The organism is Streptomyces sp. NPDC050806 (assembly GCF_055586425.1).
Map to the genome: position 1 here is coordinate 1 of NZ_JBVJIF010000016.1, position 57671 is coordinate 57671.

Genomic DNA, 57671 nt, shown 5'->3' on the forward strand with positions numbered 1-57671 from the left:
TATATCCGGCCGTTGTTCTGTGAGGGCAAGGGGCCCTTCCGCTGGGCGGCGCTGTCGGGTGAGGCCTCGGACATCCACAAGACGGACAAGGCGATGCTGGAGCTGTTTCCGGAGAACGAGTCGCTGCATCGGTGGATCAAGATGGCCGGGGAGCGCGTGCATTTCCAGGGGCTGCCGGCGCGGATCTGCTGGCTGGGTTATGGGGAGCGGGACAAGGCGGGTGAGCGGTTCAACGAGATGGTGGCCGACGGCACGCTGCAGGCGCCGCTGGCGATCGGGCGGGATCATCTGGACTGCGGTTCGGTGGCCTCGCCCTATCGGGAGACCGAGGCGATGCTCGATGGCTCGGATGCGATCGCGGACTGGCCGCTGCTGAACGCCATGGTCAACGTGGCCTCCGGCGCGTCGTGGGTGTCGCTGCACCACGGTGGCGGGGTGGGCATGGGCCGGTCGATCCACGCGGGCCAGGTGTCCGTCGCCGACGGCACCGAGCTGGCCGGCGAGAAGATCCGCCGCGTCCTGACCAATGACCCGGGGATGGGTGTCATCCGGCACGTCGACGCCGGATACGACATCGCCGACACGGTTGCCGACGAGCGGGGTGTGCGTATCCCGATGCGCGAGGCTCCCTCCGCGTAACCGTTCCCCGTCGGGAAGGCCGCCGCCAATGACGTCGGCGGCCTTTCCTTTTGCGTCCGGGGCCGTCAGGTGCCGGCGCTCTCCCGTACCTCGGCCGTCGCGTTTTCCGCGGCGGCCGGGACGGCGGATCGCGGACGGAGCCAGAGGAAATGAACCACCGACAGCAGAACCAGCCAGACGGCTCCGACGATCAGGGCGATCCGGGTGCTCGCGGAGAAGGCGAGCAGCACCAGCACGGCCGTCATGAACACCATGGCGATGATCTGCCCGTAGGGCCAGAACGGGACCTTGTAGGCGAGCCCGGCCACTTCTTCGCGGGACATCTTGCGGCGCGCGGCGTACTGCGTCGCCAGAATCATCAGCCACACCCAGACGGTGGCGAAGGTGGCGATGGAGGAAATGATGAGGAAGACGCGGTCGGGGATCAGGTAATTCAGCACCACCCCGAGCAGCAGCGAACCGATCATGATGGCGACGGTCATGGTCGGCACGCCGCTGCGCGAGAGCCGTCGCATGACCGCCGGTGCCTGGCCGCGCTCGGCCATGCCGTACATGATGCGGCCCGCGGCGAAGATGTCGCTGTTGATCGCGGAGAGCGCGGCGACCACCACGACGGCGTTCAGGATGGCGGCCGCGGACTTGATGCCGAGCCCGGCGAAGATCTGGACGAACGGGCTGGCGTCCGAGCCGATGTCCTGCCACGGATTCAGCGACATGATGACGCCCAGGGTCAGCACGTAGAACAGGACGATGCGCAGCGGAATGGAATTCACCGCGCTCGGGATCGTCTTCTCCGGATTCTCCGCCTCCCCGGCCGTGACGCCGATGATCTCGGTACCGCCGAAGGCGAACATCACCACCGCGAACGACAGAATGAAGCCCTGGACGCCGTGCGCGAAGAATCCGCCGTTGCTCCAGAGGTTGGACACCCCGATATGCATGCCACCGCCGCCGATGCCCAGCACGAGAATGGCGAGGCCGGCCAGGATCATTGCGCAGATGGCGAGGATCTTCACCAGCGAGAGCCAGAATTCCAGCTCGCCGAAGACCTTCACGTTGAAGAGGTTCAGTACGCCGATGACGCCGATCGCGGCGAGCAGCCAGATCCAGCGCGGTACGTCGGGGAACCAGAATCCCATGTAGACGCCGAGCGCGGTGATGTCGGCGATACAGACGATGACCATTTCGAAGGCGAAGGTCCAGCCGGTCGTGAAGCCCGCCAGCCGCCCCAGGTGCCGGGTCGCGTATTCGCCGAAGGAGCCCGCGCAGGGGTGGTTGACCGCCATCTCACCGAGGGAGCGCAGGACGAGGAAGACGGCGCCGCCGCCGATGAGGTAGGCCAGCAGCACCGCGGGCCCGCCGGCCTGGATGGCTTCCGAGGAGCCGTAGAACAGGCCGGTGCCGATGGCCGAGCCCAGCGCGATGAAGCGGATGTGCCGGGACCTCAGCCCGCGGTGCAAGGTCGTTTTTTCGGTACTCACAAGATGCCCTCTCCTTCGGGAACAGCACGCCCGTCCCTGACGTGCGACATGGGCCGTCGCCTGGCGGGAGCGGCTGTCGCCGCCTCTCACTTGAACACAGGCGCCGCATGTATATGCCTGTATAGACAGGACCGTCAAGGGTCGATCCGGGAAATGGGCAGGCCCTCGGGGAAGGGGGTGCGGCGATGAGGGAGCCCGGTACGACGGCCGTGTCCAGCGCCTCTCCGGCCGTCGGCCGCGCGCTGGACATCCTCACCCACCTCGCCGGGCGCAGCGGCCCCGTACGGGTCGCGACGCTCGCCCGTGACCTCGGCATACCGCGCTCGTCGGCGTACCACATCCTCACCGTGCTGGCCGGGCGCGGCTTCGTCACCTACCTCCCGCACGAGCAGGCTTACGGGCTGGGCGTCGCCGCCTTCGAGATCGGCTCCGCCTACCTCCGGCACGAGCCGCTCGAACGGCTGGCCCGCCCGATCCTGCGCACCCTCGCCGGCCGCCTCGCGCAACCCGTGCACCTCGGGGTGCTGCACGGCGCGGAGACCGTGTACCTGCTCAAGGAGCAGCCCGCGGCGGCGCGGCCGGGCACCGTCACGGTCCCGCTGGTCACGGAGGTCGGCGTGCGGCTCCCGGCCCACCTGACGGCCAGTGGCCGGGCGCTCCTCGCGCACGTCGGCGAGGCCCAGCTCAAGGCGCTCTTCTCGCGCCCCGGCGACCTCATCACCCGTACCGGCAAGGGGCCGCGGTCGCTGGGCGAGCTGCGGGACCTGCTGGCCAGGGACCGGGCGCGCGGCTGGTCGGAGGAGACCGAGCTGGTCTCGGCGGGGTTCCGCTCGGTCGGGGTGGCGGCGTTCGACCACCACGGGCGGCCGGTGGCGGCGCTGAGCAGTACCTGGTACCGGAACCACCGCCCGCGCGACGAGGCGTACGTGCGCGACCTGCTGCGCAAGGGCGCGGCCCGGCTCACCCACGCGGTCTCGGGCCGCCCGCCCACGGACCGGCCGTAGCCACCCGCCGATGACCCGCCCTCAGCCGCAGGGTCCGCCCGAGGGGCCCCGGCCGTGGAGCGCCCGGACGGTGCTCCGGGGCGGTTCAGCGGTTGTCGAAGGTGCCCTGGAGCCGGTACCGCGACCCCGGGTGCAGCAGCCGCGCGATGCTCACCAGCGCGTCGCCCGACCAGGTACGGCGGTGGATCAGCAGGCACGGCTCGGACTCGGGCACGCCGAGGACGGCGCACTCCTCGGACGACGGCAGCACCGCCTCCACCACGTGCTCGCCCCGGCCCAGCGGCGCCACCTCGGACAGGAACGTGAACGGGGTCCGCCGGGTGAAGTCCTGCTCCAGGTAGCCGGGCGCGAAGTCCGGATGGACGTACCGGTCCTCCAGCTGGATGGCCACGTCGTCCTCGAAGTGCACCACCCGGGACCGGAAGACCCGGCGCCCGGCGCCCGGACCGAACTGCGCGCCGACCTCCGGATCGGCGGTCTCCGCCCGTACGTACAGCACCTCGGCGCGGTACCGGTGCCCGCGGCGGTGCACCTCGTCGGCGATGTTGTGCACCTCCACCAGCGCCGAACTTCCCTTGTGCAGCGCCACGAAGCTGCCCACGCCCATCACCCGGCGGATCAGGCCCTGGCCCGCCAGCTCCCGCAGCGCGCGGTTGACCGTCATCCGGGACAGGCCCAGCGACTCCACGAACTGGCTCTCCGAGGGCAGCGCGTCGCCCTCCCGCCACCGCCCGCTCATGATCTGCTCGGTGACCAGGTCCTTCACGCGCTGGTACGCGGGCGCCGAACGGGACGCCTGCGCGTGGTACCGCCGCGCGAGGTCAGCAGCCTCCCCGGCCAAGCCGTTCACCGTCCCTCGCACTCGTGGTCACACGCTCCTCGCGGGTGACGCGGGCACCGGAATCCTAGTGGGTCTCGGATCCGAGGAACCGGGCCGCCCGCGCTGGTCCGGAGCCCGGCGCGCGGGTGTGATGGCAGCGGAACACCGAGGAGCTGAGGAACCGTGACGAGCACCGTGCAGCAGGCCGCCCGCGCCACCGACCCGGACCGGGGCACCGGCCCGGCACCGGCCCCCGACCCGGGGGCGCGCCCGGAAGCGGCCGTGGACACCGCCGCCGAACCGTGGACCGGCCGCGACGACGGCCCCGGCCCCGAGCACCTGCGCTGGCACCGCGCGGTGACGCCGTACCGGGCCGCCGCTCGGGCCGACGGCCGGCAGCAGGCGACGGGCGGCGCGTGGGACGCGGCCGGCGAATGGGACGCCGCCTTCGTCGGCTTCCGCAGTGACGAGGGCGTACGCCGCAACAAGGGCCGGCCCGGCGCCGCCGACGGCCCGGGCGCGCTGCGCCGCGCGCTCGCCCCCATGGCCCTGCAGACCCCGCTGCGCGCCCTGGACGCCGGGGACATCGAGGTCGGGGACGGCGACCTGGCGGCCGGCCAGCGGCGCCTGGGCCGCGCCGTCACCGCCCTGCTGGACCACGGCCGCCCGGTGGCCGTGCTGGGCGGCGGCCACGAAGTCGCCTACGGCAGCTACCTCGGGCTGGCCGGGAGCCGAGCGCTGCGCGACGGCGCCCGCCTCGGCGTGCTCAACCTCGACGCGCACTTCGACCTGCGCGACGACGTCCGGCCCAGCTCCGGCACGCCCTTCCTGCAGATGGCGGAGGACGAGGAGGCCGCAGGCCGGGAACCGAACTACTGGGTGCTCGGGGTGAGCGCGCCGAGCAACACCGAGCGGCTGTACCGCACCGCCGACCGGCTCGGCGTGCGCTACCTCCCCGACACCGCCTGCGGCCTGCTGCACATGCACCGCGTCGACGCCTTCGTGGACGACTTCCTCGCGAGCTGCGACCTGGTGCACCTCAGCATCGACCTGGACGTGCTGCCCGCGGCCGTGGCGCCGGGCGTCAGCGCCCCCGCCGCGTACGGCGTCCCGCTGGAGGTGGTGGAACACGTCTGCGCCAAGGTCGCCGCCAGTGGCCGGCTGGCCGTCTGCGACGTCGCGGAGCTCAATCCGGACCTGGACACCGACCACCGCACGGCCCGGACCGGCGCGCGCCTGGTCCACCGCATCCTGACGGGCGCGGCCGGAGCCCGTCAGGTGCCGGCGGCCGCGGCCGCGTCGAGCCGTGCGGGGCTCGGCAGGTAGAGCCCCCGGGCGAGGGCCCGGACGGCGATCTGGGTGCGGGAGGCGACCCCGAGCTTGGGCAGGACGTGCTCGATGTGCGCGGCGACCGTGCGCTCGGCGATGTGCAGCGTGGAGGCGATGCGCTGATTGGTGCAGCCCTCCACGATCAGCCCGGTGATCTGCAGCTCCCGCCGGGTCAGCCCGTACAGCTCACCGGCCGGCGACAGCAGGACGACGGCCACCACGTCGTACGGCGGACACGGCCCGCAGGACAGGACGGTCACCCGGGTGTACGCGGACCGCTGCTCGACGGTGGACGGCTGGAGGAAGGTCAGGTGCGCGGTCCGCGCGGCGATGGCCGACGCGAGCAGCAGCACCCCCGAACCGGCCCGCAGCGACGGGTGGCCGGGCAGTCCGGGCAGCGGCAGGGCCCGGCCCGTGCGGCACAGGGCGACCCCGGCCGTGCACCCCGCCAGCAGCTCGGCCGCCGCGGCCGGCGGGCGCAGCGGGTCGACCGCGTCGGCCATCGACGGGGCGAGCCCGCGGAGCAGGCCGCGCACGGCGGGCGGCGGGGGCGGGCCGGAGCCGCGGAGGAGGACGACGAACCCGAGGTAGCGCCGGCCGCTCGTGAACAGGCCCACCAGCACGGCATGGTGCCGTCCGGAGCGGCGCACGAGGCTTCGCCAGCCGGGCAGTTGTCCGGGGCCGTCACCGTTGCGGCACACGTGCACCGCCGACTCCGGCCCGCACGCGGCGATCCGCTCGCTGTCCCGCAGCGCCGCCCGGCCGGTGGCCGCCGCGCGCAGTGGTGCGTCGCAGTCCCGCTCCGCCACCGTGACCAGCTTCCGTGCCTGTGGTACCAGCAGGACGACGGCGCCCGCGTCGTAGGGGACGAGCCGGCGGAGCCGGTCCAGCACCGCGGCCGCACGCGGCGCCGGCACACCGGGCGTGGACGCGATCCGCCCCACGGCCAGTGCGTGCGCCGCCGCGCTCAGGTCCGGTGCCACCCTCCCCCCTCGGGGCTCGTGGGCAGAACTGCCCATCGCCCGGCCGCCGGTGACCTGCTCTCATAGGAACAGAGTGAATACGGCCCGGCCAAGTGCCACCGCCGGCGGCTCCGGACGGGCAGCCACTCCGGCGCCGTCGGTCGCTCCCCGGACCCCGGACGCCGGCGGCGTTGTGCCGTGGCAGGGTCCGGTGCGGTCAGCGTGCTCCGCGCGGCGGCGGACCGGAACCCCCCATCCAGGCGGGCCCGTTACGGCCATGGCACGCTTCACCCGTCCGGTGCACGCGGCAGTCGCAGCCGGAAGCACGCACCGCCGGCGGACGACGGCTCGTACCAGGCATCGCCTCCGTTGGCACGGGCCAGACCGCGGACGACCCAGAGGCCCAGCCCCGATCCGTCACCGGCCCGCTCGGCGTCGGGTCCGCGGGCGAACCGCTCGAACAGCCGCGGTGCGAACTCCTCCGGCACCCCGTCGCCGTGGTCGCACACCGAGATCTCCAGCCACTGCCGGCCCCGGGCCACCACCCGGGCCCTGACCGGCGGGCGGCCGTGCGTGAAGGCGTTCTCCAGGCAGTTGGTGAGCATCTCGGAGAAGGCCAGCCGGTCCACCCGCGCGACCAGCCCGGGCGCGCACGACAGCCGTACCGCCTCGACCTGTTCCGTGACATTGCCCAGCCGTTCGATCAGGAACGGCAGGACGGGTATGTCCTCCGGGACGGCGGGCGGCGCCGCGGCGTCGATGCGCGCCGCGGTGAGCAGCTTGCGCACCAGTGCCTGGAGATGGGCGGTGCGCTCGGCGATCCGGTGCACGGCTGCGGCCCGCGCCCGGTCCGAGAGCACCGCCCGGCGGTCGAGCAGCGTGTCGGCGAGCACGCCGATCGTGGCCAGCGGATTGTGCAGCTGATGGGCGGCGACCGCCACGACGACGTTCTGCCGCTCCAGCGCCGCTTCCAGCTCCTGCTGGGCCCGGCGCCGCCGGGTGATGTCCCGCAGCGCCGCGACGTGCAGCGTGTCCGCGTCCACCAGCGCGGTGGTGACCCGCATCTCCACCACCCGCGCGCTCCGGTCGGGGAGCATCAGGTCGATGGTGGTCTCCCCGACGACGAGGGGGAAGCCGAATTCCCTGCCGACCAGTTCGGCGGCGGGCCGGGCGAACAGCTCAGCGGCCGCCGGGTTGCAGAAGACGATACGGCCGTCCCCGTCGACGGCCAGGATGCCGTCGGCGGCCGCCGAGACGATCACCCGCCCGATGGCGTCGGGGCCGGCACCGGAAGACCCGTTGCCGGCCGCGGTGCCGGGGCGCACCCCCTCGTCAACCATCGGGTACCACCGGTGGGGCCGGCATACGACTGCCGGGCGCGCCGTGCTCGTCGGCCGAGAGCAACGGCACTCCGTATCCCGTCAGCACGGCGGAGAGGCCGCGCAGCGGCTTGCCGATGTGCATCCCGGTGTCGTCGACGGTGACGTCGCGGATCCGGTGGTCGTGGGCCGAGCCGCGGGTCTGCAGCACCGCGACGGCCCGGCCCGTGAGGCCCGCCGTCTCCACGTAGCGCAGCAGGATCGACACATCGGTGAGGCTGGCGACCCGCGCGGCGATGCTCGGGCCGGGGTTCGGCCCCGTACGGTCGGCGGGCAGCGAGGTGAGCAGTGCCGTGATGGCGCGCGGCCGCAGCACCGCGCCCAGCGCGACGACGAAGTCCAGCAGCGCCCGCGGGGTGGCGATCCGCTCCAGCGCGGAGAGGGTGTCGATGACCAGCCGCGCGGGCCGGAACTCCTCCACCGCCCGCCGCACCAGGATGAAGTGGTCCTCCAGGGAGGAGGTCTCGGGGTACTCCGACACCACCTGGAGCAGACCGGACGCCTCCATGGCAGGCAGGTCCACGCCCCAGCCCGCGGCGTTGCGGTCCAGCTGCTGGCGGGTCTCGTCGAAGGTGTACAGCAGGCAGCGCTCACCCGCCTCGGCACCGGCCGTCACGAAGTGCAGGCCGGACAGCGTCTTGCCGATGCCGGTCGGGCCGGTGAGCAGGACGACCGCGTCGCGGTAGATCCCGCCGCCGCACATCGAGTCCAGCTCGGCGATGCCGATGGAGACCCGCTCGCGGATCACGGCGCCCTCGTGCGGGGCGAGGAACGCCAGCGGTACGACGACGATGCCGTCCCGCGGGTCGATGGTGAACAGCCACTCGCCGGTGCGGTGCGGAGCGCCGCGGAACTTCACGATCTCCAGGGTCCGGCGCCGCCGTTCTTGGAACAGGTTGTTGCGCAGCACGATGACGTTGTCGAGCGCGAACTCCTCCACGCCGAGCCGCGACATGCCGCCGTACTCCGTCTCCCGCTCCGTGGTGATCATCGAGGTCACGCCGATCGACTCCAGGGACTCCGCCACGCGCAGCAGTTCCTGCCGGACGGTGGCCGGGCCGGGGTAGCGCAGGAAGACCGCGCCCAGCGAGTCCATCGCGACCCGCCTGGCGCCCACCGTGCGCACCGCGTGTTCGATCCTGGCGGCCAGCGCCCGGAAGTCGTACGCCCCGATGACGGGGCCCTCCTCCGTGTTCCGGGCGGAGGCGTCGACGAAGGCCCACTTCCCGGCCCGCTCCCACTCGGCCACGGTGAATCCCAGCGAGGCGACGTTGCGGCGGATGTCCACGGGCGGTTCCTCGAAGGTGACGAAGACTCCCGGCTCGTCGAAGAACTGTATGCCCCGGGCGAGGAATTCGACGGCGAACAGCGTCTTGCCGCTGCCGGCCGTGCCGGTGACCAAGGTGCACCGGCCCGCGGGCAGTCCGCCGAGCGCGACCTGATCGAAACCGTTGATCGCGGTGGCCACGCGCGGGACCGTTGTGCCATCCGATGTCATGGTCGTACCTCCCTGGGGTCTTCGTCCGTGTGGGGCAGGCCCAGGGCTGCGGCGGCCCGGTGATGGTCGGACAGGTCACCGACCACCCGGCGAGGCGGGGGCGGGCTGAGCCTGATGACGGTGGGGGTGGCCAGGATCCGCCCCTCCTCCGCCAGTTCCGGACGCTCCACGGCGTCCACGATCTGGATGTCGTACCGATTGCGCAGCCTGGTGTCGCACAACAGACGCAGGTTGAGTTCGGCCTCTTGGGAGTGCGCCGTCCGTCCGGCCACGAAGAGCCTGAACGAGTAAATGGTCACGTGCGACAGCCTCCTGTCCCCCCCCCGCTCTTCCGTCGTGTTCGGGGCAGAACAGCCCTTCGGGACCACTGTCCCCCGGACGGCATCCCGCGACCAGAGCGGAAACCGGTACCGCGGTGCGCCGGGAGGCCCGGGCGGGAAAGACGGCGTTGCCATGCCGGGCGGCGCACCGGGCTAGGCTGGACCGGCCGACAGTGTGGGGTGGCCGCGATGACCAAGGTGCTGGTGGTGGAGGACCAGCGGGCACTCGCCGACGCGCTGGAACTGGCCATCTCCGCGCAGCCGGACCTGGAGTGCGTGGGCGCGGTCGGCACGGTCGAGGCGGCGCTGCCGCTCGCCGCCGCGGGCACGGACGCCGTCCTGATGGACATTCACCTGCCGGGCGCCGACGGCATCGAGGGCACCGCGAAGATCAAGGCGGCCCATCCGGAGGTCCGCGTGCTGATCCTCACCGCGGACACCGACCCCGCGGTGCTCGCCGCCGCCACGGCGGCCGGCGCCGCCGGATTCCTCTCCAAGTCCAGCGCGCTGGCCGACATCCTCGCCGCGCTGCGGGCACCGGCGGGCGGGACCCTGCTGGTCGAGGGCGCCACGCTGGCAGCGCTGCTCGAACCGGGCGACGGCGCCCGGGGCGGGCCGGACGAGGAGCCGCGGGTTCGCCTGACGGGCCGCGAGCTGGAGGTGCTGCGCCTGCTGGGGGAGGGGCTGGCTCCCCGGGCGATCGCCGAACGCCTCGTCATCAGCCGGCACACCGCCCGCGGTCACGTGAAGAACCTCCTGACGAAACTGGGCGCCCACAGCCAGCTGGAGGCCGTCGTCGCGGCCACCCGCGCCGGCCTGCTGCCCGGCGAGGGGGAACGGCCCATTTGAGGGGGGCCGGCCGGACCGTTTGAGGGTTCCCGGCCGCCCGGTTCTGCGCTTAGCGTCGAGGAGAGAGGCCGGCGCCCGAAGGAAGGAAGGTGACCGGGCGGTGATGGATCAGGAGCGGGACTTCGGCGAAGTCGCCCGGTTCGCGGCTGTCCTCGCGACCGTCCCTTCCGTCAGCGACGTACTTCAGGGCCTCGCGCGGTGCTCGGCCGCCGCGCTCGCCGTACGGAGCACCGGCGTCTCCCTCGTACGCGGCGGGGAGCTGCACCCGGTGGGCGTCCTGGACCGGATGGCGGCCGAGGTGGGCCACGTCCAGGCCGCGCTCCGACGCGGGCCGTGCGCCGAAGCCCTGCGCACCGCGCAGCCGGTCACCGTGCCCGACCTGGCGCGCGACGCGGCGCGGTGGCCCGGCTACGGCGAGCGGGTGCTCGAACTGGGCGTGGCAGCGACTGCCAGCCTCCCGCTGCATTCCCACGGGAAGGCGCTCGGGACGCTGGACCTCTACCACACCGAGCCGCGGCCCTGGCCCGTCGCCGACCTCGTCCGCGTACGGGTGCTGACCGACATGACCGTCGCCTACCTCACGATGGCCGCCGAGCGGGACCAGCAGCGCCGGGTGGCGGACCAGCTCCAGCACGCGCTCGACAGCAGGGTCGTCATCGAACAGGCCAAGGGCATGCTCGCGGCCGAGCGCCGCATCCCGACCCGCGAGGCGTTCGAGCTGCTGCGCGGGTACGCGCGCCACCACCGTGCCAAGCTGCGCGACACGGCCGAGGCGGTCGTCGACGGAGAGCTGCGGCCCTGACGGCGCGGCGGCTCCGGGGCGGGCAGCATGCGCCGCCCGGCAGCGGCGCGTCAGTGCGGAATACCGTCGATCAGTTCGCGGGCGCCCTGGCGGAGCAGCGCGACGGCGACCGAGGTGCCCAGGGTGGCGGGGTCGAGCCGGCCCGCCCACTCGTGGGCGTTGAGGACGGTCTTGCCGTCGGGGGTGAACACGCAGGCCCGCAGCGACAGGTCGCCGCCGCGCTCGGCCCTGGCGTACCCGGCGATGGGGGAGTTGCAGTGCCCCTGGAGCACGTGCAGGAACATGCGTTCGGCCTGCGTCTCGCGGTGCGTACCCGGGTCGCCGAGCCCGGAGAGCGCGTCGACGGTGACGGTGTCGTCCTCGCGGCACTGGAGGGCCAGCACCCCGGCGCCGATCGGCGGGCACATCGTCTCGACGGACAGCACCTCGGTGATGACGTCCGGACGCCCGATGCGGTGCAGCCCGGACACCGCGAGGAGCAGCGCGTCGGCCTCCCCGGCGTGCAGCTTCTCCATCCGCCGGTTGGCGTTGCCGCGCATCGGCACCGTCTCCAGGTGCGGGTGGGAAGCGGCGAGCTGGGCGCGGCGGCGTACGGAGGAAGTGCCGATGCGGGTGCCCGGCGGCAGCTCGTCGAGGGTGCGCCCGCCGGGGTGAATGAGGGCGTCCCGTACGTCGTCCCGCTTCAGGAACGCGGCGAACGTCGTACCGGCGGGCAGCGGCCGGTCGGCCGGGATGTCCTTGACGCAGTGCACCGCCACGTCCGCCTCGCCCGAAAGAAGGGCGGCGTCGACCTCCTTGGTGAAGGCACCCTTGCCCTCCACCTGGGAAAGGTCACCCATCCAGCGGTCTCCGGTGGTGGTGACGGGCACGACCTCCGTGACGACGCCCGGGTGCAGCGCGGCCAGTTCGGCACGGACGCGCTCGACCTGGGCCAGGGCCATGGGGGAGGAGCGGGAGACGATACGGATCAGCTCAGGGGCGGACATGAAGCCACGATAGCCCCGCCCGGCCACTCCCTTCGCCCGGTCCCGCCCTGCCCGCCGGACCGCCCGGCGCCGCTCCGCCCGCGCCCGGCACGCAAATCTTCGAAGATAACGTCGGTCCGCTCGGACCCGCCCGGTTCGGAGCAACGCTTCGGCGAGTCCTTCCACCGGTTGATATGACGCCTTCCAAGTGAGCCGGCGGCTCGACGGGAAGGCGATGATTTCCCATGCACATGGCCAGGACTGCGACCACCGCCCTTTCGTCTGTCCTCGCGCTGATAATGCCTGCCGCGATCGCTTGCAAAGGAATGGCGGATACGCGCCCCGGTGAGGCCGGGACACGGACGGAAGAAACCGTGGCGTACACCGGGAAATCCCGGCCGCACGCCACGCGTGCGGACCGCCGGGCGCCCGCGGCGCCCCGCCGGAAGATCCGGGTCTCCCCGGCCGCGCTGGAGGGGCAGGCCGCCACCTTCGTCGCGGCGGGCCTGACGGAGCAGCGGTACGAGGCCGCGGCTCGGGCGTCGAGAGCCAGCTCGGAGGCGCGGACGGCGGCGCTGGAGGAGCGGCGGGCGGAGCGGCGCGCACAGCGGCGCGAGGCGGCCAGGAGGCAGCTGGAGGCGGCGGGCCCGGCCGGCTGGATCCGGGCCTGTCTGCGGGTCACCGGGGTGCCGGGGCACTGGTACGGGGGATTGTGGACGATCGCCCAGCGGGAATCCGGATTCGACCCTCGCGCCTTCAACGGATGGGACGCGAATGCGGTGGCCGGTGAGCCGTCCAGGGGACTTTTCCAGACGACCTGGCCGACTTTCCGGGCACATCATCAGGCGGGTACGGCATGGGACATCAACGACCCGGTGGCGAACTGTGCGGCAGCGGTGAATTACATCAAGTCCCAGTACGGCGACATTTCCCGCGTGCAGCAGGCGGATTCCGGCAGCGCGCCGCGCGGATATTAGGCCGGAAGGGCGCAGGGCGGGCGGGAGAACCGCGGCACGACGGCCGGTTCAGTCGCCCGGTTCGGCCAGCCGCCGCAGCAGCGTGCCCGCTTCGAGGACGCGCCGCACGTCCTCCGGGGCCAGCGTGGCGAGCCGCCCCGCGAGCGCCTCGGCCTCACTGTGCGCCACGTCGTTCAGCGCACCGACCCCGTCCTCGGTGACGACCACGCGCGCCGCGCGCCCGTCGGTGGGGTCCGGCTCCCTGCGGACCAGCCCGGCCGACTCCAGGCTCGCCACCGCGGCCGTGGCCGTCGGCTGCGAGCAGGGGATCCGCTCGGCGAGCACGCCGATGCGGGACGGGCCGAGCTGGGTCAGCAGGGCGAGCACGATGAGCTGGGTGGGCGGGACGCGGCGGCCGGGGACGGCCCTGCCCAGGCTGCGCAGCAGCCGGTGAAGGGTCACGACCAGCTCCAGGGTGGCTTCCTCGCCGACCGCGCTCACCGCGGCCTCTCCGCCGACCGCCACGCCACCATCCACTCTCGTTCTAGACCATCGAACTGCCCCGATCAGGTCAAGAAAGTGTAATGGCCGGGGAGTACATGTCCATCCAGAGGGCCAGGTCCAGGGTGCGTTCGAGGCCGCGCCGGGACGCCTGGGTGATCTGCGGGACGTCGACCTTGACGGCGCGCTGCAGCCAGTCCCGGCTGACCAGGTCGAACACCGGGTGCGAGGGCTTGGCGAGCAGGTCCTTGATGTGTCCCTGGAGCGCCACGGCGTACTTCGGGTCCTGCGTCGAGGGGTACGGGCTCTTCACCCGGTCGTAGACCGACTTCGGCAGGACGTCGGCGGTGGCCTCGCGCAGCAGGCTCTTCTCCCGGCCGTCGAACGACTTCAGGCTCCACGGGGTGTTGTAGACGTACTCCACGAGCCGGTGGTCGCAGAACGGCACCCGGACCTCCAGGCCGACGGCCATGCTCGCCCGGTCCTTGCGGTCCAGCAGGACCCGCACGAAGCGGGTGAGGTGCAGGTAGCAGATCTTGCGCATGCGGTACTCGAAGTCGCTCTCGCCGTCGAGCCGCTGCACGTCCGCGACGGCCGTGTCGTAGCTGTCCTGGATGTAACTGCCCAGGTCCATCGCCTTGGTGACGCCGTCGGTGAGGATGTTGCCGTCGTCACCGAAGTGCTCGGCGAACTGCACGAGCCAGGGGAACGTGTCCGCCTCGCGCGCCTTGGGGTCGAAGAACTGCTTGTACCCGCCGAAGACCTCGTCCGCCGACTCGCCGGACAGCGCCACCGTCGAGTGCTCGCGAATGGACTTGAACAGCAGGTACAGCGAGGCGTCCATGTCGCCCAGGCCCATCGGCATGTCCCGGGCGCGGATCATCTTGGACCGCACTTCGGGGTCGGCGAGCTGGTCGGAGTCGAGGACGATGTCCTGGTGCTCGGTGCCCGAGGCGCGCGCCACGTCGTGGACGAAGGGGGTGTCGGGGGTGTCGCGCAGCGCGTCGGCCACGAAGTTCTCGGTCTGGCCCACGAAGTCGACCGCGAAGCTGCGGACCGTCTTGTCCTCGGCGGCCAGCTGCTGGGCGGCCAGGGCGGTCATCGCGGAGGAGTCCAGGCCGCCGGAGAGCAGGGTGCAGCGCGGTACGTCGGCGACGAGCTGGCGGCGCACGATGTCGTCCAGCAGCGAGCGCACGTGGGCGATCGAGGTCTCCTGGTCGTCCGTATGCCGCTTGGTCTCCAGCGACCAGTAGACGCGGGTGCGCAGGCCGTTGCGGGTGAGCGTGACGACGGTGCCGGGCTCCACCTCGCGCATGCCCTCGTACACGGCGTGGCCCGGCGTCTTGACGAAGGCGAACAGCTCGCGCAGGCCGTCCAGCGTCACGGTGGGGGTGACCCGGGGGTTGGCGAGGATGGCCTTGGGCTCGGAGCCGAAGAGCACGCCGTCGTCGGTGGCGTAGTAGTAGAAGGGCTTGATGCCCATCCGGTCGCGGATCATCACGAGCTTCTGCTCGCGGCTGTCCCAGATGGCGAAGGCGTACATGCCGTTGAGCCGTTCGGCGACGGCCTCGCCCCACTCCAGGTAGCCGTGGAGCACGACCTCGGTGTCGGAGTCGGTGACGAAGCGGTGGCCGCGCGCGGCGAGCTCCTTGCGCAGCTCGGTGAAGTTGTACGCCTCTCCGGAGTAGACCATGACCACGGGGCCGTCGTCGGTGTCGACGGTCATCGGCTGGCGGCCGCCCGGCAGGTCGATGATGGCGAGCCGGCGGTGACCGAGGGCCGCCGGGCCCTGGACCCAGGTGCCGGCGTCGTCCGGGCCCCGGCAGGACATGGTCTCGGTCATGGCGTCGACGGTGGCCTGCTCGGACCGCAGGTCACGCTGGTAGGCGACCCATCCGGTGATTCCGCACATGCTGCTCCTCCCAATCCGACCCCGGGCTGGTGCCTCGGGGGGCGGCCGGACGACGGCAGGGGTCACCGGCCGGATACCCAGGGTCATTTGTATCGAGCACCTATGTTTCGAGCATGTGTCAGGCGGATGTCGTCCGTCAACAGGGCCCGACGGGCGATCTTCGGCCGATCGGGTGGAAGGTATAGAGGACGTCAAGTGCCGGTATACGAAAGGCCTTTGGGTGGTCACGGAAGTGCCGCGTCGCCGTTTCGCGGCCGCCCCGTGGCGGCGCCGGGGCCGCTCCCGGAGCGCACATGCGTCGGCACCCCCTTTCTGCCGAAGGGGGTGCCGGAGGAGGGGTGCCGGTGCGGGGCGGGTCAGCTCGCGACCGGCTGGGCCGTCCGCATCAGCTCGCGGCGCTGCTTCATGAACGGGCGGGGGCGGTTCAGGGCGAGTACGGCGGTGGTGCGTCCCTCGCGCTCGTACGCGGCGAGGAAGGTGCGGTCGTCGGGGGAGCCCTCCAGGATCCGCACGGTGTCGGTGGGCCGGCGCCGGCCGGCGAACTGGATCCGGACGCCGTACTGGTCGGACCAGAAGTACGGGACCGGGCGGTGCGCCTTGAGCGTGGCGCCCGCGAGCAGGTTGTGGGCGGCGACGGCGGCCTGTTCGGTGGCGCTGGTCCAGTGCTCGGTACGGGAGCCGTCGACCCGGGCCACGTCGCCGACCGCGACGACGTGGGGGAGCGCGGTCACGCACCCGGCGTCGGTGACCACCCCGTCGTCCAGGGCGATCCCGGAGCCGGCGAGCCAGTCGGTGTTCGGGCGGACGCCGATGCCGACCACGACGGTGTCGGCGGGCACCAGCCGCCCGTTGGCCAGCTCGACCCCGGTGACCCGGCCGTCCGGCCCGCCCCGCAGCGAGGCGACGCCCGTACCGGTGGCCAGCGCCACCCCGTGGTCACCGTGCAGCGTCGCGCAGATCCGGGCCATCTCCTCGCCGAGCTGCGGCAGTAGCGGGAGCGGCGCGGCCTCCACGACCGTGACGTCATGGCCGAGCGCGGCGCAGGAGGAGGCGACCTCGGCCCCGATGAACCCGCCGCCGATGACGACCACCCGTACCGGCCCGCCGGCCAGGTCGTCGCGGAGCGCCTGGGCGTCGTCGAGGGTGCGCAGCGTGTGCACGCCGGACAGCTCGGGGCCGGGCAGCCGGCGCGGGGTGGCGCCGGTGGCGATGACCACCCCGTCGGTCTCCAGGGACCGGCCGCCCTCCAGGAGCACCGACCGGCCGTCGGTGCCGAGCCCGGCGGCGCGGGTGCCCAGCACCCATTCCGCGTCCAGCTCGGCCACCTCCTCGGCGTCCGCCAGGGCCAGGTGCTCCTGGCCCGTCTCACCCTTGAGAAAGTCCTTGGACAGCGGCGGCCGGTCGTACGGGCGGTGGTGTTCGTCGCCCACGATCGTGAGCCGGCCTTCGAAACCCTGGGAGCGCAGCGCCCGCGCGGCGTACAGTCCGGCCAGCGACGCTCCGATGACGGTGACCGTCCTCATGCGGCGGTGCCTTCCTCGGCGGCGTGGTGGACGTAGATCATTCCGTCCTCCACGGTGACGTGGTGGGTGCGGACGGCCCGGCGGGCGGGCAGGCAGGTCGGCCTGCCGGTGCGCAGGTCGAAGGATGCGGCGTGCAGCGGGCATTCGACCAGGCAGCCCTCCAGCCACCCGTCGGCGAGCGAGGCGTCCTGGTGGGTGCAGGTGTCGTCGATGGCGTAGATCTCGCCGTCGGCGTTGAAGACGGCGATCGGAGGTGCGGTGTCGATGCGGACGGACTCGCCTGCGGGCAGGTCGGTGAGGTGGCAGACGGGAATCACGGGGCACCCCTCATTACTGTTCGGTATAGTTGAGTTCCGCGATGCGCACGGCGAAGCGCTCTGCGCAACAGAATCCAAGCCGGGAGCCCGCGCGTCAAGCGCCTCCCTTCAGATGCCGGCCCGCATCGGGTCGCGCCAGGTGGTGAGATCGGATGACGGACAAGGCGAAGAGCACGTCGGAGGGCAGGTCGGCGGAGAAAACGGCCCGTGGGGCCGGGAGTTCGGTGCAGTCGGTGGACCGCGCCGTCACCGTGCTGGAAATCCTCGCCCGGCACGGCGAGGCGGGGGTGACCGAGGTCGCCGACGAACTGGGCGTGCACAAGTCGACGGCCTTCCGGCTGCTCGGCGTGCTGGAGAACCGCGGCCTGGTCTCCCAGGAGCAGGAGCGCGGTAAGTACTACCTCGGCGCCGGGGTGCTGCGGCTGGCCGGTGCCGCCGCGGTACGCCTGGACATCTCGCAGGAGGGTGCGCCGATGTGCCGGCTGCTCGCCGAGGAGCTGGGCGAGACGGCCAACATCGCGGTGCTCGACAACGGTGCCGCGGTCAACATCATGCAGGCCCGCGGCCCGGCCTCGGTCACCGCGCAGAACTGGCTCGGCCGCCGCACCCCGCTGCACGCGACCTCCAGCGGCAAGGCGCTGCTGGCGTTCCAGCCAGGGCCGGTCCAGGACGCGGCGCTCGCCCGCAAGCTGCCGCGGCTGACCGAGCGGACGATCACCTCCGTCGCCGAGCTGCGGGCCCAGCTGGCCGAGGTGGTGCGCAACGGCTTCGCGGTGGCGATCGAGGAGCTGGAACTGGGGCTGCACGCGGTCGCCGCGCCGGTGCGCGCGCACGACGGCCAGGTGATCGGCGCGATCAGCGTCTCGGCGCCCGCGTACCGGCTGGAGCCCGACCGGATCCCGGAGGTCGCCAAGCGCACGGTCGAGGCGGCGCGGGAACTCTCCCGCCGCATGGGCCACGGGACTTGAGGCCCGCCGGGTAGGCGGAATCGATCATACGCAGGGACGACGCGGGGCCGGTGTTCACCGGCCCCGTTCGCATGCGCGCCGACAGTACCGGCGCTTTTACCAACGGTTAACTCGTACCTCTTGACGCCGCCGAGAAGGCGTTCCCAGTATGTCTCCCATCGCGCAACGAGTCGTGCAGTGCGCAACACTGAGGGGTAGGGCATGCCACACGAAGTCCGTGCTGTCGTCGCGACGAAAAAAGGCGCACCCGTCGAGGTGCAGACGATCCTGGTGCCGGATCCCGGCCCGGGGGAAGTGCTGGTATCCGTGCAGGCCTGCGGGGTCTGCCACACGGATCTGCACTACCGGGAGGGCGCCGTCGGCGACGACTTTCCCTTCCTCCTCGGGCACGAGGCGGCGGGCGTGGTGGAGGAGGTCGGCCCCGGCGTCACCGACCTGCTGCCCGGCGACTACGTGGTGCTCGCCTGGCGCGCGCCCTGCGGCGCCTGCCGCTCCTGCCGCCGCGGCCGGCCCTGGTACTGCTTCGACTCCCGCAACGCCGCCCAGCCGATGACCCTGCTCGACAGCACTCCGCTCACCCCCGCGCTCGGCATCGGCGCGTTCGCCGAGAAGACGCTGGTCGCGGCCGGACAGGCGGTCAAGGTCGACCCGGCGGCACGCCCCGAGGCCGCCGGACTCATCGGCTGCGGCGTGATGGCCGGATACGGCGCCGCCGTGCACACCGGTGGCGTCGGCAACGGTGACACCGTCGCCGTCATCGGCTGCGGGGGAGTGGGCAACGCGGCGGTCGCCGGCGCGTCGGTCGCGGGCGCCAGAAGAGTCATCGCCGTCGACATCGACGACCGCAAGCTGGACGGCGCGACCCGCTTCGGCGCCACCCACACCGTCAACTCCCGCGGCACCGACCCGGTCGAGGCGGTCCGCCAGCTCACCGGCGGCCACGGCGCCGACGTCGTCATCGACGCCGTCGGCCGCCCCGAGACCTACCGCCAGGCCTTCGAGATGCGCGACCTGGCCGGAACGCTGGTCCTGGTCGGGGTGCCCGAGCCGGACATGCGCCTCGACCTGCCGCTGATCGAGGTGTTCTCGCGCGGCGGCTCCCTGAAATCGTCCTGGTACGGCGACTGCCTGCCCAGCCGGGACTTCCCCGTACTCATCGACCGCTACCTCAGCGGCCGGCTCGACCTCGAAGGGTTCGTCACCGAGCGGATCTCCCTGGACGAGGTGGAGTCCGCCTTCGACACCATGCGCGCCGGCCGGGTCCTGCGCTCCGTGGTCGTCCTCTGACACCGGCGGCCCGCACCCGTTCCGTGTACGCCCTGCCCGACCCAAGGAGCAGCATGTCCCGCACCCCCGCCACCGACGCCCGTGTCGTCGTGATCGGCGCCGGCATCGTCGGCTGCTCGCTCGCCGACGAACTCACCGCACGCGGCTGGCGCGACGTCACCGTCCTCGAACAGGGCCCGCTCCCGGCCCCGGGCGGCTCCACCTCGCACGCCCCCGGACTGGTCTTCCAGACCGGCCCCTCCAAGACCATGACCGAATTCGCCGCGTACACCGTCGAGAAGTTCAACTCCCTCGAAGTGGACGGGCTGCCCTGCTTCAACCCGCTCGGCGGACTGGAGCTGGCCACCACCCCCGAGCGCTGGGCCGACCTGCACCGCAAGGCCGGGCTCGCCGCCTCCTGGGGCGTACGCGGCGAACTGATCACCCCGGCCGAGTGCAAGAAGCTCTGGCCGATGCTCGACGAGGACAAGGTCCTCGGCGGGCTGTACACCCCCGACGACGGCCTGGCCCGCGCCGTCCTCGCCTGCCGCGCCCAGATCACCCGCGCCGAAGCGCGCGGCGCCCGCTTCCTGGAGCGGCACACCGTCACCGGCATCGAACGCGAGGGCGGCCGGGTCACCGGCGTCGTCACCGACCGCGGCACCTTCCCCGCCGACCACGTCGTCTCGGCGGCCGGCTTCTGGGGCCCGGTGATCGGGAAGATGGCCGGGGTGGACGTGCCGCTGCTGCCGCTCGCCCACCAGTACGCCAAGACCGCGCCGCTGCCCGAGCTGGCGGGCGTCAACGACCCGCGGACCGAGGCGAGCAAGCCGATCCTGCGCTTCCAGGACCGCGACCTGTACTACCGCGAACACACCGACCGCATCGGCATCGGCTCCTACGCGCACCGCCCGATGCCCGTCGACCCCTTCACCGTGCCCGCCTTCGACGACGCGCCCGTCATGCCGTCCTCGCTGCCCTTCACCGCGGAGGACTTCGCGCCGAGCTGGCAGGACAGCGTCGGACTGCTCCCCGCCCTCGGCGACTCCGAGGTCGAGGAGGGGTTCAACGGCGTCTTCTCCTTCACCCCCGACGGCATGCCCGTCCTCGGCGAAGCCCGTGACCTGCGCGGATTCTGGCTCGCCGAGGCGGTCTGGGTCACCCACTCCGCCGGTGTGGCCAGGGCCGTCGCCGAGTGGATGACCGACGGCCGGCCGTCCGTCGACATTCACGAGTGCGACCTGTACCGCTTCGAGGAAGCCCAGCGCGCCCCCGCGTACATCGAGGACCGCGGCGCCCAGAACTTCGTCGAGGTCTACGACGTCCTCCACCCCCTCCAGCCCATGGAGCAGCCCCGCCCCCTGCGGGTCAGCCCCTTCTACGCCCGCCAGCAGGAGCTGGGCGCGTACTTCCTGGAGGGCGGCGGCTGGGAGCGCCCGCACTGGTACGAGGCCAACGCCCCGCTCGCCGAGGGCCTCGACCTGCCCGAGCGGGACGCCTGGTCGGCCCGCTACTGGTCGCCGATCGCCGCGGCCGAGGCGAGGGCGACCCGCGAGAAGGTCGCGCTGTACGACATGACGCCGCTGCGCCGCCTGGAGGTCACCGGGCCCGGCGCCCTCGCCTTCCTCCAGCGCATGTCCACCAACCAGCTGGACAAGAAGCCCGGCGCGGTGACGTACACCCTCCTCCTGGACGAGACGGGCGGCGTCCGCTCCGACCTCACCGTGGCCCGGCTCGCGCCCGACCGCTTCCAGGTCGGCGCCAACAGCGTGGCCGACCTGGACTGGCTCCTCCGCCATGCCCCCGAGGGGGTCCACATCCAGGACATCACCCCCGGCACCTGCTGCATCGGCGTCTGGGGCCCGCTCGCCCGCGACCTCGTCCAGCCGCTCACCCGGGACGACTTCTCCCACCGGGCGTTCGGCTACTTCAAGGCGAAGCGGACCCACCTCGGCCACGTCCCGGTCACCGCCATGCGGCTGTCCTACGTCGGCGAGCTGGGCTGGGAGCTGTACACCACCGCCGACCTGGGCCTGCGGCTGTGGGACACGCTCTGGGAGGCCGGGCAGGAGCACGGCGTGATCGCCGCCGGACGGTCCGCCTTCAACAGCCTCCGCCTGGAGAAGGGCTACCGCTCCTGGGGCCACGACATGACCACCGAACACGACCCCTACGAGGCGGGCGTCGGCTTTGCCGTGCGCCCCGCCAAGGGCGACTTCCTCGGGCGGGCCGCGCTGGCGGGCCGCAGCGCGGAGACCGCCCGCCGCAGGCTCACCTGCCTCACCCTCGACGACCCCGCCGCCGTGATCCTCGGCAAGGAACCGGTCCTGGTCGACGGCGCGCCCGCCGGCTACGTCACCTCCGCCTCGTACGGCTACAGCATCGGCCGCTGCGTCGCGTACGCCTGGCTGCCGGCCGCGGCCGCCGTCCCCGGCACCGCCGTGCAGGTCGAGTACTTCGGCGAGCGGGTCCCCGCGACCGTCGCCGAGGAGCCGCTGTTCGACCCGAAGATGACGCGCATCCGCAAGTAGGGGACCACCCGGACCGCTTGAGGAGACCAGCACATGACGACCACGCCCGAACTCGCGCCCACTTCCTCCCTCATCACCACGCTGCCCGGCTCCTCCTACACCGACCCGGAGACCTTCCGGCAGGAGCAGGAGAAGATCTTCGAGCGCCTGTGGTTCTGCGCGGTGCGCAGCGCCGACCTGGACAAGCCCGGTGCCTTCCGCACCGTGCAGGTCGGCCGGGAGAGCGTCCTGATCACCCGCAACCGCCGCGGCGAGCTGCGCGCCTTCCTGAACATCTGCCGGCACCGCGGCGCCCGGCTGTGCACCGAGGAGTCCGGCGAGAACCGCCGCAACCTCCAGTGCCCGTACCACGCCTGGACCTACGACTTCGACGGCAAGCTCATCGCCGCGCCCAACCTGACGTCGATGCCGGACATCGACCGCACCGAACGAGGCCTGATCACCGTCCCGCTGCGCGAGTGGCTCGGCTACGCCTGGGTCTGCCTGGCCGACGAGCCGCCGTCGTTCGAGGACACCGTGATCGGCGCGGCCGTGGAGCGGCTCGGCGACACCGCCTCCATCGAGCGGTACCGCACCGAGGGCCTGGCCCTGGGCAAACGCATCACCTACGACGTGGCGGCCAACTGGAAGCTCATCATCGAGAACTTCATGGAGTGCTACCACTGCGCCACGATCCACCCCGAACTCACCGATGTGCTGCCGGAGTTCGCCGACGGGTTCGCCGCGCAGTACTACGTCGGGCACGGCGCGGAGTTCGCGCCGGAGGCCGAGGGCTTCACGGTCGACGGCAAGGGCGGCTTCGGCCGGCTCCCGGAGATCGCCGAGGACCAGGACCGCCGGTACTACGCGATCACGGTCCGGCCGCAGGTCTTCGTGAACCTGGTCCCCGACCACGTGATCGTCCACCGGATGTTCCCGATGGCCGCCGACCGCACCGTCGTGGAGTGCGACTGGCTCTACCTCCCCGAGGTGGTCGAGTCCGGCGCCGACGTCGACACGTCCGTCGAACTGTTCCACCGCGTCAACCAGCAGGACTTTGACGCGTGCGAGCGGACGCAGCCGGCGATGGACTCGCGCGGCTACCGGGACGGCGGCGTCCTGGTGCCCAGCGAGCACCACATCGGCGCCTTCCACCAGTGGGTCACCGAGCAGCTGGAGGACGAGCGTGCCTGAACTGTTCATCGACGGACGGTGGCAGGCGGCGGCCGGCGGGGGCACCCGCGAGATCCGCTGCCCCGCGGACCGGGCCCTCGTCGCGGTGGTCGACGAGGGCGGCGCCGAGGACGCCCGGGCGGCCGTCGCCGCCGCCCGGCGCGCCTTCGACACCGGCCCCTGGCCGCACACCACCGCGGCGCAGCGCGGCGCCAAACTGCTGCGCGTCGCCGCCCTCCTGGAGCGCGACAAGGCCGCACTGGCCCGCGCCGAATCGCTGGACACCGGAAAACGCCTGGTGGAGAGCGAGATCGACATCGACGACATCGCGGCCTGCTTCCGCTACTTCGGCAATCTGGTGACCGGGGAGGGGGACGGCGGCCGGGACGTCGACGCGGGCAGCGCCACCGTCGAGAGCCGTGTGGTCCACGAGCCGGTGGGCGTCTGCGCGTTGATCACCCCGTGGAACTACCCGCTGCTGCAGACCGCCTGGAAGGTCGCCCCGGCCCTCGCCGCCGGCAACACCTTCGTACTGAAGCCCAGCGAACTCACCCCGCACACCGCGATCCACCTGGTGCGGCTGCTCGCGGAGTCCGGGTTGCCCGACGGCGTGGCCAACCTCGTCCTCGGCACGGGCCCGGAGGCGGGTGCCCCGCTCACCGGCCACCCGGACGTGGATCTGGTCTCCTTCACCGGCGGCCTGGCCACCGGGCGGCGGATCATGGCCGCCGCCTCCGCCACCGTCAAGCGCGTCGCCCTGGAACTCGGCGGCAAGAACCCCAACATCGTCTTCGCCGACGCCGACTTCGAGGCCGCTGTCGACCACGCCCTGACCGCGATCTTCCTGCACTCCGGGCAGGTCTGCTCGGCGGGTGCCCGGCTGCTGGTCGAGGACTCCCTGCACGACCGCTTCGTCGACGAGGTGGTCCGCAGGGCCCGGGACATCCGGCTCGGCGGCCCCTTCGACCCCGAAGCCCGCACCGGGCCGCTGATCTCCGCGGCCCACCGGGACAAGGTGGAGGCGTACGTCGCCGCCGGGCTCGCCGAGGGCGCCGTCCTGCGGTGCGGCGGCGCGCGCCCGGACGCCCCGGGCCTCGCGGACGGCCACTACTACCTGCCGACCGTCCTCGACGAGTGCGCCGCCGGCATGTCCGTGGTCCGCGAGGAGTCCTTCGGCCCGGTCCTCACCGTCGAACGCTTCACCGACGAGGACGAAGCGGTGCGGCTCGCCAACGACACCGTCTACGGGCTGGCCGGCGCCGTGTGGACCACCGACCCCGCGCGCGCCGACCGGATCGCCGCCCGGCTGCGGCTCGGCACCGTCTGGATCAACGACTTCCACCCGTACCTGCCGCAGGCGGAGTGGGGCGGCTTCAAGCAGTCCGGTACCGGCCGCGAACTAGGCCCCGGCGGGCTCGCCGAGTACCGCGAGACCAAGCACGTCTGGAGGAACACCGCCCCGAAGCCGCTGCACTGGTTCGACTGATCCGAGCGAGGAGAACGCCCTTGACGGCTCCCCGAGACGAGAGACCGGCACGGAACGCACCACCCGCACCGCACACCGCATCGGCACAGGACGACGAGAGCCTCGCCGACTTCGGGTACCGCCCCGAACTGAAACGCACCCTCGGCAATTTCCACACCTTCGCCGCCGGCATCAGCTACATCTCCATCCTGACCGGCACCTTCCAGCTCTTCTACTTCGGCTTCGGGCACGGCGGCCCCGCCTACTGGTGGTCCTGGCCGATGGTCTTCGTGGGCCAGCTGATGATCGCGCTGTCCTTCGCCGAGCTGGCCGCCCGCCACCCCGTCGCCGGCTCGGTCTACAACTGGGCGAAACGGCTCGGCAACCCGCACATCGGCTGGCTCGCCGGCTGGATGATGCTCGTCGCCTCCATCGTCTCGCTCTCCGCGGTGGCCCTCGCCTACCAGCTGACGCTGCCGCAGATCTCCAGCGCCTTCCAGATCATCGGGGACGGCAGCGGCCGGTACGACGTCGCCACCAACGGCGTACTGCTCGCCGGGGTCCTCATCCTCTTCACCACGCTGGTCAACGCCTTCGGCGTGAAGCTGATGGCCCGCATCAACACCGCGGGCGTCTTCATCGAGCTGGTCGCCACCGTCGTCCTGATCGTGCTCTTCGCCGTGCACGTGGTGCGCGGACCGGACGTCGTCCTGGAGACCCACCACACCGGCAACGGCCAGAGCTTCGGCTACCTCGGCGCCTTCCTCACCGCCTCGCTGGCCTCCGCCTACGTCATGTACGGCTTCGACACCGCGGCCTCGCTCGGCGAGGAGTCCCTCGACCCCTCCCGCAACGCGCCCCGCGCCATCCTCCGCGCCCTGTTCGCCTCCTTCCTCCTCGGCGGACTGATCCTGCTGCTCGCCCTGATGAGCGTGCGCAGCCTGAACGGCGAGGGACTGGCCACCGACGGCCTCCAGTACATCGTCCTGGACGTCCTCGGCGACACCGTCGGCAAGGCGATGCTGTGGTGCGTGCTGATCGCCGTGACGGTCTGCGCGCTGGCCGTGCACACCGCCGCCATCCGGCTCGCGTTCGCCATGTCGCGGGACAACAACCTGCCCGCCGCCTCGCTGCTCGCCCGGGTCAGCCCGCGCTTCCGGACCCCGGTGCTGCCCGCCGTGCTCGTCGGCGTGCTCTCGCTCGGCGTCCTGCTGATCAACATCCGCCAGCCGCAGATCTTCTCCGTCGTCACCAGCATCGGCATCATCATGATCTACGGCGCCTATCTGCTGGTCACCACACCGATGCTGATCGCCCGGCTGCGCGGCCGCTGGCAGCCGGCCCCCGGCCGCTTCTCCCTCGGCCGCTGGGGCCTGCCCGTCAACGTCCTCGCCGTCCTGTGGGGCGTCGGCATGATCATCAACCTCGCCTGGCCCCGCGAGGCCGTCTACAACGCCACCCCGCCGCACCACTGGTACCTGCGCTGGGGCGCCGTCCTCTTCGTGGGCGCCGTCGCACTGGGCGGCTTCGCCTACTACTGGCTCGTCCAGCGCCACCGTACGGGCGTACTCGCGGAACACGCAGCCCAGCAGCAGCCCGGAACCGACACGAAGGAGAGGACGCCCACCCATGTCCAGTGAAGCCGAAGAGTTCGACTACGTCGTCGTCGGCGGCGGTACGGCCGGCAACGTCGTCGCCGCCCGGCTCAGCGAGGACCCCGCCGTCACCGTCTGCCTCCTGGAGGCCGGCCCCTCCGATGTCGGCGACGACGACGTCCTGCGCCTGGAGCGCTGGATGGGCCTGCTCGAATCCGGCTACGACTGGGACTACCCCGTCGAGCCGCAGGAGAACGGCAACAGCCACATGCGCCACGCCCGGGCCAAGGTCCTCGGCGGCTGCTCCTCCCACAACTCCTGCATCGCCTTCTGGGCCCCGGCCGAGGACCTCGACGACTGGGAAGCCGCCGGCTGTACCGGCTGGGGCGCGCGGGACACCTTCCCCCTCTACCGCCGCCTGGAGTCCAACGACGCGCCCGGCGACCACCACGGCCGCTCGGGGCCCGTCACCCTGCGCCAGATCAAGGGCGCCGACCCCTGCGGTGCGGCGCTGCTGGAAGCCTGCGCCCAGAACGGCATCCCCACCACGCCGTTCAACACCGGCAAGACCGTCCTCCGCGGCGCCAACTGGTTCCAGATCAACTCCGACGAGAACAACATCCGCCAGTCCTCGTCCGTGGCCTACCTCCACCCGATCCTCGGCCGCCGCCCCAACCTGGAGGTCCGCACCGGCGTCCGCGCCAGGCAGCTCGTCATCGACGAGGCACGCCGCTGCACCGGCGCGACCTACCTGGACCCCGACCTCGTCCACACCCGCACCGTCCGCGCCCGCCGCGAGGTCATCGTCTCCTGCGGTGCCATCGACACCCCCAAGCTGCTGATGCTCTCCGGCATCGGCCCCGCCGCACACCTGCGCGAGACCGGCGTGGACGTCCTCGTGGACTCGCCCGGCGTCGGCGAGAACCTCCAGGACCACCCCGAGGGCGTCATCATGTGGGACGCGAAAAAACCCATGGTGGCCGGCTCCAACCAGTGGTGGGAGATCGGCATCTTCGCCGACACCGAACCGGGCCTGGACCGCCCGGACCTGATGTTCCACTACGGCTCCGTGCCCTTCGACATGAACACGGCCCGGCACGGCTACCCCACCTCCGAGAACGCCTTCTGCCTCACCCCCAACGTCACCCGCGCCCGCTCCCGCGGCACCGTCCGGCTCCGCACCCGCGACTTCCGCGACAAGCCCAGGGTCGACCCCCGCTACTTCACCCACGAGCACGACGTACGGGTGATGACCCACGGGCTGCGCCTCGCCCGCGAGATCGCCGCGCAGCCGGCGCTCGCGGAGTGGGCGGGCGCCGAACTGGCCCCGGGCCCGGAAGCCCGCACCGACGACGAACTGCTGGACTACCTCACCAAGACCCACAACACCGTCTACCACCCCGCCTGCACGGTGAAGATGGGCGCCGACGACGACGCCATGGCACCGCTCGACGCCCGGCTCCGCGTGAAGGGCATCCAGGGACTGCGTGTCGCCGACGGCTCGGTCATGCCGGACCTGGTCACCGTCAACCCGTGCATCACCACGATGATGATCGGTGAGAAGTGCGCCGACCTGCTGAAGGAGGACGCGGCCCGCTAACGCGCCGGCGGGCGGGCGTCCTTGCGGAACGGGTCGGGGGCCGCCCCGTCGACCACGGAACGCGCCAGGTCGTGGAGGCTGCGCTGGTGCGAACGCGCGTACCGGCGCAGCTCCCCGAACGCCCCGTCCGTCGTGACGCCGAACCGCTCCGAGAGCACGCCCTTGGCCTGCTCGATGACGATCCGGCTGCGCAGCGCGTGCTCCAGCTGCCGCACCTGCTCCCGGACGCGCCGGTGCCGCAGGTGCAGCGCGGCGGCCTCGGCCAGCGCCCGCGCCGGTACCGCACGCTCCGGCGGCTGCGGTCCGGCCGCGTCGTGGTACAGCACCAGCGCGCCCAGCGCGGCCTCCGTACCGGACGCGGCCGGCTCGTCCTCGGGCCCCGCCGCCGGCAGCGGCAGCGCGGTGACCCGGCGCACGCCCAGCTCCCGCGCCCGTACGGTGAACCGCGGCCACCGTGCGGCCCCGGTCTCCTCCAGGGGTATCTCGTCCGCCGCGGCACCGGCCAGGCAGTCGCGCAGCGGGCCCTCGCCCAGCTGTTCCTCCAGCTCCCGCAGCGCCTCGGCCCGCCGGCCCGAGACGGCGGCGACCGGCGGCCGCCCGGCCACCACGGCCACCGCCTCCGGCGCGGGCCGGCCGCCCAGCACCCCGAGGTACTCGATCAGACACGCGGCATGGCGGGCCGGCTCCCGGTCGGCGGACGAGGCGAGGTCCAGCAGCGCACGGGTCAGCAGCCGTTCACGCTCGGGCGGAGCGGGCACGGCGGGCGACTGTCGCGGGGCGGCCGGGTGTGCCGCGTCCCTGGCCAGGCGCGGCGCGGGAAAAGCCTCCATTCAGACAGTCAATGCCCGTGACGCACCTGCCGATATCCATTTTGCGTAGCATATGGACACCAAGCGCAGTCGTCTGCTCACTGAGCGCGGACGAACGGAGAACGGGGGCGGCGATGACGGGGGAGCCGGGCCGCACGGCGGCACGGACCACAGCGGCGGGCCGCGGCCCCGCGCCCGGCGGCCTGCCGGCGTTCCGCACCGGCGACATCGAACGGGCCCGCGCCTGGATCGCCGACACCCTGTCCTACCCGGTGGCGCTCAACCCGCTGGCCGACCCCGCGGACTTCGCGTTCGCCACGAACGCGGTACGCCTGGGCCCGGTCACCTTCGCCACCGCCACCTACGGCACCGACGTGCTCAGCAAGAGCGAGGGCCTGGGCGTGGCGTACCACATCAACGTCCCCCGCAGCGGACAGGCGGTGCAGCTGCACAGGGGCGAGGTGTTCCGGGCCACCGCCACCGGCGGCCGGGTCCCGGTCTTCGAGCCGACCGGCGCCCTCACCGGCGAACTGGACGCCGAGGCCGAGGTGCTGGCCCTCAGCTTCGACCGGCAGGCCGTGGAGAGCGCCCTGGAGGAGCACCTCGAACACCCGGTACGGCCGCTGCACTTCCCCGGCGGCCTGGACCCCCACGACGGCCGGGGGCGGACCCTGAGCGAGCTGGCCCGGGTCGTCGCCCGCGAGCTGGACGCGCCCACCGGCCTGCTGGAGCACCCGCCGGTGGCCGGCGGCCTCGCGGACGCACTGCTCACGACGATGCTCTACGCCACCCCGCACCAGTACCGGGACGAGCTGGCCGACCCGGCGCCCCGCACCTGCCCGCGCCCCGTCAAGCGGGCCGTCGACGCCATGCAGGCCGACCCGGCCCACCCGTTCACCGTGTTACAGCTCGCCCGCATCGCGGGGGTCGCCCCGCGCTCCCTCCAGGCCGGCTTCAAACAGCACCTGGAGAGCACGCCGATGGGCTACCTGCGCCGGCTGCGACTGGAGCGCGCCCACCACGACCTGGTGCGCCTCGGTCCGGCCGTCTCGGTCACCGAGGTCGCGGGCCGCTGGGGCTTCACGCACCTGGGCAGGTTCGCCGCCGCCTACCAGTCCCGCTACGGCAAGCTCCCCTCCCAGGTGCACCGCCGCTGACGGGCACTCCACCGCGGGGTCACCGGCCCTGATGCGCGTCGCGCGCCGTCTCCACGAAGGTCTCCAGCGTCCGCCAGAACGGCGAGTACGCGGCGTCGAACCGCTCCCCGGCCGCGGCCCAGCCCTCCTCTCCCGCACCGTCGCGCAGCGCCTGCCGGATCGCGGCGTGGAATTCGCCCGTCGACTTCTGGACGACGAGCGCGACGTCGGCGGCGGGCGGCGGCCCCTCCAGCTCCACGACCCGTACGCACCGCCGGAGGCGGCCGTACTCCGCCGTCTGGCGTTCGCCGAGCGGTCGCAGCGCCGCCGTGCTCGCGTCGCCGTACGGCTGCCGCAACACGTCCGAGACCTCCCAGAACAACTCACCCATCTTGTGCGTCTGTTCGATCAGGTCGAGGTAGGCGGTACGGCGGCTGTCGCGGAGCCGCTCGCGGCGCTGGGAATCGGCCGCGGTCTCGGCCTGGATGCGCGCGGCCCGGGTGCTGCCGCGGCTGGTGACCCAGCTGGCCAGCACGGCGGTGCCGCCGGTGACGGCGGCGATCGACAGGGTCCACAGCGTGCTCTCGGCCATGGTCGGCAACCGTACCGGCCGGACGGGGAACGGCCGCCGGCCGGTACGGGGCGCAGGGGAAACCCGCGGGGATCAGCCGACGGAGACCGCGGACCAGGCCGCGGCGACCGCCTTCTGCTCGGCGCTGTCCGCGCCGTAGAGGTCCTTCGCCGCGTCGAGCGTCGCGGTGCGCGCCGCGGCGTAGTTCGTGCCGGAGGTCATGTAGACCGTCAGCGCGCGATACCAGATCTTGCCGAGCTTGTCCTTGCCGATGCCCTGCACCGTCGTCCCGTTGCAGGTGGGCGAGTTGTGGGCGACGCCGCCGATCTCCTTCGCGCCGCTGCCCTCGGCGAGCAGGTACGCGAAGTGGTTGGCGACCCCGGACGAGTAGTGCACGTCCAGGTTCTTCACCGACGAACTCCAGCAGTCCGCCGACTTGGTGTCCTTGGACGGCTTGTCCATGTAACGCAGCGCCGCCTGCCCGAACTCCGGCCGGACGATCTTCTCGCCGATGAGGTAGTCCCCGGGGTCGCTCGCGTTCTCGGCGTAGAACTCCACCAGCGTGCCGAAGATGTCGGACGTCGCCTCGTTGAGGCCGCCGGACTCACCGCTGTACGTGAGGTTCGCCGTCGCGGAGGTGACGCCGTGGGACATCTCGTGCCCGGCCACGTCCAGCGCCACCAGCGGCCCGAAGACCTTGCCGTCGCCGTCCCCGTAGGTCATGCAGAAGCAGTTGTCGTCCCAGAAGGCGTTGTTGTAGCCGTTCCCGTAGTGCACCCGGTTGTAGGAGCCCTTGCCGTCCCCGGCGATGCCGTTCCGTCCGTGCACGTTCTTGTAGTAGTCCCAGGTGGTGTCCGTGCCGTACTGGGCGTCGACCGCGGCCGAGGAGCGGTCGGCGGTGGTGCCGCTGCCCCAGTGGTTGTCGGCGTCGGTGAACAGGACGGCGGGGGCGCGGCCCCAGCAGATGCCGAGGATGCAGGAGTCGGTCTTGTTCTGCGCGTCACCGGTGTAGGTGCCGCCGCGGGTGGCGTCCTTGAGCTGATACGTTTCGCCGGCCTTGCTGGTCTCCAGCGGCACGGTCCCGCCGTACAGCGACTTGCCGTCCCCGGTCACGCTCTCCAGCCGGTCCCAGGAGTCGATCGCCTTGCCGGTGCGGGCGTCGGAGAGCACGACGTGTGCCTCGGGGTTGCCCTTCGAGTCCTGTCCGGCCGCCGTGGTGCGCCAGGCGAGCCGGGGAGCGCCGTGCAGCGCGTCGATGACCAGCAGCGGCTTGGCGGTGACCTTGCTCAGCACCGTGCCGGTGCGCGCGGCACGCAGCGCGGCGGTGCCCAGGCCCGCGGCCTTCTCCGCGCTGATCAGGGGCTTGACGGTGGGCACGGAGAGGTCGCTGCGGGTGGCGCGGGAGGCGCCGCGGTAGGTGCCGTCGGGGGAGAGGTGGACGACCAGGTCGCCGCCGAGGACGGGCAGTCCGCCGGAGGTCCGGTCGTAGCGGACGTGCCGGCTGCCGTCGGGGTCGATGACGACGTCGCGTACGGAGGTTCCCTGAGCGGCGGTGACGGCGAGGTCGGCGGCGTGGGCGGCGAGGGCGGAGTCGGCACTGCGGATTGCCTCCGCGCGGTCGGGGGAGGGTTGGGCGGTGGCGGAGGCGGGCAGAACGGCGGCGACCAGAGCGGCCGCCGCCGTGGCTATGACGCTGGTGACGAGGCGCGGTCTCGATCTCATCGGACTCCTCGGACGGCAGGGCAGCGACCGGCGGAGGGCTCACCGGCGCGCTGATGGCGAGTCACTTTAAGCGTTCATGACAACGGCCTGTCCATACCCTGTCCGGCACCGGCACATGCGGGGCACGGGACCTCCGCGCGGTGGTCGCCCGGAGCGCACGGGGCGGTGATCTTGTTACGTACCGGGCGAGGCCGGTGGTGAGGTCGGCGGCGAGCCCGGTTGCGAGCTTCGAGCGGCTGCCCCGTGCCGAGCGGGCCGGGCCGGTTCAGCCGCCGAGGAGCTGAAAGGAGCCCCACAGCGCCACCACGGACAGGGACAGCGTGGCGGGGACCGTGAGCAGGCCGAGGCGGGTGAAGTCCTTGAGCACGACGTCGGTGTCGTGCGCGTGCAGGATGCGCCGCCACAGCAGCGTGGCCAGCGACCCCGCGTAGGTGAGATTCGGACCGATGTTGACCCCGAGCAGCACCGCGAGCACCGCGCCGGAACCGGCAGGGGCGGCCAGCGGCACGAGCACGAGGACGGCGGGCAGATTGTTGATCACGTTCGCCAGTACGGCCGCCAGCGCCGCGGCGCCGAGCAGCGCCGGCAGCGACGAACCGTCCGGCACCAGCCGGCCGAGCGCGCCGGCGAGCCCGTTGTCGACCACCGCGCGCACCACGATGCCCAACGCCGGAACGAAGGCCAGGAACGGCAGCGACAGCGAACCCAGCAGGGCCCGTACGGTCGTCCGCCGACGGGTGAGCGTACGGGCCGCGAGCACCAGCGCGCCCGCCGTCGCCGCCCACACCGGCTCGATGCCGAACGCGGAGGCGACGACGAAGCCCGCCAGCGTGCAGACCACGGTGACCAGCGCGAACATCGGCACGTCCGGCACCTCCGCCACGCTCTCCGCAGGCGTCTCCGCATCGAGGTCGGCGGCGAAGTACCGCCGGAACACCACGTATTCGGTCCCGATGGCGACCAGCCACGGCAGCACCATGAGCGCGGCGAACCGTGTGAAGCTCAGCCCGCTCGCGGTGAAGGCGAGCAGATTGGTCAGATTGGAGACCGGCAACAGCAGCGACGCGGTGTTCGACAGGTGCGCGCAGGCGTAGACGTGCGGCTGCGCACGGGCGCCCAGCCGGGCCGCGGTCGCGAAGACCACCGGCGTGAGCAGCACGACGGTGGCGTCCAGGCTCAGTACGGCGGTGATCGCCGAGGCGAGCACGAAGACCGCGGCCAGCAGCCGCCGGGGCCGGCCGGCGGCCGCGCGGGCCATCCAGGCACCGCACGCCTCGAAGAGCCCTTCGTCGGCACAGAGCCGGGCCAGCACCAGCACCGCCGCCAGGAAGCCGACCACCGGGCCGAGCCGCGCCGCCTCCTCCCGCGCGTGCGCCAGGGGAATCGCCCCGGCCGCGATGACGGCGACGGCGGCCGGCACCGCGACGGCCGCCTCCGGCAGCCGGAACGGCCGTACCACCGCGCACACGAGCACGACGACGAGCAGTACCGCGGAGAGGGCCTCCGCGAAGGGGGTGTTCAGGGGGGTTCCTCTCCACTGGTCCGAACGCTTCCTGCAGCTCGGACAAATGTCGCAGAGTATGCGCTGGCCAGGCGTCATGGTGCAGGATGGGGGCAGCGGATGACGCCGAACGCGTGTCACGCGCGGTCAGGTTTGTATGTATATCCCTAGAATTGCTCGATGCAGATATCGCAGATGCCCAGCGCCCTTGCGAGCGAGGTGATCCGGTGACCCGCCCCGACGCCACCGATGAACAGTGGGAGGGCCTCGCCGAGGTCGTCCCGCTGCGAGGTGGCCGCGAGTGGCCCTCATGGCCCGACCACCGGGCTCTCCCGGACGACGAGCCGGGCGAGGCCTCCCGGCGCTTCATCGTCATCCGTGTCCAGACCTTCGCCGACGCCCGCGAGGTCGCCGAACACCTCATGGCACAGGTCCCCGTGCTCCTCGACCTGAGCAGCGCCGACACCGACGTGGCCAAGCGCATCCTCGACTTCTCCAGCGGCGTCGTCTTCGGCATCGGCAGCGGCATGCACCGCGTCGACACCAACGTCTTCCTCCTCGCCCCGGTCGGCACCGAGGTCGACGAACCCCGCGCCGGGACTGTGCCGCATCAGTGAGGGGTGAGGGCACGGGCCTGAGGGGGCGGACTTCGGGGGTCTGAGGGGGATGGAGCGCGCGGTGATGAGGGGCGCGCCGCGCTGCTTGGGGGCGGGCCGGCACATTCGAGGCCGGGTCCTGCGGCCGGGCGCCGAAATCGAGCCGTACTGCCGCGCGCCGGGCCGCATGCGCGAGACCGGAACGTGTTGTCGAGCGCGGGAGCCATGGGCGAGCCGTACGCGCGCCCCAGGGGGCCCGCGCCGGGCGCAGCACCCGTGAGCGCCGCGCGGGCGCCGCGCGGGGTCCCCCGTTCGTAGGAAGGGCTTTCCGGCGTAACGGTTCTCCGCACCCCGGCCTCTCTAGCGTGCCTGGCATGGACCCCTGGAGTCGCAGCGACGGCACAGACGGCACCGACGAGGACACCACCCTCCGCACGGCGGGCCCGGGCCCGGCCGTGGCGGTGAGCCCCCACCCGCCCGGCCCCGCCGGACCGGCCACCGCCCACACAGCGGCCACCCCACAGGACGCGGGGCCCAGCCCGCAGGACGCGGAGCCGACCGCACAGGGCGCGGGGCCCACCGCGCCGCCCACCCGCCCCCTCATCACCGAACTCCGTCTCTCCGCCTTCAAGTCGCACCGCGGCGCGACCTATCCGCTCGGCCCGCTCACCCTCTTCGCGGGCCCCAGCGGCAGCGGCAAGTCGAGCGCGCTCCAGGCGTACGGGCTGCTCGTCCGGCTGGGCGCGGGCGACCCGCTGGAACGCGCACTCGCCGCCGTACCGGGCGGCGCCGCCGCCTGCGCACCGGATCGCGCCGCACCGGACGAACAGGGCCGGCGCGGCTTCCGCATCGGCTGCACGGTCGACGGCCCGGCAGGCCCGGTACGCCTCGATGTCGCCGTACAGACCGAACCCGACCTGCGGATCGCCGGCGAACGGCTCACCGGCGGCGGCCGGACCCTGTTCACCACAGCGCTCACCGACCCCGGCCGCCGCACCGTACAGGCCGCATGGCACACCGCCGGGCCCGCACCGGTCACCCGCGCGCCGCTCCCCGACGACCGGCTGGGCACCGCCCTGCTGCCCCTGCGCGTCGCCGGGACGACCGCGGGCCAGCGCCTCGTGCTGGCGGCCGCCGAGCAGATACTGATCGCGCTGCGCTCGTCCTTCCCCTGCGACCCGCGCCCCGAGGCCGTACGCGCCTTCGCGCGGGGCCCCGCGGCCTCGCAGCAGCGGCCCGAGGCCGCCCGGCTCCGCCCCGACTGCGGCAACCTCGCCGCCGTACTGGAACGCACCGGCCACGAATGCGCCACCCGCCACGCACTGCTGCTCGAAGCGGTACGCATCGGCTGCTCGCCCCAGGGGAACGACGTACGGGCGGACACGGGCGTACGAGCCGGTGGCGACGTACGCACGCACGACGAGGTGCGTGCGGAGACCGGCCCACGGGCGGCCGCGGGCGTACGGGCAAGGGGCGACGGGGCGGCGGTGCGGGCCGTGCTGGAGCGCGGCGGGGCGCTCGGCGCGCTCCCGGTGGACTGGCTGGGCGACGGCGAACTCCGCTACCTCGCGCTGGCGCTGGTCCTGCTGACCGGCCCCGGAGTGCTGGCCGTCGACCCGGTGGCCGAGGTGCTGCCGGCCCGTCAGGTGCTGACCGTGGTGGCGGACGGACTGGACCGGTGCCTGGACCGGCGGCAGTCGGCCGCACTGTTCGAGCTGGCCGTACGGATGGCGGCGCGTGGACACATCCGGCTGCTGGGCACGGTGACGGACGCCCCGGCCGCCGAGCGGCTGCCGGGGATCAGAGTGCTACACCTGGGGGCATGAGTGAAGATCTTCCCACCCTGCAGCGCCGCCTGGCCGACTTCGCGGCCGCCCGCGACTGGCAGCAGTACCACACCCCCAAGAACCTCGCCGCGGCACTCAGCGTCGAGGCATCCGAACTGGTCGAGATTTTCCAGTGGCTGACTCCCGAACAGTCCGCCAAGATCATGACCGATCCGCGGTCCGCGGCACGCGTCGAGGACGAAGTGGCCGATGTGCTGGCGTACCTGCTCCAGTTCTGCGGCGTACTGGGCATCGACGCGGCGGCGGCACTGGCCGCGAAGATCGAGCGCAATGAGGAACGATTCCCCGCGAATCGCCCCGACCGTCACTCTCCGGAGTGATGATCCTCGCAAACTCGCCTTAGTTGTCCACAGATTTGCGAATTACTCTAGCGCTTTTGGCGGTTCCAGTTCACTCTGGGTAGTGGAAGGTGTGCGCAAGACAGTGGACGAGGGGCAAGGGAAGGGGTCGTGCATGGATGCGGTGCGAATCATCGCGGCCAGTCGGCACGGTCTGGCCCAGGCACGGACGGTCCAGGACATCGTCATAGAGGCGTGGCAGGCGCAGGCCTTGGCGGAGGCTGTCGGCAGCCTCCTGGCGATATCGGGACCGTTCGAGGTGCGGGCCAAGGCACGAAGGCTGGGCGAGGCAGGAGGCCGGTCGGGCGCAGCAGTGCTGTGCCCGGTGCCGAGAACCTACGGCCCAAGGGCGGCCCAGCTGTCCGAAGTACAGGACAGCAAGGTCGCGTTGACGGACCTGTGCGGACTGCTGGCCGAAGTGTGCGAGGCACTGGTGAGCGTGGTCTGCGCGGCGGAGGAGGACGGACTCTACTGGACCTGTGTGGAGGCGATGGACGCGGCCGACGAGTCCCGCGACCGCGCCGCCGCAATCCTCAAGCAACTCCTCGTCCGAGACCGCTTGCACGACCACGACCCGGCGTAGGCACAACTCCCCTCCGACTGCCCCGACCTCTCTCCCATTCCCTTCCGACGACTCCCCCCACCCCCCACCCCCACCATCCCCCACCTCCATCCGCCGTCGACTTCTCCTGGGGTCGCCGTGCCGACCGGACAGCACCTCCCCACCGTCCGGCCTGAGACCGGGGCAGATCTTGAGAATCTCCAGGCGCTCGCGCGTCGCACGCTCACTGACGGGGTCGCGGACAATCCCGGCCACGGCACGGACCACGCGCGACCCTGGCCACGGCACGGATCACGCGCGATCCCGGGCACGGCGCGTCCGCGCGGGTAGGGCGGTGGTCCTGCGGTGGTGTGGTCCTGGCGGTTCAGCCTCGGTGCGGGCGTCGGGAGTGGTGGTGCGGGGGTGGGGGAGGGGGGAGGGGGAAGATGGGGCCATGGATCTGCGAATTTTCACCGAGCCCCAGCAGGGCGCCGGCTACGACACCCTGCTCACCGTCGCCAAGGCCACCGAGGACCTCGGCTTTGACGCGTTCTTCCGGTCCGATCACTATCTGCGGATGGGCACGGTGGACGGGCTGCCCGGCCCCACCGACGCCTGGATCACCCTCGCCGGGCTCGCCCGCGAGACCAAGCGCATCCGCCTCGGTACGCTGATGACCGCCGGTACGTTCCGGCTGCCGGGCGTGCTCGCGATTCAGGTCGCGCAGGTGGACCAGATGTCCGGCGGCCGGGTCGAGCTGGGGCTGGGCGCGGGCTGGTTCGAGGAGGAGCACAAGGCGTACGGCATCCCGTTCCCCAAGGAGAAGTTCGGGCGGCTGGAGGAGCAGCTGGCGATCGTCACCGGGTTGTGGGGCACGCCGGTCGGCGAGGAGTTCTCGTACGACGGGACGTACTACCAGCTGGAGAAGTCCCCCGCGCTGCCGAAGCCCGCGCAGACCAAGGTGCCGGTGCTGATCGGCGGGCACGGCGCGACGCGTACGCCGCGGCTGGCCGCGCGGTACGCCGACGAGTTCAACATCCCGTTCGCCTCGCTGGAGGACACCCGGCGGCAGTTCGGCCGGGTGCGGGCGGCCGCCGAGGAGATCGGCCGTAAGGGCGACGACCTGGTGTACTCCAACGCGCTGGTCGCCTGCGTGGGCAAGGACGACGCCGAGGTGGCGCGCCGGGCCGCGGCGATCGGGCGTGAGGTGGAGGAGCTGAAGGCCAACGGTCTGGCCGGTTCGCCGGCCGAGGTGGTCGACAAGATCGGCCGGTACGCGGAGGCGGGCGCCTCGCGTGTGTACCTCCAGATGCTGGACCTCGACGACCTCGACCACCTGGAGATCATCTCCTCGCAGGTGCAGAGCCAGTTGGGGTGAGGCGCCAGGCCTGAGGGGCGGGGGTCAGGCTTGAGGGGGGAGGGGTCGGACCCGATGAGGGGGCAGGGGGCAGGGGCCGTGGTCCGGCTCCCGGCCCCCTCAGGACTGCCGCCCCCCACCAGCCCCCCACCCCCGCCGCGCTCCGCGCCGCTCCGGCTTGGTGCCCACGCCGCTCCTACTCGGTGCTCGCGTCACGCCCACCCGGTGTTCGCGCCGCACCGGGTGGGCGGATATCGAGTGATCATCGTCGAATCCGGCCAGGATGGAGGGATGGGATTCCATGTCGACTCAGAGGTCGGTCGTCTCCGCCGGGTCATCCTGCACCGCCCCGACCTGGAGCTTAAGCGGCTCACCCCGTCCAACAAGGACGCGTTGCTCTTCGACGACGTGCTGTGGGTCCGGCGCGCGCGGGCCGAGCACGACGCCTTCGCCGACATCCTGCGCGATCGCGGCGTCGAGGTGCATCTGTTCGGGGAGCTGCTGGCGGAGAGCCTGCGGGTCCCCGAAGCGCGCGAACTGGTCCTGGACCGGGTCTTCGACGAGAAGGAGTACGGGCCGCTGGCCACCGACCACATCCGGGCGGCGTTCGCCGAGCTGCCGCTGGCGGAGCTGGTGGAGGCGCTGATCGGCGGGATGACGAAGCGGGAGTTCCTGGAGCACAATCCCGAGCCGACCTCGGTCCGCTTCCATGTGATGGACCTGGACGACTTCCTGCTGCCGCCGCTGCCGAACCATCTCTTCACGCGGGACACCTCCGCCTGGGTGTACGACGGGGTATCGGTGAACGCGATGCGGTGGCCGGCGCGGCAGCGCGAGACGATCCATTACGAGGCGATCTACCGGCACCATCCGCTGTTCACGCACGAACGCTTCCATGTGTGGTCCGAGGGGCAGGCGGCGTATCCGTCGACCATCGAGGGCGGCGACGTGCTGGTGATCGGCAATGGCGCGGTGCTGATCGGGATGAGCGAGCGGACGACGCCGCAGGCGGTGGAGATGCTGGCCCGCGGATTGTTCGCGGCCGGTTCGGCGCAGACGATCGTGGCGCTGGACATGCCCAAGCGGCGGGCGTTCATGCACCTGGACACGGTGATGACGATGGTGGACGGCGATACGTTCACGCAGTACGCGGGGCTGGGGATGCTCCGCTCGTACACCATCGAGCCCGGTGCGAACGAGCAGGAGCTGAAGGTCACCGACCATCCGCCGGAGCACATGCACCGGGCGATCGCGGCGGCGCTCGGGCTGGACGGGGTGCGGGTGCTGACCGCGACCCAGGACGTGCACGCTGCGGAGCGCGAGCAGTGGGACGACGGCTGCAATGTGCTGGCGGTGGAGCCGGGCGTGGTGGTGGCGTACGAGCGGAACGTCACGACCAACACGTTCCTGCGGAAGCGCGGCATCGAGGTGATCACCATCCCGGGCAGCGAGCTGGGGCGGGGCCGCGGGGGCCCGCGCTGCATGAGCTGCCCGGTCCAGCGGGACGGGCTGGGCTAGCGGAGGGGGCGGACGGACGCGGCGCCGGTACCCACCTGTCACGGTGCCCGGCGCTGCCTGTGGTCTCCGGCGTGGAGGTGCCCGTGGATTCCGTCCGGGTGCCCTGGCTTCCGTCCCGGAGGCACTCTTCGTATAGGAATGCGGTTAGTCGTATACACTTCCAATATTCGATTCGACCGTCCCCGTACGCCGCGACCTAGGAGCCTGCCATGGCGATTGACCTCACGGGCCGCCACTTCCTCAAGGAGCTGGACTTCAGCGCCGAGGAGTTCCGCCACCTGATCGACCTTGCCGCGGAGCTCAAGGCCGCCAAGCGCGCGGGCACCGAGGAGCAGCACCTGAAGGGCCGCAACATCGCCCTGATCTTCGAGAAGACCTCCACCCGCACCCGCTGCTCCTTCGAGGTGGCGGCCGCCGACCAGGGCGCGCACACCACGTACCTGGACCCGTCGGGCTCGCAGATCGGGCACAAGGAGTCGGTGAAGGACACCGCTCGCGTGCTCGGCCGGATGTTCGACGCGATCGAGTACCGGGGCAGCGCGCAGACGAACGTCGAGGAGCTGGCGGCCCACGCCGGCGTGCCCGTCTACAACGGTCTCACCGACGAGTGGCACCCCACCCAGATGCTCGCCGACGTGCTCACCATGGTCGAGCACAGCCCCGGCCGCGAGCCGGCCGACCTGGCCTTCGCGTACCTGGGCGACGCCCGGTACAACATGGGCAACTCCTACCTGGTCACCGGCGCCCTCCTCGGCATGGACGTCCGTATCGTCGCGCCGAAGAAGCTGTGGCCCGAGGAGTCGGTGATCGCGAGCGCCCGGAAGCTGGCGGAGCGGAGCGGCGCCCGGGTGACCCTCACCGAGGACGTCGCCGAGGGCGTGCGCGGCGCGGACTTCGTCGCCACCGACATCTGGGTGTCGATGGGCGAGCCGAAGGAGGTCTGGGACGAGCGGATCGCGCTGCTCAGCCCGTACGCGGTGACGATGGACGTGCTGCGGGCCACGGGCAAGGACGACGTGAAGTTCCTGCACTGCCTGCCGGCCTTCCACGACCTGGGAACGGCCGTGGGGCGGGAGATCTACGCCCGGCACGGCCTGGAGTCGCTGGAGGTCACGGACGAGGTGTTCGAGTCGGAGCACTCCGTCGTCTTCGACGAGGCGGAGAACCGCATGCACACGATCAAGGCGGTCATGGTGGCCACGCTGGGCCGCTGACCCGCGCCACCGCATCACCGCCGCCCGCTTGGTCGGGGCGACGCGTGTCGCTCGCCGGTCGGCCCGTTGCTCGGCATCGCGTTCTGCGCGTACCTGATCTACGGCACGGGCCCGGCGACGTGGCTGCAGGTCGCCGTGTTCCTGGCCGTCGGCGCGGTGGTGTACGCGCTGTACGGGCGCCGGCATTCGCGGCTGGGGTGCTGGGGTGCGGGGGACCAAGGGGGCGGGGGCCAGGGGGCGGGGGCGCTGGAATCTGTGGGTGAAGTGACGCCGAAGGGGTGAACTTCCCTGGCATGGGCCCCTCCCTCCCCAACCACCAGCGGTAAGGCCCCTCCCCCACCTCCACCGCACTCCCCAGACCGTACCGCCCCCGCCCACCCCTCCTCACCCCCTGTGGATAACCCCCACCGCACCGCCCACCGAACCCCCCACCGAACCCCGCGCCCCCGCCCCCAACCGCCCTCACCCCTCATCCCGCCGGTCCCGCCGGCAGCCGGAACCACACCACCTTGCCCTGCTCGGTCGGCCGGTAGCCGGAGTCCACGCTGAGGGTGCGGATCAGCAGCAGGCCCCGGCCGCCCTCGTCCAGTGGGTCCGCCTCCGGGAAGGCGTCATCGCCCAGCCCTTCGACCGGCGCGGGGTCGTTGTCGTGCACCTCGACGTGCTGGTGGCCGCTCGGCAGTACCTCGATGACCAGCTCGATCGGCTTGTCGCCCGCGGTGTGCTCGACCGCGTTGGCGACCAGTTCGGCGGTGAGCAGCTCGGCCGTGTCACTGTCCGCCGGCACGTGCATGTCGGCGAAGGCCTTGCGGATCAGGGCACGCGCGATCGGCACCGCGGCTGTGGTGTGCGGCAGCGTGATCCGCCAGGACGACGGGGCAGCTGGCTCCGACAAGGCTGTGGTCCGTTCACAGAGAGCTTGATGTCCTCCTATAACGGTACGAATCTCCGACGCAAACGGCTCGTCACCGACCGTGGCGATGCCGGGCGGCGGGGAGCGGAGTTCTATCGCGTACTCGTGACGACAGTCACAGCCCCGTGATAGCTTCGCGAGGCAGGCACCAGCCCTCCGGCCTTAGGGGGCCCGACGCCCATGAGCCCGTTCACCGGTTCCGCGCACGCCACCGACGCATGGGAACACCTCCGCGTGACCAGGGAGGACGGCGTCGTGACCGTCACCCTCGCGCGCCCCGACACCCTGAACTCCCTCACCTTCGGCGCCTACGCCGACCTCCGTGACCTCCTCGCCGAGCTCTCCCGCGAACGCTCCGTACGCGCCCTCGTCCTCGGCGGCGAGGGCCGCGGCTTCTGCTCCGGCGGCGACGTCGACGAGATCATCGGCGCCACCCTGGAGATGGACACCGGACAGCTGCTCGATTTCAACCGCATGACCGGGCAGGTCGTACGGGCGCTGCGGGAGTGCCCGTTCCCGGTGATCGCGGCCGTGCACGGCGTGGCCGCCGGCGCGGGCGCCGTCCTCGCGCTCGCCGCCGACTTCCGCGTCGCCGACCCTTCCGCGCGCTTCGCCTTCCTCTTCACCAAGGTCGGCCTGTCCGGCGGCGACATGGGCGCGGCGTACCTGCTGCCCCGCGTCGTCGGCCTCGGGCACGCCACCCGGCTGCTGATGCTGGGCGAGGCCGTACGCGCCCCCGAGGCGGAGCGGATCGGGCTGCTCAGCGAGCTGGCCGAGGAGGGCAAGGCCCACGAGGCCGCCACCGCGCTGGCCCGCCGCCTCGCGGCCGGGCCCGCGCTCGCGTACGCCCAGACCAAGGCGCTGCTCACCGCCGAGCTGGACATGCCGCTGGCGGCGGCGGTCGAGATGGACGCGGCGACCCAGGCGCTGCTGATGAACAGCGCGGACTACGCGGAGTTCCATGCCGCGTTCACCACCAAGCGCAGCCCGAAGTGGCAGGGGAAATGAGCCCGGGGGGAGGGGCGCTGCCCGGCGGCCGGATCGCGGTCGTCGGGGGCGGCCCCGGTGGTCTCTACGCGGCGGTGCTGCTCAAGCGGCTGGACCCGGCCCGCGAGGTCACGGTCTGGGAGCGCAACGCGCCCGATGACACGTTCGGTTTTGGTGTGGTCCTCTCCGACGAGACCCTCGGCGGCATCGAACAGGCCGACCCGGTGGTCCACGAAGCGCTGCGCCGCGAGTACGTGCGCTGGGACGACATCGACATCGTGCACCGCGGGCACACCCTCACCTCCGGTGGCCACGGCTTCGCCGCCGTAGGGCGCCGCCGTCTCCTCCAGCTGCTGCACGAGCGTTGCCGCGAGCTCGGCGTACGGCTGCGTTTCCGTACGGAGGCGCCGCCCGCGGCCGACCTCGCCCGCGACCACGACCTGGTGATCGCGGCCGACGGCGTGCACAGCGCCACCCGCGGCGCGCACGCCGACGTCTTCCGCCCGCGGCTCGCCACCCACCGCTGCCGCTACATCTGGCTCTCCGCCGACCTCGCCCTCGATGCCTTCCGCTTCGAGATCGCGGAGACCGAGCACGGGGTCATGCAGCTGCACGGCTACCCGTACTCCCGCCCGCCCCTCGGCGGCGGCCGGCTCGATGCCGCAGCCCCTTCGGGGGGCGCCGCCCTTCCGCGGGACGGGGCCAGCACCGTCATCGTCGAGGCGCACGAGGACGTCTGGCGGCGGGCCGGGTGGGACGCCTGTCCCGTCGAGGAGTCCGTCGAGCAGTGCGCCAAGGTCTTCGCGGCCTCGCTCGCCGGCCGGCCGCTGATCTCGAACAACTCCGCCTGGACGGCCTTCCGTACGGTCACCAACGCCCGCTGGTCGCACGGCAACGTCGTGCTGCTCGGCGACGCGGCGCACACCGCGCACTTCTCCATCGGCTCCGGCACCAAGCTCGCCGTCGAGGACGCCCTCGCGCTCGCCGCCTGCCTCCAGGAGCACGCCGCGCTGCCCGACGCGCTCACCGCGTACGAGACCGAGCGCCGGCCCGTCGTCGAGTCCACCCAGCGCGCGGCCCGCGCCAGCCTGGAGTGGTTCGAGAATCTCGGGCAGTACGTCGACCAGCCGCCCCGCCGCTTCGCCTTCAACCTGCTCACCCGCAGCCGCCGGGTCACCCACGACAACCTACGGCTGCGCGACCCCGGGTTCGTGGCCGCGGTCGAGCAGGAGGCCGGGGTGGCGCCCGGCACGCCGCCGATGTTCACGCCCTTCCGGCTCCGCGACCTCACCCTGCGCAACCGCGTCGTCGTCTCCCCGATGGACATGTACAGCGCCGCCGGCGACGGCACGCCGGGCGACTTCCACCTCGTCCACCTCGGCGCACGGGCACTCGGCGGCGCGGGCCTGGTGATGACGGAGATGGTCTGCGTCAGCCGCCAGGGCCGTATTACGCCGGGGTGCACGGGGTTGTACGCGCCGGAGCACGAGGCCGCCTGGCGCCGGGTCACCGACTTCGTCCACACCGGTGCGCCCGGCACCGCGATCGGTGTGCAGCTCGGCCACTCGGGCCGCAAGGGCTCCACCCGGCTGATGTGGGAGGGCATCGACCGGCCGCTCCCGGAGGGCAACTGGCCGGTGGTGGCCGCCTCCGCGCTGCCGTACCGCACGGGCGTCAATCAGATACCGCACGCCCTCACGCCCGAGGAACTGGCCGGCGTACGGCAGGACTTCGTACGCGCCGCGGAGCGGGCCGCGCGCGCCGGCTTCGACCTGCTCGAACTGCACTGTGCGCACGGCTATCTGCTCTCCGGCTTCCTCTCGCCGCTCACCAACCACCGCACGGACGCCTACGGCGGAGACCTCGAAGGGCGGCTGCGTTTCCCGCTGGAGGTCTTCGACGCGGTGCGTGCCGTCTGGCCGGAGGGGCGGCCGATGACCGTACGGATCTCCGCGACGGACTGGGCCGACGGCGGGACCACGGCCGAGGACGCGGTGGAGATCGCGCGGGCCTTCGCCGCGCACGGGGCCGATGCCGTCGACGTCTCCACGGGGCAGGTCGTGACCGACGAACAGCCCGCGTTCGGGCGCTCGTACCAGACGCCGTTCGCTGATCGCATCCGCAACGTGGTGGGAATTCCGGTGATCGCCGTCGGTGCCATTTCGTCGTGGGACGACGTCAATTCGCTCGTCCTCGCCGGGCGCGCCGACCTGTGCGCGCTGGCCCGGCCGCACCTCTACGATCCGCACTGGACCCTGCACGCCGCCGCGGAACAGGGGTATGCCGGCCCCGGAGCGCCGTGGCCGGCGCCGTACCGCGCGGGCAGCCGCACCCCGCCCACGGGGCGGACGGACGGGCCCAAGCAGCGGCTCTCACTGGGAAGCTGAGACGCCCGGCGGACGGACCGGGCGGAGCGGCGCCTCAGGAGACCGGCGCGCAGGTCACCGTGGCGGTGAAGACCGGGTGGCCGTGGTGTTCTGCCCGTATCGCCACGCGGGGCAGGCCGGCCGAGTCCGGGCCCAGTGCCCGGGCGCGTATCCACGTGGGCGCGTCCAGCTCGGCGTAGCGGGCGAAGGAGCAGTCCATCGCCGTGGCCGCCCACCGGCCGGGCCCGACGGTGGCGTACGCGGCCTGCCGTGCGGCCTCCACCAGCAGCATGCCGGGTACGTGGTCCACGGGGTGGTCGAAGAGCACCGGGTGCGTGATGTCGGTGCGCAGCCGCCACCGGCCGGTCTCGTCGGCGGGGGAGAGCACCACGTCGGCCTCCCGGTCCCGGCCGACCAGTGCCGGGCGGAGGGGCTCGGCCGGCGGGAGCACGCGCGCGAGGGCGTGGTCGAGGTCGGCGTACGGGCCGCGCAGTCGCCGGTAGACGGCCGGGGTCTGGCAGGTGAAGGTGCACTCGGTGCGTCCCAGGCGCCGGCCGTCCCGGTAGGCGTCGAAGGTCTGCCGCATGCCGGACAGCCGGTTGCCCCGGCGGACGGCGTCGTGGTCGCGCACGCGGACTTCGACGTCGGCGGGCGTGCCGGCGACCTTCAGGGCCTCGGGGGCGACGGTGTACCGCACGCTGCCCCAGATCACCGCGTGGCCCAGCGGCACGCCGTGTCCGACGTGGTTGAGGAGGAGGCCGGCCTGGCGCGCGGTCTCCACCATCATCACGGGGTCGTGCAGTCCGTACGCGGGGCCGTAGAAGCTGTGGGCGCGCGGCCATTGGGCGTCGACGGTCCAGGCGTCGGTGCCGTCGCCGCGCCAGCCGGTGAGGAACACCTCGGTGACCGCGCTGCGGTGGACGTACTCCCGGGGGACCGTGGTGGTCAGTGCCCGTAGAGGGGTGAGGTCTGCGTCGTACCCCGCGGGCGCGGTGCGTCTGCCGGGCATGGGGGGCGGCACGGTCAGAACGACGGTCATGCGGGTTCCTTCCCTGGGCGGGCGCGGAGTGCGCCCGTACTCAGCGCCTGCCGCCCCAAGATACGAACCGGCTGGTTTGTTTTCTAGTGTCTCAGAGTGAAACTTTGGCTAGAAGTGTTACGTGTGACGTACATGGATGGAGTCAGAGCCGTTTTCGGCCGTGCCGCACGGGACGGCGGGTTGCCCGGGGCAACGAAAAACGGCGGCCGGAGGCCGCCGTCGGAAGGGGGGGACAGGTCAGGCTGCGCGGCGCATCCATCGGCCGCCGGGGTCCAGATGACTCATGGCTCCCGGCGGGGCCAGCCCCGGCAGGATGTGCCGCCACAGGTTGGTGACGCGCTCGTGCAGGTCGGCGCGGTTAGTGACGGCCTGCGAGAAGAGCTGTACGCCCATGTACGCGGACACCAGGAACTCCGCGGCCTTCGCCGGGTTCACCGCCGACAGCAGCTCCCCGCGCTCGTGCGCCTCGGTGAACATCCGGGTCACGATGTCGATCCAGTCCTGGTACGGCACCAGCGGCTCGGAGTTGAAGGTGGTCTCCACCGCGATGCGGGTGCCGGCCTGCAGCACCGGGTCCTCGCGCAGCGCCTGCGCCACCTGGTGGCTGAAGTCGATGACGTCCTGCACCCGCGACTCGCTCGGCGGGGGCACCAGCATCTCCGTCTGTTCCGCGATGACCGCGCGGGCCAGGGCGTCCTTCGACGGGAAGTGGAAGTACAGCGCCCCCTTGGTCACCTGGGCCCGCTGGATGATCTCCGCGATGGTGGCCGCTTCGTAACCGCGCTCGCCGATGACCTCGGCCGCCGCCACGAGGACGGCCTGTCGAGTCCGCACTGCCCGTTCCTGCTTGGCCACCGGCCGTCCTCCGCGTGTTCGCTCGTGGATGCGGTCCGCCTTCAGCGGATCTGGCCGAATTCTATTGACGGTGCAAACAATAATCCAACCAGACGGTATTGATCTGTCGTGGAGATTTGGGAAAGCTTCGTTCCGGTCGTACCGCTTACCAGCCGTCGGCCGGCGATCCCGGACGCGGCGCGTGCGGTCGGGACCGCGTCCCGGCAGCCCTCTACCCCCAGGAGCCTCCCCCCATGGCCGCGCCCGTCCATCCCACGACCCACCGTGAAGTCCGCCTCGCGGAACGCGCCGACGGCGCCCTGACCCCGGACCACTTCACGGTGGCCGACGCGCCGATCCCGGTGCCGGTTCCGGGCACGGTGCTCGTACGCAACCGCGTCATGGCCGTGACCGCGGCCATGCGCACGATGATGGGCTCGGCCGACCTGCCCATGCCGTCGTTCCTGCCCGGCCGCGCGCTGTGGGGCGCGGCGATCGGCGAGGTGGTCGAGGCGCCCGGCGGCGGCTTCGCGCCCGGCGACCTCGTCCGGCACGACCTCGGCTGGCGGGAGTACGCCCTGGTGGACGCGGCGCGGGCCCACCGCATCGACCCCGACGCGCTGCCGGACCCGGCGGCCCACCTCTCGCAGGGCGCCACCGCCTGGGGCGCCCTCGTGCACATCGCGCAGGTCCGCCCCGGCGACACCGTGTTCATCACGGGCGCGGCCGGCGGCGTCGGCAGCATCGCGGGCCAGATCGCCCGGCGCCTGGGGGCGCGCCGGGTCATCGGCTCCACGGGCTCCGAGCGCAAGGCCGAGTACCTGGTGAAGGAGCTGGGCTACGACGAGGTGGTGCTGCGCGGCGCCGGGCCGATCGGTGAGCAGCTGCGCCGCGCAGCACCCAACGGCATCGACGTCCTGCTGGACATGGTGGCCGGCGAGCAGCTGACGGCGGCCCTCGAATCGGCCCGCACGGGGGCCAGGTTCGCGCTGGTGGGCGCGTTGTCGGCGCAGTTGGGCAAGGGGGACGGGATCACCGCGCCGGTCGAGCTGGACGCCGGGCTGATCGTCTCCCGGCGGGTCTCGCTGCGCGGTTTCTCGGTACGGGACCACCACGCCCTCGTGCAGGAGTGGACCGAGGAGTTCGGGCGCGGGCTGCGCGACGGCACGCTGATCTTCGCGCACAGCCGCCTGCGGGGCCTGGACCAGGCCCCGCAGGCGCTGCGCGAACTCGTGGCAGGCGACCACACCGGGTCGGTGCTGGTCGAGCTGTGAGCTCCGTGCGGCCCGCCGGGGGGCGGGCCGGGCGGCAGCCGGCGGAGCCCGCCCTGACCGGGCCCCGCCGGCACACGGGCGCGGCGGCCGTCGTACCGGCGACGGCCACCGCGCCCGTACAGGAACGGCGGAGAGGGTGCGCACCCTTGGGACGCACGAGCAGCGTGCACGTGGGCGTCGTCGCTACGGGCCTCTACGTGGGCGTTGATGCGAGCGTCCACGGGGGCGTCGATTCGGGTGTCTACGTGGGCGTGGATGCAGGCGCCTACGTGGGCGTGGATGCGGGCGCCTGCAGGGGCGTCGATTCGGGAGTCCACGTGGGCGTCGATGCGAGTGTCCACCCGTGCATCGCTACGAGTATCGATACCGGCGGCGCTACGGATGTCGAGCGGCCGCGCCGCTCCCCGTGGCCTGTCAGCGCGGTGGCGTGCGGCGCGGCCCGTAGCCGGCCGGGTCGCGTACGGCGCCGCGCAGGGCGGGCTGCGGTACGGCACCGGCGCGCGGTGCACCGGCGGCGCGTAACGCGCGTCCCGCACCGGGGGCGGGCACCGTGCGGGCGGCCGGCGCCAGTTGCCGCCACATGTCCGTCACGGCCTCCCGGCTCCACCACGTGCGGTCCGCGCGGCCGAGCTCCAGCAGCCCCACGACCATCGTGGTCAGGGCCCGTGCCAGCCGCTGCGGATCGGTGTCCAGGGGCAGCCGGCCCGTCGACCGGTCGGTGGCGGCCTTCTCCAGGAAGAGCGCGCACCACCGCCGGTGCAGACGGGCGCCGCTGGGTTCGGGATCGCTCTCCGGGCGGATCTGGAGGCCGGCCCGGACAACGATGTCCCGGTCCACCCGCTCCAGGAGGGCGACCGTGAAGTCCCGGGACGCGCTCAGTACGGGATCGGGGGCGCGCAGCAGCTGTTCCTCCAGCTCGCGCAGCGCGCCGAGCGCCTCGTCCCGTACGGCGAGGGTCAGCTCTTCCTTGGACTCGAAGTGGAAGTAGAGGGCGCCTTTGCTGAGTCTCGCGCGCCGGCTGATGTCGACCATGCCGGACGCGGAGACGCCCTTGTCGATGAAGCTCTGGGCGGCCGAGCGGATGAGCGCCTGGCGGCTCTGGATCGCGCGGTGCTGCGTGGGCACTGTGTCCGTCCTGTCTCTCGTCCGGCCGGGGCCGGTCGAGCCGCTGGGCCGCCGGGCGGGCCATCGGCTCGGTGGTTCGATGGTCAAAGACTATAGAGAAAACCAACCATGCGGTTTCAATATCGTACGACTCGTTTCGAACAGGCGCCGATACCGGCCGCTCCGCCCGGGCGGCAGTGGCCGAAGCCACACCCCCATGATCCGCGCGGTGTGACGCAGGTGACAGTGGCTCGTCCCGGGCGCCTCAGACGTTGCGGCCGTGTACGGGTTGTGTGTGAGGTGTGGCTCAGCGCATTGACAAACAGCGCAGGCGGTTTTTAAATCTGCAAAGGCGAGCAACGGGACGCGTTGCCTCCATGAAAGCCGTTGTAACGCTTCTCTGCCAGGCCCCCGCGGCGTTGCGGAGCGACGGAACCGTTTCACACTTCACACATGCCATCGATTTGATTCCCCCGCGGCCGGCGGGAGTCGCGGACTCCGACCGGCCCGTCAACGCATCGGAAAGGTATCGAGCAATGCGCGATTCAGCGGACGTCGGCGAAGGCATCGGGGGGGCGCCGCGGGGTGCCGGTACGGTCCCGATCCGGGCGGTCGTTTTCGACTTGGACGGCACCCTCGCCGACACGCTGCCCGCCATCGGCCGGCTGCTGTCGAAGGTGGTCGCCGAACAGGGCCGCCGGGTGACCCCGCGACAGGCGGCCGCCGCGGTCGGCAAGCCGGCCCCGGCCGCGTTCGGGCAGCTGCTCGGCCGTCCCGAGACGGACGAGGCGGTGCTCACCGCGATGAATCGCTATCGCGAACTGTTCGCCCACGAAGTGCTCCGCGAGGGACCGCGTCTGCTGTTCCCGGGCGTCTCCTCGGGGCTGTCGGCGCTGCGCGCGCACGGCATAGAACTGGCCGTCGCCACCTCCAAGGTCTCGCGCAGCGCCGAGGCGCTGCTGGACGTGATGGGCATCCGCGACCTGGTCGGCCCGGTCATCTGCCACGACATGGTGCGGCGCGGCAAGCCGCACCCGGAGATGGCGCTGCGCGCCGTCGCACAGCTCGGCGTCTCGCCGCGCGAGAGCGCCTACGTGGGCGACACCGTCGGCGACATGCGGATGGCCGTCACCGCCCACATGGCCCCGATCGCCGTCACCTACGGCGTCGGCCGCTTCGGCGAGCTGGCCGCGGTGGCCGGCACCCGGATGTGCAGCTCCTTCCGGGACGTGGTCGCCGCGGTGGCGGCCTCCCGCCCCCGCCCGGTCGAAATGGCCGCGGGGTACCCGCGGATGCGCTGAAGCGCGCCCATGCATGGAGCGCACACCTTGGTACCGCGCTCCCGGCGCCGGACGGGGCCCGTCCCGCGCCGTCGGCGCCCGTCGCCCTGCGGCCGCACCGACACCCAGGAGGCACCCGTCGAGGGCCGCGCGTCCGGAAGACGCGGCCCTGCACGACCCCTGCCCGCAGGGGCCCGATGCGCTCGCCGTCCGCCCGTCCGCCCGTCCGTCCGCCCGTCCGTCCGCGGCGGTCGGCGCCGGACCGTCACCGGTGCTCGTCACCCGACCGTCAACGCCTGCTCCGCACGGCGTGTCCACGGCGGAAAGCCCCGCCACCCGCGGCCGTTCAGCTGCGCGGCACGCCGGCCCCCCATGCGGCGGCCGGCTCGCCGGGCCCCGGCCCGTACCCGTACGAGGAACCCGGCCGACCGACCAGCCGACGAACCAGCCGACCGGTCAACCGACCAGCCGACCGCGTACGCACGACCCTGCGGGGCCGTCACACGGCGCTCACTCCGGGCCCGTCGTCCCCCGCTCGCCCAGTGCCCCGCTCACGAACTCCGCGCCCGCCGCGTGCAGCCGGCGGTGGAGACGGCCGAAGACGGCGGCCGCGTGGCCGCCCGGCCAGTCCTCCGGCAGCAACGCAGCGGGCAGGCCGGGATCGGCGTACGGCAGACGACGCCAGGCGTCCAGCGCCATCAGGTAGTCGTGGTACGCCGCTTCGAGGTCCGTGCTGCGCCGGCGGCTCCAGCGCCCGAGCACCGGCTCGTGGGCGTCGAGGAACGCGCGGTGCCGGGCGGCGATCGCTGGCAGGTCCCACCAGCGGGCCACCGCCTCCACCGTCGGCGCGAAGCCGGCGTGCGCGCCGGTGAAGAGGTCCACGTACGGGTCGAGCTGGAGGCGGCGCAGGACGTGCCGGGTCTCCTCGTACAGGTGCCCCGGGGCGATCCATACGCCCGGCGCCGCGGTACCGAAGCCGAGCCGGGCCAGCCGGGAGCGCAGCAGGTGCCGCTTGTGGCGCTCCTCCTCGGGGACGGAGAACACCGCGAGCACCCAGCCGTCGCTCGCGCGCGGCGTGGGCCGTCCGTAGATCCGCCGGTCGCCGTCGGCCAGCAGCTCGCGGGCGTCCGCCGACAGCGCGTACCCCGCGGCCCCCGACGACGTGCGCGCGGGCACCAGCAGTCCGCGGCGCTTCAGCCGGGAGACCGCCGAGCGCACCGACGGCGGGTCGACGCCCGCCACGCCCAGCAGTGTGATCAGCGCGGCCACCGGTACGGGGCCCAGCGGCGCGCCCTTCGCGTCGCGTCCGTACGCGCCGTAGAAGGTGACGATCAGGGACCGTGGGGTGCGCTGCGGCTGCGGGTCACTCACGCCGTCACTCTAAGTCGTGCCGCCGGAGCCCCGGGCGCCCGGTGGCGCTGCTTCAAGGCACTTCCCGAACCGGCGCGCGCAGCCGGAAGCGCTGGAGTTTGCCGGTCGGTGTCCGGGGCAGCGCGTCGTGGAAGACGAACTCGCGCGGGCACTTGTAGGGCGCGATCTCGGCCTTGGTGAACTCCCGTAGGGCGTCGACGGTTTCCTCCGTACGGGGGAGGCCGGGGCCGAGCACCACATGGGCGACGACGACCTGTCCGCGGTCCGTGTCGGGCCGGCCCACCACGGCCGCCTCGGTCACGGCCGGATGCCGCAGCAGTGCCTCCTCGACCTCGGGCCCGGCGATGTTGTACCCGGACGAGATGATCATGTCGTCGGCGCGTGCGACGTAACGGAAGTACCCGTCCGCCTCGCGCACGTAGGTGTCGCCGGTGAGGTTCCAGCCGTCCCGTACGTACTCCTGCTGGCGCGGGTCGGCGAGGTAGCGGCAGCCGGTCGGGCCGCGCACCGCCAGCAGCCCCGGCTCGCCGTCCGGCGCGGGCCGGCCCGCCGCGTCCACCACCCGGGCCTCGTACCCCGGCACCGGCACCCCGGTGACGCCCGGACGGGCGCGCTCGTCGGCGGCGGAGAGGAAGATGTGCAGCATCTCCGTCGCGCCGATGCCGTTGATGAGCCGCAGGCCGGTCGCGGCGTGCCAGGCGTGCCAGGTGGCGGCGGGCAGGTTCTCGCCCGCCGAGACGCACCGGCGCAGCGAGGTGACGTCGTGTCCGGCCAGCTCGGGCAGCATCGCGCGGTAGGCGGTGGGCGCGGTGAACAGGACGGAGACGCGGTGGGTCCCGATGTGCCGCAGCAGTCCGCGGGCGCCGCCGGGCTCGGTGAGCAGGGTGGAGGCCCCGGCCCGCAGCGGGAAGACGACGAGCCCGCCGAGGCCGAAGGTGAAGCCCAGTGGCGGGGTGCCGGCGAAGACGTCGTCCGGCTCGGGCCGCAGCACGTGCGCCGAGAAGGTGTCGGCGATGGCGAGCACGTCGCGGTGGAAGTGCATGCAGCCCTTGGGGCGGCCCGTGGTGCCGGAGGTGAAGGCGATCAGGGCGACGTCGTCGGCCGCGGTGTCCACCGCGGGATAGTCGACGGGCTTGCCGGTGGCCCGGCGCAGCAGGTCGTCGGGGCCCCCGCCGCCGTACGCGGTGACCGCGAGGCCGGGCACCCCGGCCTTGGTGAGGTCGTCCACCGTCCGTATGTCGCACACCGCGTGGCGTACCCGCGCGATGTCGCAGAGGGTGGCCAGTTCGTGGGCGCGCTGCGCGGCCGGCACGGTCACGGCGATCGCGCCGGCCTTCATCACGGCAAGCCAGCAGGCGGCCAGTTCGGGCGAGGTGGGGCCGCGCAGCAGGACCCGTTCGCCGGGCCGCACCCCGAGGTCGTCGGTCAGCGCATGGGCGAGCCGGTTGACGTGGGCGCGCAGGTCCTCGTACGTCCAGACCGTGCCGTCACCGTGGCGTACGGCGGGCCGGCCGGCCCCGAATCGGCGCAGGGAGCCGTCCAGCAGCTCCGTACCGCAGTTGAGCCGGGGCGGGTAGCCCGCATCGGCCAGCAGGGGCCATTGCGCGGGTGGCGGGAGATGGTCGCGGGCGAAGGTGTCGGTGTGGGCCGTTGGCTGGAGATCCATGACGCATGCGCCCCCTCGTGACGCTCGGCCGTGGTGTCCGAGGGCCGCCGGGGGCTGCCGTACGGACGCTTCGTCAGCGTAACGTGTTCGTGACGGCAGTCAACAGATCGCGATAAGGCAGACTGCAACAAGGGAGCCGCCCTGTGACCGCATTCGCGCTCGATACCGACGACGTGGCGTGGTGTGCCGAACTCCGGGCCCTGACCGCCGACCGGCTGCGCCCGCTCGCCGAGAAGGCCGAACCGGGGCGGGTCAACCGCCCCCTGGTGGCGGCCCTCGGCGAGCTGGGCCTGCTCCGCCGCATGTTCCCCGACGGCGGCACCGTCCGCGCCCTCGACCTGTGCCTCCTGCGGGAGTCGCTGGCGCAGGAGTGCACGGAGGCGGAGACCGCGCTGGCCCTCCAGGGGCTGGGTGCCTGTCCGGTACTCCAGTCGGGCAGCGAGCGGCAACGGGCGCGCTGGCTGCCGGAGGTCACCGCCGGGCGCGCGGTCGCCGCCTTCGCGCTGAGCGAGCCGGACGCCGGGTCGGACGCGGCGGCGCTCACCCTGGCCGCCGAGCCGGACGGCGCGGGCGGCTGGCGGCTCAGCGGCGAGAAGTGCTGGATCTCCAACGCGCCCGAGGCGGACTTCGCCACCGTCTTCGCGCGCACGGGCGAGGCCCCCGGCGCGCGCGGCGTGACCGCCTTCCTCGTGCCGGCGGACCGGCCCGGACTGAGCGGCGAGCACCTGGACATGCTCAGCCCGCACCCCATCGGCACGCTGGTCTTCGACGGCGTCCCCGTGGCCCGGGACGACGTCCTGGGGGAGCCGGGCCACGGCTTCGGCGTCGCCATGCGCACCCTGAACCTCTTCCGGCCCAGCGTCGGCGCCTTCGCCATCGGCATGGCCCAGGCGGCGCTGGACGCCGCGCTCGAACACGCCGCCACCCGCACCGCGTTCGGCGGCCCCCTGAAGGACCTGCAGTCCGTCTCCCACCGCCTCGCCGACCTCGCCACCCGCGTCGAGGCGGCCCGGCTGCTGGTGTACGCGGCGGCCGCGGCCTACGACGCGGGCGCGCCCGGCATCGCCAAGCGCGCCGCCATGGCCAAGCTGCTCGCCACCGAGACCGCCCAGGAGGCCGTCGACGCGGCGGTGCAGATCCACGGCGCCCGCGCCCTGCGCCGCGGCCACCTCCTCGAACACCTCTACCGGGAAGTGCGCGCGCCGCGCATCTACGAGGGCGCCACGGAGGTGCAGCGGACGATCATCGCGCGGGAGCTGTACCGCTGACGGACGCCCCGCCGTCGGACGCCCCGCCACCGTCCGCGCCGCCGTCCTCCGGTCCCGCGTCCTCCAGCCCCGCGTCCGCCGCGGCCACCGCGGCGCGCTCGGCCGTCAGGTCCAGTCCGCGGCAGGCCAGCAGGTACACCCCGGCCGAGACCGGCAGGCCGATCAGCATGGTGATGTCGGCGCCGCCCACCCAGGCGGCGCCCGGCCCCCTGAGGTCGCCGATCTCCGCGAACGGCAGCATCGACAGGAAGCCGGTCCCGTACGCGAGCAGCCCGCGCCCGCTCCACCGGCCGTACATCCCGCGCGGGTTGAAGATCTCCCGGATCGAGTAGTGGCCGCGCCGCACCACGTAGAAGTCGACCAGGTTGATCGCCGTCCAGGGCGTGAAGAGGTAGCCCAGTACGGTCAGGAAGTGTCCGAAGTCCGTCAGGAACGCCCGGTCGGAGCCGAACGCGATCACCGTGGACAGCACGCCGAGCACCAGCAGCGCCCCCACCCGCTTGGCGGGCGTCGGCCGGATCTTCCGTACCGAGTCCATGCTGGAGAGCAGGGTCAGGCTGCCGCCGTAGAAGTTGAGCGTGCCGATGGAGATCAGCGGCAGCACCGAGACCAGCAGCAGCGTCACGCCGAAGCCGGGGAACAGCTCGTCGCCCGCCGAGATCACCGAATCCACCAGCTCGGCCTTCGGGAACAGCCCGGCCGCGACCGTCCCGATCAGCATCATCCACGCCCCGCCGACCCACGCGCCCAGGTACGTCCACCAGAACGACGACCGCACGCCGACCGTCGGCGGCAGGTACCGCGAGTAGTCCGAGACGTAGATCGACCAGGACATCTGGTACACGGCGGCGGTGAAGAACTGCACCAGGAACGGCGCGAGCACGAAGCCGCCCAGGTCCAGCTGCGCGGCGGAGAACGGGTCGGCCGCCACGACACCCACCGAGAAGACCACCAGCACCGCGATCACCAGGAACGTGAGCCAGCGGGAGGCGCGGTGGATGACGTCGTAGCCGACGATCGCGAGGACGATCGCCAGCGCCGCGTACCCGATGTAGCTCACCCCGGCCGGGGTGCCGGCCAGGTGGTCCATCGTCTGCGCGATCAGGATCTGGTTGAACGCGGTGTACCCGACGTACGTCGTCAGGGCCACCACCCACACCAGCAGCGCGCCCACGTACCCGAACTGCGGGCGGGACTGCACCATCTGCGGCAGCCCCAGCTGCGGGCCCTGGGTGGAGTGGAAGGCCATGAAGAACGTGCCGAACGCGCCGCCGAGCACCACGGCGATCGCGGTCCAGATGAGGTTGCCGCCCAGCGCGACGCCGATGGCGCCGGTCGCGATGGTGGCGAGGTGGGCATCGCCCGCGAACCACACGGGGAAGAGGTGCCACACCTTGCCGTGCCGCTCGGCCAGCGGCACGTAGTCGATGGACCGGGACTCGATGACGGGCCTGGCCCCGCCACCGCCGTCCGGCGGGGTCTGCGAAGGGGTACCGGCCCGGCTGGCTTTCACAGTGCGACTCCTCGGATAGGGAAACGGAAGGGGCGGGCCGCGGTCCCACTCCGCGGCCCGCCCCCGGGCTCTCATCTGTCGTCGGTGCGGTGCAGTGCCGTGTACGCGAGCCGTTCCAGCAGCAGCCCCGTCTCGCGGGGCGCCTCCGCCGCGGCGCCGATCACCTGCTTGGTGAGCGACACCGCCAGTGGTGGCTGCCCGGCCAGCTCGGCGGCCAGCTCGCACGCTCTCGCGAGGTGCGCGCCGCCCGGCACGACCTCGGTGACCAGCCCCCACGCGTACGCCTCGGCCGCGGCGATCCGGCGGCCGCGCAGCACCAGGTCACGGGTGCGGGCCGGGCCGACCGCGCGGACCAGCCGGGTCACCCCGCCGGAGCTGGGCAGGATGCCGATGCCGACCTCCGGCAGCGCGAACCCGGCGGTCTCGTCGGCGATCCGGAAGTCCGCCGCGAGCGCCAGCTCGAAGCCGCCGCCGAGGCAGTGGCCCGCGACCGCGGCGACCGTGGGCTGCGGCAGCGCCGCCAGCGCCTCGTACACCGCGCCCGAGGAGCGGTAGTACGCGGCGATCGCCGCGGGCGTCATCGTGCGCAGCTCGCGGGTGTCGGCGCCGGACGAGAAGACCCGCGGCCCGCCGGTCACCACCACGGCCCGGCTGCCGCGGACCTCGGGGGAGCGCAGCGCGTCCAGGAGCCGCGACTCCAGGTGCGTGGAGAGCGCGTTGAGCTTGGCCTCGCGGCGGACGGTGAGCACGGCGACGTCCCCGTCCCGTACGGTCTCCACCTCGCCGGCCGGTTCGGCGCGGCCCTCGGCGGCCACGCTCAGTCCTCCGTCGCGAAGGACAGCAGCCCGTCGAGCCCGCGCTTGGTGATCTCGTTGGCGATCACCAGCCGCTGGATCTCCGAGGTGCCTTCCCAGATGCGGTCCACGCGCAGCTCGCGCCAGAGCCGCTCGACGGGCTGGTCCCGCATGTAGCCGCGGCCGCCGAAGATCTGCTGGCAGCGGTCCACCACGCGGTTGGACGCCTCGGACGCGGCGAGCTTCACCGTCGCGGCCCGCGCGTGCAGCAGCTTGCG

The 57671-nt window shown here is 72.7% G+C and carries 50 protein-coding genes and 1 pseudogene (1 of these 51 running past the window's edge); 27 read left to right on the forward strand and 24 right to left on the reverse strand.

Annotation, left to right across the window (positions count from 1 at the left end; genetic code table 11):
• Positions 1-639, forward strand: a 639-nt coding sequence (locus ACZ6WH_RS36840; RefSeq protein WP_469734242.1) for a urocanate hydratase family protein, incomplete at its 5' end; no start/stop codon positions are given.
• A gap of 65 nt (positions 640-704) precedes the next feature.
• Here the strand turns inward: ACZ6WH_RS36840 and ACZ6WH_RS36845 are convergent.
• The gene (locus ACZ6WH_RS36845; RefSeq protein ID WP_469734244.1) at positions 705-2120 is read right to left on the reverse strand and encodes an amino acid permease; all 1416 of its coding nucleotides are present in this window, start codon (positions 2118-2120) and stop codon (positions 705-707) included.
• A 185-nt stretch (positions 2121-2305) separates the two neighbouring features.
• Here ACZ6WH_RS36845 and ACZ6WH_RS36850 point away from each other — a divergent pair, with 185 nt between their 5' ends.
• Positions 2306-3124, forward strand: a complete 819-nt coding sequence (locus ACZ6WH_RS36850) for an IclR family transcriptional regulator (RefSeq protein WP_469734246.1) — start codon at positions 2306-2308, stop codon at positions 3122-3124.
• 85 nt (positions 3125-3209) lie between these two features.
• Here the strand turns inward: ACZ6WH_RS36850 and hutC are convergent, their stop codons facing one another.
• Entirely contained in the window at positions 3210-3965 is a 756-nt protein-coding gene (gene hutC, locus ACZ6WH_RS36855) for a histidine utilization repressor (RefSeq protein ID WP_432859528.1), read from the reverse strand.
• Positions 3966-4127: 162 nt separating this feature from the next.
• Between hutC and hutG the strand changes: the two genes are divergently transcribed.
• Positions 4128-5270, forward strand: coding sequence for a formimidoylglutamase (gene hutG, locus ACZ6WH_RS36860; RefSeq protein ID WP_469734248.1), 1143 nt, complete (start codon positions 4128-4130; stop codon positions 5268-5270).
• On the opposite strand, the gene ACZ6WH_RS36865 is transcribed toward hutG, so the two are convergent.
• From ACZ6WH_RS36865 to ACZ6WH_RS36880, 4 genes are all read right to left on the reverse strand, one after another.
• A complete protein-coding gene (locus tag ACZ6WH_RS36865) occupies positions 5219-6256 on the reverse strand; it encodes a LuxR C-terminal-related transcriptional regulator (protein ID WP_469734250.1) in 1038 nt (345 codons plus the stop codon). The genes hutG and ACZ6WH_RS36865 overlap by 52 nt on opposite strands.
• Positions 6257-6522: 266 nt before the next feature.
• Positions 6523-7575, reverse strand: coding sequence for a sensor histidine kinase (locus tag ACZ6WH_RS36870; protein WP_469734252.1), 1053 nt, complete (start codon positions 7573-7575; stop codon positions 6523-6525).
• Positions 7568-9112: a circadian clock protein KaiC gene (gene kaiC, locus ACZ6WH_RS36875; protein ID WP_469734254.1), complete on the reverse strand. Its 1545-nt coding sequence runs from the start codon at positions 9110-9112 to the stop codon at positions 7568-7570. The genes ACZ6WH_RS36870 and kaiC overlap by 8 nt, the downstream gene beginning before the upstream one ends.
• Positions 9109-9411 (reverse strand): circadian clock KaiB family protein, encoded by a 303-nt coding sequence (locus ACZ6WH_RS36880; RefSeq protein ID WP_469734256.1) that lies wholly within the window; start codon positions 9409-9411, stop codon positions 9109-9111. Before ACZ6WH_RS36880 ends, kaiC begins: the two co-directional genes overlap by 4 nt.
• Positions 9412-9621: 210 nt before the next feature.
• Between ACZ6WH_RS36880 and ACZ6WH_RS36885 the strand changes: the two genes are divergently transcribed.
• On the forward strand, positions 9622-10281 hold the full coding sequence (locus ACZ6WH_RS36885) for a response regulator transcription factor (protein WP_469734259.1): 660 nt from the start codon (positions 9622-9624) through the stop codon (positions 10279-10281).
• A 103-nt stretch (positions 10282-10384) separates the two neighbouring features.
• Positions 10385-11083: a GAF and ANTAR domain-containing protein gene (locus tag ACZ6WH_RS36890; protein ID WP_469734261.1), complete on the forward strand. Its 699-nt coding sequence runs from the start codon at positions 10385-10387 to the stop codon at positions 11081-11083.
• Positions 11084-11133: 50 nt separating this feature from the next.
• Here the strand turns inward: ACZ6WH_RS36890 and hemC are convergent, their stop codons facing one another.
• Positions 11134-12069, reverse strand: coding sequence for a hydroxymethylbilane synthase (gene hemC, locus ACZ6WH_RS36895; protein ID WP_469734264.1), 936 nt, complete (start codon positions 12067-12069; stop codon positions 11134-11136).
• Between the two features lie 353 nt (positions 12070-12422).
• Here hemC and ACZ6WH_RS36900 point away from each other — a divergent pair, with 353 nt between their 5' ends.
• Positions 12423-13025 (forward strand): transglycosylase SLT domain-containing protein, encoded by a 603-nt coding sequence (locus ACZ6WH_RS36900; protein WP_469734266.1) that lies wholly within the window; start codon positions 12423-12425, stop codon positions 13023-13025.
• A 48-nt stretch (positions 13026-13073) separates the two neighbouring features.
• Here ACZ6WH_RS36900 and ACZ6WH_RS36905 read toward each other — a convergent pair whose 3' ends face one another.
• The 4 genes from ACZ6WH_RS36905 to ACZ6WH_RS36920 all read right to left on the reverse strand — a co-directional run bounded on the left by ACZ6WH_RS36905 (position 13074) and on the right by ACZ6WH_RS36920 (position 17257).
• Complete coding sequence (locus tag ACZ6WH_RS36905) at positions 13074-13529, reverse strand: MarR family winged helix-turn-helix transcriptional regulator (RefSeq protein WP_432859546.1); 456 nt, start codon at positions 13527-13529, stop codon at positions 13074-13076.
• Between the two features lie 46 nt (positions 13530-13575).
• Positions 13576-15417, reverse strand: a complete 1842-nt coding sequence (gene asnB / locus ACZ6WH_RS36910; RefSeq protein WP_469734269.1) for an asparagine synthase (glutamine-hydrolyzing) — start codon at positions 15415-15417, stop codon at positions 13576-13578.
• A 356-nt stretch (positions 15418-15773) separates the two neighbouring features.
• Positions 15774-16940, reverse strand: coding sequence for an NAD(P)/FAD-dependent oxidoreductase (locus ACZ6WH_RS36915; RefSeq protein WP_469734270.1), 1167 nt, complete (start codon positions 16938-16940; stop codon positions 15774-15776).
• Positions 16937-17257 carry a bifunctional 3-phenylpropionate/cinnamic acid dioxygenase ferredoxin subunit gene (locus ACZ6WH_RS36920; protein ID WP_469734272.1) on the reverse strand — a complete coding sequence of 107 codons (321 nt, stop codon included), beginning with the start codon at positions 17255-17257 and terminating at the stop codon, positions 16937-16939. The genes ACZ6WH_RS36915 and ACZ6WH_RS36920 overlap by 4 nt, the downstream gene beginning before the upstream one ends.
• A 152-nt stretch (positions 17258-17409) precedes the next feature.
• Between ACZ6WH_RS36920 and ACZ6WH_RS36925 the strand changes: the two genes are divergently transcribed.
• From ACZ6WH_RS36925 to ACZ6WH_RS36955, 7 genes are all read left to right on the forward strand, one after another.
• Positions 17410-18225 (forward strand): IclR family transcriptional regulator, encoded by an 816-nt coding sequence (locus tag ACZ6WH_RS36925; RefSeq protein WP_432859554.1) that lies wholly within the window; start codon positions 17410-17412, stop codon positions 18223-18225.
• Between the two features lie 201 nt (positions 18226-18426).
• Positions 18427-19512, forward strand: a complete 1086-nt coding sequence (locus ACZ6WH_RS36930) for an S-(hydroxymethyl)mycothiol dehydrogenase (RefSeq protein WP_469734274.1) — start codon at positions 18427-18429, stop codon at positions 19510-19512.
• A 53-nt stretch (positions 19513-19565) separates the two neighbouring features.
• Entirely contained in the window at positions 19566-22022 is a 2457-nt protein-coding gene (locus ACZ6WH_RS36935; protein ID WP_469734276.1) for a GcvT family protein, read from the forward strand.
• Between the two features lie 33 nt (positions 22023-22055).
• A complete protein-coding gene (locus ACZ6WH_RS36940; RefSeq protein WP_469734278.1) occupies positions 22056-23195 on the forward strand; it encodes an aromatic ring-hydroxylating oxygenase subunit alpha in 1140 nt (379 codons plus the stop codon).
• A complete protein-coding gene (locus tag ACZ6WH_RS36945) occupies positions 23188-24660 on the forward strand; it encodes an aldehyde dehydrogenase family protein (RefSeq protein ID WP_469734280.1) in 1473 nt (490 codons plus the stop codon). The genes ACZ6WH_RS36940 and ACZ6WH_RS36945 overlap by 8 nt, the downstream gene beginning before the upstream one ends.
• 20 nt (positions 24661-24680) lie before the next feature.
• Complete coding sequence (locus tag ACZ6WH_RS36950) at positions 24681-26279, forward strand: APC family permease (protein ID WP_469734282.1); 1599 nt, start codon at positions 24681-24683, stop codon at positions 26277-26279.
• Entirely contained in the window at positions 26269-27834 is a 1566-nt protein-coding gene (locus ACZ6WH_RS36955; RefSeq protein ID WP_469734284.1) for a GMC family oxidoreductase, read from the forward strand. Before ACZ6WH_RS36950 ends, ACZ6WH_RS36955 begins: the two co-directional genes overlap by 11 nt.
• Here the strand turns inward: ACZ6WH_RS36955 and ACZ6WH_RS36960 are convergent.
• On the reverse strand, positions 27831-28664 hold the full coding sequence (locus ACZ6WH_RS36960; RefSeq protein WP_469734286.1) for an ANTAR domain-containing protein: 834 nt from the start codon (positions 28662-28664) through the stop codon (positions 27831-27833). The genes ACZ6WH_RS36955 and ACZ6WH_RS36960 overlap by 4 nt on opposite strands.
• Before the next feature lie 113 nt (positions 28665-28777).
• On the opposite strand from ACZ6WH_RS36960, the gene ACZ6WH_RS36965 reads away from it, so the two are divergent.
• Complete coding sequence (locus ACZ6WH_RS36965; RefSeq protein WP_469734288.1) at positions 28778-29800, forward strand: AraC family transcriptional regulator; 1023 nt, start codon at positions 28778-28780, stop codon at positions 29798-29800.
• 19 nt (positions 29801-29819) lie between these two features.
• On the opposite strand, the gene ACZ6WH_RS36970 is transcribed toward ACZ6WH_RS36965, so the two are convergent.
• From ACZ6WH_RS36970 to ACZ6WH_RS36980, 3 genes are all read right to left on the reverse strand, one after another.
• The gene (locus ACZ6WH_RS36970) at positions 29820-30371 is read right to left on the reverse strand and encodes a hypothetical protein (protein WP_469734290.1); all 552 of its coding nucleotides are present in this window, start codon (positions 30369-30371) and stop codon (positions 29820-29822) included.
• A 72-nt stretch (positions 30372-30443) separates the two neighbouring features.
• Positions 30444-32072 (reverse strand): M4 family metallopeptidase, encoded by a 1629-nt coding sequence (locus ACZ6WH_RS36975; RefSeq protein ID WP_469734292.1) that lies wholly within the window; start codon positions 32070-32072, stop codon positions 30444-30446.
• A 265-nt stretch (positions 32073-32337) separates the two neighbouring features.
• Positions 32338-33594, reverse strand: a complete 1257-nt coding sequence (locus ACZ6WH_RS36980) for an SLC13 family permease (protein WP_469734389.1) — start codon at positions 33592-33594, stop codon at positions 32338-32340.
• 206 nt (positions 33595-33800) lie between these two features.
• On the opposite strand from ACZ6WH_RS36980, the gene ACZ6WH_RS36985 reads away from it, so the two are divergent.
• The 8 genes and pseudogenes from ACZ6WH_RS36985 to ACZ6WH_RS37020 all read left to right on the forward strand — a co-directional run.
• Positions 33801-34190 carry a cell division protein SepF gene (locus tag ACZ6WH_RS36985; RefSeq protein ID WP_030622554.1) on the forward strand — a complete coding sequence of 130 codons (390 nt, stop codon included), beginning with the start codon at positions 33801-33803 and terminating at the stop codon, positions 34188-34190.
• A 353-nt stretch (positions 34191-34543) separates the two neighbouring features.
• On the forward strand, positions 34544-35995 hold the full coding sequence (locus tag ACZ6WH_RS36990; RefSeq protein WP_469734294.1) for an AAA family ATPase: 1452 nt from the start codon (positions 34544-34546) through the stop codon (positions 35993-35995).
• On the forward strand, positions 35992-36336 hold the full coding sequence (locus tag ACZ6WH_RS36995) for a nucleotide pyrophosphohydrolase (protein WP_469734296.1): 345 nt from the start codon (positions 35992-35994) through the stop codon (positions 36334-36336). Before ACZ6WH_RS36990 ends, ACZ6WH_RS36995 begins: the two co-directional genes overlap by 4 nt.
• A gap of 133 nt (positions 36337-36469) precedes the next feature.
• Positions 36470-36937 carry a DUF6099 family protein gene (locus tag ACZ6WH_RS37000; protein ID WP_361567784.1) on the forward strand — a complete coding sequence of 156 codons (468 nt, stop codon included), beginning with the start codon at positions 36470-36472 and terminating at the stop codon, positions 36935-36937.
• 412 nt (positions 36938-37349) lie between these two features.
• Entirely contained in the window at positions 37350-38273 is a 924-nt protein-coding gene (locus ACZ6WH_RS37005) for an LLM class F420-dependent oxidoreductase (protein ID WP_469734300.1), read from the forward strand.
• Positions 38274-38543: 270 nt separating this feature from the next.
• Positions 38544-39770 carry an arginine deiminase gene (locus ACZ6WH_RS37010; protein ID WP_432859578.1) on the forward strand — a complete coding sequence of 409 codons (1227 nt, stop codon included), beginning with the start codon at positions 38544-38546 and terminating at the stop codon, positions 39768-39770.
• A gap of 209 nt (positions 39771-39979) precedes the next feature.
• Positions 39980-40984, forward strand: a complete 1005-nt coding sequence (argF, locus tag ACZ6WH_RS37015; RefSeq protein WP_469734303.1) for an ornithine carbamoyltransferase — start codon at positions 39980-39982, stop codon at positions 40982-40984.
• Between the two features lie 54 nt (positions 40985-41038).
• Positions 41039-41266, forward strand: a pseudogene (locus tag ACZ6WH_RS37020) (amino acid permease C-terminal domain-containing protein); the annotation flags it as partial.
• 187 nt (positions 41267-41453) lie between these two features.
• Here the strand turns inward: ACZ6WH_RS37020 and ACZ6WH_RS37025 are convergent.
• Positions 41454-41879, reverse strand: a complete 426-nt coding sequence (locus ACZ6WH_RS37025) for an ATP-binding protein (protein WP_469734305.1) — start codon at positions 41877-41879, stop codon at positions 41454-41456.
• A gap of 198 nt (positions 41880-42077) precedes the next feature.
• On the opposite strand from ACZ6WH_RS37025, the gene ACZ6WH_RS37030 reads away from it, so the two are divergent.
• Positions 42078-42905: an enoyl-CoA hydratase family protein gene (locus tag ACZ6WH_RS37030; protein ID WP_469734307.1), complete on the forward strand. Its 828-nt coding sequence runs from the start codon at positions 42078-42080 to the stop codon at positions 42903-42905.
• Positions 42902-45271, forward strand: a complete 2370-nt coding sequence (locus ACZ6WH_RS37035; protein WP_469734309.1) for an oxidoreductase — start codon at positions 42902-42904, stop codon at positions 45269-45271. Before ACZ6WH_RS37030 ends, ACZ6WH_RS37035 begins: the two co-directional genes overlap by 4 nt.
• A gap of 34 nt (positions 45272-45305) precedes the next feature.
• On the opposite strand, the gene ACZ6WH_RS37040 is transcribed toward ACZ6WH_RS37035, so the two are convergent.
• Positions 45306-46289 carry a ScbA/BarX family gamma-butyrolactone biosynthesis protein gene (locus ACZ6WH_RS37040; protein WP_469734311.1) on the reverse strand — a complete coding sequence of 328 codons (984 nt, stop codon included), beginning with the start codon at positions 46287-46289 and terminating at the stop codon, positions 45306-45308.
• Positions 46290-46526: 237 nt separating this feature from the next.
• Positions 46527-47123 (reverse strand): ScbR family autoregulator-binding transcription factor, encoded by a 597-nt coding sequence (locus tag ACZ6WH_RS37045; protein ID WP_432859590.1) that lies wholly within the window; start codon positions 47121-47123, stop codon positions 46527-46529.
• Between the two features lie 254 nt (positions 47124-47377).
• Between ACZ6WH_RS37045 and ACZ6WH_RS37050 the strand changes: the two genes are divergently transcribed.
• On the forward strand, positions 47378-48397 hold the full coding sequence (locus ACZ6WH_RS37050) for an MDR family NADP-dependent oxidoreductase (RefSeq protein ID WP_432859592.1): 1020 nt from the start codon (positions 47378-47380) through the stop codon (positions 48395-48397).
• 414 nt (positions 48398-48811) lie between these two features.
• Here the strand turns inward: ACZ6WH_RS37050 and ACZ6WH_RS37055 are convergent, their stop codons facing one another.
• Positions 48812-49522, reverse strand: coding sequence for a TetR family transcriptional regulator (locus ACZ6WH_RS37055; RefSeq protein ID WP_469734314.1), 711 nt, complete (start codon positions 49520-49522; stop codon positions 48812-48814).
• Between the two features lie 515 nt (positions 49523-50037).
• Here ACZ6WH_RS37055 and ACZ6WH_RS37060 point away from each other — a divergent pair.
• Positions 50038-50802 carry an HAD family hydrolase gene (locus ACZ6WH_RS37060; RefSeq protein WP_361567583.1) on the forward strand — a complete coding sequence of 255 codons (765 nt, stop codon included), beginning with the start codon at positions 50038-50040 and terminating at the stop codon, positions 50800-50802.
• Between the two features lie 489 nt (positions 50803-51291).
• Here ACZ6WH_RS37060 and ACZ6WH_RS37065 read toward each other — a convergent pair whose 3' ends face one another.
• A complete protein-coding gene (locus ACZ6WH_RS37065) occupies positions 51292-52152 on the reverse strand; it encodes a PaaX family transcriptional regulator (protein ID WP_469734316.1) in 861 nt (286 codons plus the stop codon).
• 52 nt (positions 52153-52204) lie between these two features.
• The gene (locus tag ACZ6WH_RS37070; protein ID WP_469734318.1) at positions 52205-53818 is read right to left on the reverse strand and encodes an AMP-binding protein; all 1614 of its coding nucleotides are present in this window, start codon (positions 53816-53818) and stop codon (positions 52205-52207) included.
• Between the two features lie 143 nt (positions 53819-53961).
• Here ACZ6WH_RS37070 and ACZ6WH_RS37075 point away from each other — a divergent pair, with 143 nt between their 5' ends.
• Positions 53962-55086 carry an acyl-CoA dehydrogenase family protein gene (locus ACZ6WH_RS37075; protein ID WP_469734320.1) on the forward strand — a complete coding sequence of 375 codons (1125 nt, stop codon included), beginning with the start codon at positions 53962-53964 and terminating at the stop codon, positions 55084-55086.
• Here ACZ6WH_RS37075 and ACZ6WH_RS37080 read toward each other — a convergent pair.
• The 3 genes from ACZ6WH_RS37080 to ACZ6WH_RS37090 form a co-directional block, all read right to left on the reverse strand.
• Positions 55061-56599, reverse strand: a complete 1539-nt coding sequence (locus tag ACZ6WH_RS37080) for a purine-cytosine permease family protein (RefSeq protein ID WP_469734322.1) — start codon at positions 56597-56599, stop codon at positions 55061-55063. The two genes, ACZ6WH_RS37075 and ACZ6WH_RS37080, sit on opposite strands and share 26 nt — an antisense overlap.
• Before the next feature lie 71 nt (positions 56600-56670).
• Positions 56671-57414 (reverse strand): enoyl-CoA hydratase/isomerase family protein, encoded by a 744-nt coding sequence (locus ACZ6WH_RS37085; protein ID WP_469734324.1) that lies wholly within the window; start codon positions 57412-57414, stop codon positions 56671-56673.
• Between the two features lie 2 nt (positions 57415-57416).
• Positions 57417-57671, reverse strand: partial view of an acyl-CoA dehydrogenase family protein gene (locus tag ACZ6WH_RS37090; protein ID WP_469734326.1) — the 3' portion only. The gene runs 918 nt beyond the window's last position; only the last 255 of its 1173 coding nucleotides appear in the window; the start codon falls outside the window, past its right edge — the gene reads right to left on this strand; its stop codon occupies positions 57417-57419.

Excerpts from the sequence above, each read along its gene's own strand:
- ACZ6WH_RS36850 (WP_469734246.1), top strand. The coding sequence starts at position 2,306 with ATGAGGGAGCCCGGTACGACGGCCGTGTCCAGCGCCTCTCCGGCCGTC.
- ACZ6WH_RS36870 (WP_469734252.1), bottom strand. The coding sequence starts at position 7,575 with ATGGTTGACGAGGGGGTGCGCCCCGGCACCGCGGCCGGCAACGGGTCT.
- kaiC (WP_469734254.1), bottom strand. The coding sequence starts at position 9,112 with ATGACATCGGATGGCACAACGGTCCCGCGCGTGGCCACCGCGATCAAC.
- ACZ6WH_RS36885 (WP_469734259.1), top strand. The coding sequence starts at position 9,622 with ATGACCAAGGTGCTGGTGGTGGAGGACCAGCGGGCACTCGCCGACGCG.
- ACZ6WH_RS36890 (WP_469734261.1), top strand. The coding sequence starts at position 10,385 with ATGGATCAGGAGCGGGACTTCGGCGAAGTCGCCCGGTTCGCGGCTGTC.
- hemC (WP_469734264.1), bottom strand. The coding sequence starts at position 12,069 with ATGTCCGCCCCTGAGCTGATCCGTATCGTCTCCCGCTCCTCCCCCATG.
- asnB (WP_469734269.1), bottom strand. The coding sequence starts at position 15,417 with ATGTGCGGAATCACCGGATGGGTCGCCTACCAGCGTGACCTGCGGTCC.
- ACZ6WH_RS36915 (WP_469734270.1), bottom strand. The coding sequence starts at position 16,940 with ATGAGGACGGTCACCGTCATCGGAGCGTCGCTGGCCGGACTGTACGCC.
- ACZ6WH_RS36925 (WP_432859554.1), top strand. The coding sequence starts at position 17,410 with ATGACGGACAAGGCGAAGAGCACGTCGGAGGGCAGGTCGGCGGAGAAA.
- ACZ6WH_RS36930 (WP_469734274.1), top strand. The coding sequence starts at position 18,427 with ATGCCACACGAAGTCCGTGCTGTCGTCGCGACGAAAAAAGGCGCACCC.
- ACZ6WH_RS36935 (WP_469734276.1), top strand. The coding sequence starts at position 19,566 with ATGTCCCGCACCCCCGCCACCGACGCCCGTGTCGTCGTGATCGGCGCC.
- ACZ6WH_RS36940 (WP_469734278.1), top strand. The coding sequence starts at position 22,056 with ATGACGACCACGCCCGAACTCGCGCCCACTTCCTCCCTCATCACCACG.
- ACZ6WH_RS36955 (WP_469734284.1), top strand. The coding sequence starts at position 26,269 with ATGTCCAGTGAAGCCGAAGAGTTCGACTACGTCGTCGTCGGCGGCGGT.
- ACZ6WH_RS36960 (WP_469734286.1), bottom strand. The coding sequence starts at position 28,664 with ATGGAGGCTTTTCCCGCGCCGCGCCTGGCCAGGGACGCGGCACACCCG.
- ACZ6WH_RS36965 (WP_469734288.1), top strand. The coding sequence starts at position 28,778 with ATGACGGGGGAGCCGGGCCGCACGGCGGCACGGACCACAGCGGCGGGC.
- ACZ6WH_RS36970 (WP_469734290.1), bottom strand. The coding sequence starts at position 30,371 with ATGGCCGAGAGCACGCTGTGGACCCTGTCGATCGCCGCCGTCACCGGC.
- ACZ6WH_RS36975 (WP_469734292.1), bottom strand. The coding sequence starts at position 32,072 with ATGAGATCGAGACCGCGCCTCGTCACCAGCGTCATAGCCACGGCGGCG.
- ACZ6WH_RS36990 (WP_469734294.1), top strand. The coding sequence starts at position 34,544 with ATGGACCCCTGGAGTCGCAGCGACGGCACAGACGGCACCGACGAGGAC.
- ACZ6WH_RS36995 (WP_469734296.1), top strand. The coding sequence starts at position 35,992 with ATGAGTGAAGATCTTCCCACCCTGCAGCGCCGCCTGGCCGACTTCGCG.
- ACZ6WH_RS37000 (WP_361567784.1), top strand. The coding sequence starts at position 36,470 with ATGGATGCGGTGCGAATCATCGCGGCCAGTCGGCACGGTCTGGCCCAG.
- ACZ6WH_RS37005 (WP_469734300.1), top strand. The coding sequence starts at position 37,350 with ATGGATCTGCGAATTTTCACCGAGCCCCAGCAGGGCGCCGGCTACGAC.
- ACZ6WH_RS37010 (WP_432859578.1), top strand. The coding sequence starts at position 38,544 with ATGGGATTCCATGTCGACTCAGAGGTCGGTCGTCTCCGCCGGGTCATC.
- argF (WP_469734303.1), top strand. The coding sequence starts at position 39,980 with ATGGCGATTGACCTCACGGGCCGCCACTTCCTCAAGGAGCTGGACTTC.
- ACZ6WH_RS37030 (WP_469734307.1), top strand. The coding sequence starts at position 42,078 with ATGAGCCCGTTCACCGGTTCCGCGCACGCCACCGACGCATGGGAACAC.
- ACZ6WH_RS37035 (WP_469734309.1), top strand. The coding sequence starts at position 42,902 with ATGAGCCCGGGGGGAGGGGCGCTGCCCGGCGGCCGGATCGCGGTCGTC.
- ACZ6WH_RS37040 (WP_469734311.1), bottom strand. The coding sequence starts at position 46,289 with ATGACCGTCGTTCTGACCGTGCCGCCCCCCATGCCCGGCAGACGCACC.
- ACZ6WH_RS37050 (WP_432859592.1), top strand. The coding sequence starts at position 47,378 with ATGGCCGCGCCCGTCCATCCCACGACCCACCGTGAAGTCCGCCTCGCG.
- ACZ6WH_RS37060 (WP_361567583.1), top strand. The coding sequence starts at position 50,038 with ATGCGCGATTCAGCGGACGTCGGCGAAGGCATCGGGGGGGCGCCGCGG.
- ACZ6WH_RS37070 (WP_469734318.1), bottom strand. The coding sequence starts at position 53,818 with ATGGATCTCCAGCCAACGGCCCACACCGACACCTTCGCCCGCGACCAT.